Annotated in this window: 45 protein-coding genes and 7 pseudogenes (2 of these 52 only partly in view); 20 read left to right on the forward strand and 32 right to left on the reverse strand. The window is 52.7% G+C overall.

Annotated elements, in window-relative coordinates; translation table 11 throughout:
• Both ABA45_RS15940 and ABA45_RS15945 read left to right on the forward strand, forming a co-directional pair.
• On the forward strand, positions 1 to 1194 hold the 3' portion of the coding sequence (locus ABA45_RS15940) for a TRAP transporter large permease (RefSeq protein ID WP_048387793.1). Its footprint begins 84 nt before the window's first position; only the last 1194 of its 1278 coding nucleotides appear in the window; its start codon lies off the left edge, out of view; the stop codon is at positions 1192 to 1194.
• A 4-nt stretch (positions 1195 to 1198) separates the two neighbouring features.
• Positions 1199 to 1960, forward strand: coding sequence for a M15 family metallopeptidase (locus ABA45_RS15945; RefSeq protein ID WP_227506059.1), 762 nt, complete (start codon positions 1199 to 1201; stop codon positions 1958 to 1960).
• A 40-nt stretch (positions 1961 to 2000) separates the two neighbouring features.
• On the opposite strand, the pseudogene istB reads toward ABA45_RS15945, so the two are convergent.
• The 5 genes and pseudogenes from istB to ABA45_RS19115 form a co-directional block, all read right to left on the reverse strand.
• A pseudogene (istB, locus tag ABA45_RS15950) lies at positions 2001 to 2819 on the reverse strand (IS21-like element helper ATPase IstB).
• Positions 2816 to 2935 (reverse strand): annotated as a pseudogene (locus ABA45_RS19830) (IS21 family transposase); the annotation flags it as partial. The pseudogenes istB and ABA45_RS19830, both read right to left, overlap by 4 nt.
• 26 nt (positions 2936 to 2961) lie before the next feature.
• Positions 2962 to 3558, reverse strand: a pseudogene (locus tag ABA45_RS15955) (DUF932 domain-containing protein); the annotation flags it as partial.
• Between the two features lie 921 nt (positions 3559 to 4479).
• Complete coding sequence (locus tag ABA45_RS15960) at positions 4480 to 4857, reverse strand: hypothetical protein (RefSeq protein ID WP_264753043.1); 378 nt, start codon at positions 4855 to 4857, stop codon at positions 4480 to 4482.
• Positions 4844 to 5194: a hypothetical protein gene (locus ABA45_RS19115; RefSeq protein ID WP_198147197.1), complete on the reverse strand. Its 351-nt coding sequence runs from the start codon at positions 5192 to 5194 to the stop codon at positions 4844 to 4846. The genes ABA45_RS15960 and ABA45_RS19115 overlap by 14 nt, the downstream gene beginning before the upstream one ends.
• On the opposite strand from ABA45_RS19115, the pseudogene ABA45_RS19520 reads away from it, so the two are divergent.
• From ABA45_RS19520 to ABA45_RS15980, 4 genes and pseudogenes are all read left to right on the forward strand, one after another.
• Positions 5162 to 5353: pseudogene (locus ABA45_RS19520) on the forward strand (tyrosine-type recombinase/integrase); the annotation flags it as partial. The gene ABA45_RS19115 and the pseudogene ABA45_RS19520 overlap by 33 nt on opposite strands.
• Positions 5354 to 5656: 303 nt before the next feature.
• On the forward strand, positions 5657 to 6160 hold the full coding sequence (locus ABA45_RS15970; RefSeq protein WP_198146999.1) for a PEGA domain-containing protein: 504 nt from the start codon (positions 5657 to 5659) through the stop codon (positions 6158 to 6160).
• Positions 6160 to 6486, forward strand: a complete 327-nt coding sequence (locus ABA45_RS15975; RefSeq protein WP_048387800.1) for a hypothetical protein — start codon at positions 6160 to 6162, stop codon at positions 6484 to 6486. Before ABA45_RS15970 ends, ABA45_RS15975 begins: the two co-directional genes overlap by 1 nt.
• 59 nt (positions 6487 to 6545) lie before the next feature.
• Complete coding sequence (locus tag ABA45_RS15980) at positions 6546 to 8207, forward strand: lipoprotein N-acyltransferase Lnb domain-containing protein (protein ID WP_048387802.1); 1662 nt, start codon at positions 6546 to 6548, stop codon at positions 8205 to 8207.
• 1752 nt (positions 8208 to 9959) lie between these two features.
• Here ABA45_RS15980 and ABA45_RS15985 read toward each other — a convergent pair.
• From ABA45_RS15985 to ABA45_RS15995, 3 genes are all read right to left on the reverse strand, one after another.
• Positions 9960 to 11225 carry a DUF1302 family protein gene (locus tag ABA45_RS15985; protein WP_227506061.1) on the reverse strand — a complete coding sequence of 422 codons (1266 nt, stop codon included), beginning with the start codon at positions 11223 to 11225 and terminating at the stop codon, positions 9960 to 9962.
• 1 nt (position 11226) lies between these two features.
• The gene (locus ABA45_RS15990; RefSeq protein WP_048387804.1) at positions 11227 to 14376 is read right to left on the reverse strand and encodes an outer membrane lipoprotein-sorting protein; all 3150 of its coding nucleotides are present in this window, start codon (positions 14374 to 14376) and stop codon (positions 11227 to 11229) included.
• 82 nt (positions 14377 to 14458) lie between these two features.
• Complete coding sequence (locus ABA45_RS15995; RefSeq protein WP_227506062.1) at positions 14459 to 15301, reverse strand: alpha/beta fold hydrolase; 843 nt, start codon at positions 15299 to 15301, stop codon at positions 14459 to 14461.
• Between the two features lie 246 nt (positions 15302 to 15547).
• Between ABA45_RS15995 and ABA45_RS16000 the strand changes: the two genes are divergently transcribed.
• Positions 15548 to 16015: a MarR family winged helix-turn-helix transcriptional regulator gene (locus ABA45_RS16000; protein WP_014872654.1), complete on the forward strand. Its 468-nt coding sequence runs from the start codon at positions 15548 to 15550 to the stop codon at positions 16013 to 16015.
• A 19-nt stretch (positions 16016 to 16034) separates the two neighbouring features.
• On the opposite strand, the gene ABA45_RS16005 is transcribed toward ABA45_RS16000, so the two are convergent.
• Positions 16035 to 17615, reverse strand: coding sequence for a 2Fe-2S iron-sulfur cluster-binding protein (locus ABA45_RS16005; protein ID WP_048387806.1), 1581 nt, complete (start codon positions 17613 to 17615; stop codon positions 16035 to 16037).
• An 84-nt stretch (positions 17616 to 17699) separates the two neighbouring features.
• A complete protein-coding gene (locus tag ABA45_RS16010) occupies positions 17700 to 18245 on the reverse strand; it encodes a carboxymuconolactone decarboxylase family protein (protein WP_014872656.1) in 546 nt (181 codons plus the stop codon).
• A gap of 132 nt (positions 18246 to 18377) precedes the next feature.
• On the opposite strand from ABA45_RS16010, the gene ABA45_RS16015 reads away from it, so the two are divergent.
• Together ABA45_RS16015 and ABA45_RS16025 are read left to right on the forward strand one after the other, a co-directional pair.
• The gene (locus tag ABA45_RS16015) at positions 18378 to 19271 is read left to right on the forward strand and encodes a LysR family transcriptional regulator (protein WP_048387808.1); all 894 of its coding nucleotides are present in this window, start codon (positions 18378 to 18380) and stop codon (positions 19269 to 19271) included.
• A 158-nt stretch (positions 19272 to 19429) separates the two neighbouring features.
• Positions 19430 to 20270 (forward strand): annotated as a pseudogene (locus ABA45_RS16025) (transposase).
• 72 nt (positions 20271 to 20342) lie between these two features.
• Here ABA45_RS16025 and ABA45_RS16030 read toward each other — a convergent pair.
• The 13 genes and pseudogenes from ABA45_RS16030 to ABA45_RS16090 all read right to left on the reverse strand — a co-directional run bounded on the left by ABA45_RS16030 (position 20343) and on the right by ABA45_RS16090 (position 32967).
• The gene (locus ABA45_RS16030) at positions 20343 to 21125 is read right to left on the reverse strand and encodes a lysophospholipid acyltransferase family protein (RefSeq protein WP_048389172.1); all 783 of its coding nucleotides are present in this window, start codon (positions 21123 to 21125) and stop codon (positions 20343 to 20345) included.
• 5 nt (positions 21126 to 21130) lie between these two features.
• Positions 21131 to 21889, reverse strand: a complete 759-nt coding sequence (locus tag ABA45_RS16035; protein WP_048389175.1) for a GNAT family N-acetyltransferase — start codon at positions 21887 to 21889, stop codon at positions 21131 to 21133.
• Positions 21890 to 22011: 122 nt separating this feature from the next.
• Positions 22012 to 22770 (reverse strand): alpha/beta fold hydrolase, encoded by a 759-nt coding sequence (locus tag ABA45_RS16040; RefSeq protein WP_048387811.1) that lies wholly within the window; start codon positions 22768 to 22770, stop codon positions 22012 to 22014.
• Positions 22770 to 23876 (reverse strand): M14 family zinc carboxypeptidase, encoded by a 1107-nt coding sequence (locus ABA45_RS16045; RefSeq protein WP_048387813.1) that lies wholly within the window; start codon positions 23874 to 23876, stop codon positions 22770 to 22772. Before ABA45_RS16045 ends, ABA45_RS16040 begins: the two co-directional genes overlap by 1 nt.
• 480 nt (positions 23877 to 24356) lie before the next feature.
• Positions 24357 to 25556 (reverse strand): alpha-D-ribose 1-methylphosphonate 5-triphosphate diphosphatase, encoded by a 1200-nt coding sequence (locus ABA45_RS16050; protein ID WP_048387815.1) that lies wholly within the window; start codon positions 25554 to 25556, stop codon positions 24357 to 24359.
• Between the two features lie 21 nt (positions 25557 to 25577).
• The gene (phnE, locus tag ABA45_RS16055) at positions 25578 to 26402 is read right to left on the reverse strand and encodes a phosphonate ABC transporter, permease protein PhnE (RefSeq protein ID WP_048387817.1); all 825 of its coding nucleotides are present in this window, start codon (positions 26400 to 26402) and stop codon (positions 25578 to 25580) included.
• Entirely contained in the window at positions 26395 to 27195 is an 801-nt protein-coding gene (locus ABA45_RS16060) for a phosphonate ABC transporter ATP-binding protein (protein WP_048387819.1), read from the reverse strand. Before ABA45_RS16060 ends, phnE begins: the two co-directional genes overlap by 8 nt.
• Before the next feature lie 57 nt (positions 27196 to 27252).
• Entirely contained in the window at positions 27253 to 28152 is a 900-nt protein-coding gene (locus ABA45_RS16065) for a phosphate/phosphite/phosphonate ABC transporter substrate-binding protein (RefSeq protein WP_048387821.1), read from the reverse strand.
• 743 nt (positions 28153 to 28895) lie between these two features.
• A pseudogene (locus tag ABA45_RS16070) lies at positions 28896 to 29048 on the reverse strand (tRNA-binding protein); the annotation flags it as partial.
• Positions 29049 to 29075: 27 nt separating this feature from the next.
• On the reverse strand, positions 29076 to 29972 hold the full coding sequence (gene yddG / locus ABA45_RS16075; RefSeq protein ID WP_048387823.1) for an aromatic amino acid exporter YddG: 897 nt from the start codon (positions 29970 to 29972) through the stop codon (positions 29076 to 29078).
• A gap of 89 nt (positions 29973 to 30061) precedes the next feature.
• Entirely contained in the window at positions 30062 to 30793 is a 732-nt protein-coding gene (locus tag ABA45_RS16080) for an AraC family transcriptional regulator (RefSeq protein WP_048387824.1), read from the reverse strand.
• Positions 30794 to 30899: 106 nt separating this feature from the next.
• Positions 30900 to 31145 (reverse strand): annotated as a pseudogene (locus tag ABA45_RS16085) (transposase domain-containing protein); the annotation flags it as partial.
• Positions 31146 to 31536: 391 nt separating this feature from the next.
• Positions 31537 to 32967 (reverse strand): sigma-54 interaction domain-containing protein, encoded by a 1431-nt coding sequence (locus ABA45_RS16090; protein ID WP_048387826.1) that lies wholly within the window; start codon positions 32965 to 32967, stop codon positions 31537 to 31539.
• 255 nt (positions 32968 to 33222) lie between these two features.
• On the opposite strand from ABA45_RS16090, the gene speB reads away from it, so the two are divergent.
• Genes speB through ABA45_RS16110 form a run of 4 tightly spaced genes read left to right on the forward strand, consistent with a single transcriptional unit; the run spans position 33223 to position 38715 of the window.
• Complete coding sequence (speB, locus tag ABA45_RS16095) at positions 33223 to 34173, forward strand: agmatinase (protein ID WP_048387829.1); 951 nt, start codon at positions 33223 to 33225, stop codon at positions 34171 to 34173.
• A gap of 50 nt (positions 34174 to 34223) precedes the next feature.
• The gene (locus tag ABA45_RS16100; RefSeq protein ID WP_048387830.1) at positions 34224 to 35609 is read left to right on the forward strand and encodes a YjiH family protein; all 1386 of its coding nucleotides are present in this window, start codon (positions 34224 to 34226) and stop codon (positions 35607 to 35609) included.
• Positions 35610 to 35620: 11 nt separating this feature from the next.
• The gene (locus ABA45_RS16105; protein ID WP_048387832.1) at positions 35621 to 37240 is read left to right on the forward strand and encodes a 5-guanidino-2-oxopentanoate decarboxylase; all 1620 of its coding nucleotides are present in this window, start codon (positions 35621 to 35623) and stop codon (positions 37238 to 37240) included.
• An 11-nt stretch (positions 37241 to 37251) separates the two neighbouring features.
• Positions 37252 to 38715: an aldehyde dehydrogenase family protein gene (locus ABA45_RS16110; protein WP_227506063.1), complete on the forward strand. Its 1464-nt coding sequence runs from the start codon at positions 37252 to 37254 to the stop codon at positions 38713 to 38715.
• A 145-nt stretch (positions 38716 to 38860) separates the two neighbouring features.
• Here ABA45_RS16110 and ABA45_RS16115 read toward each other — a convergent pair whose 3' ends face one another.
• On the reverse strand, positions 38861 to 39595 hold the full coding sequence (locus ABA45_RS16115) for a UTRA domain-containing protein (protein WP_048387836.1): 735 nt from the start codon (positions 39593 to 39595) through the stop codon (positions 38861 to 38863).
• A 281-nt stretch (positions 39596 to 39876) separates the two neighbouring features.
• On the opposite strand from ABA45_RS16115, the gene ABA45_RS16120 reads away from it, so the two are divergent.
• On the forward strand, positions 39877 to 40785 hold the full coding sequence (locus tag ABA45_RS16120; RefSeq protein WP_048387838.1) for an EamA family transporter: 909 nt from the start codon (positions 39877 to 39879) through the stop codon (positions 40783 to 40785).
• 38 nt (positions 40786 to 40823) lie between these two features.
• Here ABA45_RS16120 and ABA45_RS16125 read toward each other — a convergent pair whose 3' ends face one another.
• From ABA45_RS16125 to phnW, 7 genes are all read right to left on the reverse strand, one after another.
• Positions 40824 to 41606, reverse strand: a complete 783-nt coding sequence (locus ABA45_RS16125) for an inositol monophosphatase family protein (RefSeq protein WP_048387840.1) — start codon at positions 41604 to 41606, stop codon at positions 40824 to 40826.
• A 63-nt stretch (positions 41607 to 41669) separates the two neighbouring features.
• Entirely contained in the window at positions 41670 to 43385 is a 1716-nt protein-coding gene (locus ABA45_RS16130) for a putative 2-aminoethylphosphonate ABC transporter permease subunit (protein WP_048387843.1), read from the reverse strand.
• A gap of 17 nt (positions 43386 to 43402) precedes the next feature.
• Entirely contained in the window at positions 43403 to 44575 is a 1173-nt protein-coding gene (locus ABA45_RS16135; protein ID WP_227506064.1) for a putative 2-aminoethylphosphonate ABC transporter ATP-binding protein, read from the reverse strand.
• An 84-nt stretch (positions 44576 to 44659) separates the two neighbouring features.
• Entirely contained in the window at positions 44660 to 45709 is a 1050-nt protein-coding gene (locus ABA45_RS16140; protein WP_084708372.1) for a putative 2-aminoethylphosphonate ABC transporter substrate-binding protein, read from the reverse strand.
• A 732-nt stretch (positions 45710 to 46441) separates the two neighbouring features.
• Positions 46442 to 47044 carry an HD domain-containing protein gene (locus ABA45_RS16145; protein ID WP_048387848.1) on the reverse strand — a complete coding sequence of 201 codons (603 nt, stop codon included), beginning with the start codon at positions 47042 to 47044 and terminating at the stop codon, positions 46442 to 46444.
• On the reverse strand, positions 47041 to 47913 hold the full coding sequence (phnX, locus tag ABA45_RS16150) for a phosphonoacetaldehyde hydrolase (protein WP_048387850.1): 873 nt from the start codon (positions 47911 to 47913) through the stop codon (positions 47041 to 47043). Before phnX ends, ABA45_RS16145 begins: the two co-directional genes overlap by 4 nt.
• Positions 47914 to 47978: 65 nt before the next feature.
• Positions 47979 to 49100, reverse strand: a complete 1122-nt coding sequence (phnW, locus tag ABA45_RS16155) for a 2-aminoethylphosphonate--pyruvate transaminase (RefSeq protein WP_048387852.1) — start codon at positions 49098 to 49100, stop codon at positions 47979 to 47981.
• A gap of 780 nt (positions 49101 to 49880) precedes the next feature.
• Between phnW and ABA45_RS16160 the strand changes: the two genes are divergently transcribed.
• Positions 49881 to 50318 (forward strand): VOC family protein, encoded by a 438-nt coding sequence (locus ABA45_RS16160; protein ID WP_048387855.1) that lies wholly within the window; start codon positions 49881 to 49883, stop codon positions 50316 to 50318.
• A gap of 118 nt (positions 50319 to 50436) precedes the next feature.
• On the opposite strand, the gene ABA45_RS16165 is transcribed toward ABA45_RS16160, so the two are convergent.
• A complete protein-coding gene (locus tag ABA45_RS16165) occupies positions 50437 to 53085 on the reverse strand; it encodes a CoA transferase (RefSeq protein WP_227506065.1) in 2649 nt (882 codons plus the stop codon).
• Positions 53086 to 53418: 333 nt separating this feature from the next.
• Here ABA45_RS16165 and ABA45_RS19120 point away from each other — a divergent pair, with 333 nt between their 5' ends.
• The 5 genes from ABA45_RS19120 to ABA45_RS16190 form a co-directional block, all read left to right on the forward strand.
• Positions 53419 to 53754 carry a BCCT family transporter gene (locus ABA45_RS19120; RefSeq protein ID WP_048387857.1) on the forward strand — a complete coding sequence of 112 codons (336 nt, stop codon included), beginning with the start codon at positions 53419 to 53421 and terminating at the stop codon, positions 53752 to 53754.
• On the forward strand, positions 53736 to 54098 hold the full coding sequence (locus ABA45_RS19125; RefSeq protein WP_048387859.1) for a BCCT family transporter: 363 nt from the start codon (positions 53736 to 53738) through the stop codon (positions 54096 to 54098). The genes ABA45_RS19120 and ABA45_RS19125 overlap by 19 nt, the downstream gene beginning before the upstream one ends.
• Before the next feature lie 117 nt (positions 54099 to 54215).
• Entirely contained in the window at positions 54216 to 55373 is a 1158-nt protein-coding gene (locus ABA45_RS16180) for an iron-containing alcohol dehydrogenase (protein WP_048387861.1), read from the forward strand.
• A 75-nt stretch (positions 55374 to 55448) separates the two neighbouring features.
• Entirely contained in the window at positions 55449 to 56945 is a 1497-nt protein-coding gene (locus ABA45_RS16185) for a CoA-acylating methylmalonate-semialdehyde dehydrogenase (protein ID WP_048387863.1), read from the forward strand.
• 154 nt (positions 56946 to 57099) lie between these two features.
• On the forward strand, positions 57100 to 57671 hold the 5' portion of the coding sequence (locus tag ABA45_RS16190) for a LysR substrate-binding domain-containing protein (protein ID WP_048387866.1). 340 nt of this gene lie beyond the right edge of the window; only the first 572 of its 912 coding nucleotides appear in the window; it begins with the start codon at positions 57100 to 57102; its stop codon lies beyond the right edge, outside the window.

Genomic DNA, 57671 nt, shown 5'->3' on the forward strand with positions numbered 1-57671 from the left:
GTAGGTTTTTTGTTTGTCGATCCCTCGATGATTCCACGGATGATGCCCCAGCAATTTTTTAGCGGTATTAATGTTTTTTCCCTGATGGCTATTCCGCTATTCATCTTCGCCGGTAATCTGATGAACGTCAGCGGGTTAACGGAACGTTTAATGGGGCTGGCACGCCTGATGGTCGGGCACTTACGGGGAGGCATGGGCCACGTCAACGTCGTTTCGAGTGTTTTCTTTGCAGGCATTAATGGCTCAGCAGTGGCCGACACGTCGGCACTCGGTTCGCTTTTGGTACCCGCCATGGAGAAAGAAGGGTACTCAAGAGCCTTTTCGGCTGGATTGACCGCGGGCAGCTCGTTGATCGGTCCGATCATTCCGCCCAGTATATTTATGATTCTCTACGCCTCACTAACGAACACCTCGGTCGGGGATCTTTTTCTGGCGGGCGTTATACCTGGGCTGTTGCTAGGTGCTGCATTCATGGGAATGAACGCTTGGTATGCCTGGCGCCATCGACTGCCAAAAAGTGGCAAGTTGCCATCGTTCGGCCAGCTTGGAGTAGCGTTTTTAGCGGCCCTGCCCGCGCTTGTCGCTCCCTTCATTATCGTCGCAGGCATTGTTTTTGGTTTTGTTACCCCTACGGAATCTGGAGCTTTGACAGCGCTATATGTCGCCTTGTGCGGTGTCTTTCTCGGTGGGTTACGCTTGAAGGAATGCTGGAAAGCTATCGTTGATACGGCACGCCTAACTTCTGCGATTTTTCTGATTATGGCAGCTTCCGCTACGATTAGCTGGCTACTCTCGTATGCTCAGGTTCCAGCGCAATTCGTGTCACTACTTTCTCCCTATGTGGACAATGGCGTCGTCATTTTACTAATGCTCAGCGTTATCACATTCTTCACGGGGATGTTTATGGAAGAAGTGTCGGCGTTGATGTTACTAACGCCAGTCTTTGCGCCAGTGGCCATGATGGCAGGAATCGATCCCGTCCATCTGGGTGTCATCATCACTTTGAATATTACGATTGCCTTGATAACACCGCCATTGGGCGCCTGCGTTTTCGTGGCCGCGGCCGTTAGTCGGCTTGAGATTGTCTCACTGTTCAAAACCATTTGGCCCTTTGTGCTAACGGCTATTGCGGTACTTATTCTACTAATCCTTTTCCCACCGCTAACGCTGTGGCTCCCTACCCTGTTTGGATAAGACAATGCCTTTGAATACACTATTGAACGCCTTGCCACTTATACCCAGTCATCCAGCCCCGTGCTGGGAACGGCTACGCTGCGCCCCCATTAAAGATAACGGTGAGCGCCTGGTACCAATGAGCCTCGCGCCTACACCGATCAGCGTGTTCCCCGCCTATGCTCGGATGGGCATTCCTGGTGCGGTGCAGGAATGTTTTGTACGTGAAGGTGTTTATCGGGCGCTGCTCGCTGCGGCACGTAGCTTACCCGACGGCATAGGTATAATCGTTTTAGACGGATGGCGTCCATGGCAGGTGCAACAGTATTTGTTCGACACCCTGCACGAAGCAATCCGGCACCACCAGCCTGATCTCAGCACAACCGCGCTGTTAGAGCGAACAAGGGAGTTTGTGTCGGTACCTAGTCGCGACCCCTTAGCTCCCAGCCCTCACCTCACCGGCGGCGCCGTCGATGTCACGTTATGCGATGCCGATGGTTTACCTTTAGATATGGGCACTTTGTTTGACGAGGCAGTGCCTGCCTCCCACAGTGACTATTTCGAGCACCTGAAAGCACTAACGCCGCAGCAACAAAAAGCGCGGGATCATCGCCGCTTGCTTTACCACTCCATGCGTCAACAAGGCTTCACCAACCTACCCAGCGAGTGGTGGCACTACGATTTCGGCGATCAACTGTGGGCGTATTATGGAGCCCATGACCACGCCTATTACGGCCCAGCCGAGCTAGACACCATTGAAAATCGCTGGCGCAAACAACTGGGATGATTGGGTAACAGACACCAATTTAGTGTGTTTGTGTAGTAGTTCAATGATCTCGGACATCAACCCAAATGGTAATATCGCCGCCCTGAGTGAGGCGCCTGATGACCGGGAAGCCTCCGGCCGTCATAAAGTTACTCACTGTTCCAAATTCCCGGATTTGGACGCTATGCGCGTGGTGTAACAGCCGATCCAATAGCGCAGCGGTTAATGTCGTATCGCCATAGAAGGCACTGGCCCACTGTGAGAATGGGAAGTTACTGGTGACGATGACACTGCCGTGCTCGTAGCGTTTGGCTATGACGTTAAAGAACAGACTGGCCTCTTCGCGACCAAATAGTAGAAAGCCGATTTCGTCGATGATCAATAGCCGGGGCGTTAAGATACTGCGTTTTAAGTACTGATCCAGACGCTCCTGCTTTCGGGCAATGACCAGTTGCAGCATCATGTCAGCCGCGGCAATGAAACGCGTTTTAATGCTTTGGCTGACGGCTTTGTGACTCAGACTGATGGCCAGGTGGCTTTTGCCGACGCCACTGGGGCCCAGAAGCACCACGTTCTCTGCTCGCTCTACGAAAGCCATGCTCGTCAGTTCGTTCAGCTGTTTGCGCGGGGCTCCGCTGGCGAACTTGAAATCGTAATCTTCAAAGAGCTTTCGTCCCGGGAAGCCTGCGAACTTCAACAAAGTCTCTCGGGATCGTTGTGATCGAGCGTTCAGTTCCAGATGCAAAAGCTGCTCCAGGAAGTCAGCCAAGGTGCCTTAGTTTGAAGCAGCATGGTCGGCGATGGCCGCCCATTCACTGGCCAGGGTATCGAGCTTGAGGCTTGCGCAAGCATGCTCAATACGCTGATGTTGCAGGTTCATAGGCGAGCCTCCAGCAGCCGGTCGTACACGCTGAGCGGATGCTGTAAGCTCTCTATTGGAATAGGTCGAGTTGAGACTGGTCTTTGTTGTAATGCCTGTTGTGTTGGTAATCGATGAATTCAGTCACAGCATTCACCAAACCTTAAGCAGTACCTTTGGATGAAGCCAGCGTGGCGCCCATGCCATCGCCTTCATACAGCCCGAGGGCTTTGGCCATGGACCGCTCGTTGGTTTTGCCGACCCCATTACCGGAATCATCGGTGAACATCTTGAGGAAGTAGTTCCTGGCTTCGGTGGTCTTCACTTTCCGTTCGCCCAGTGTCTTCAAGCGATACATGAAGTCGTCCCAAGCGGAGACGGATATGCCGAGCTGCTTCTTCACTAGGTCCGCATCGAAGGCTGTATTGTGCTTCACCTTTACCGCAGTAGCGGTGGCGTCCCTAAGCGCCACAGCTAGTGTATTGTTGCATACCACACGAATGCTGATGAATTGCGCGGTGGTGGCCATGGTGCCATCACAAGCCGCAGCCAACAGCACATAGGCATTGGTTTGATCATTGCCTTGCAGCACACCGGACTGGCCGGTGCGAGCAAGCGCCCACATTTTCCGGCCACCTTTCAGCACGCTCGCTGTTTCCAGTTCAAAACCGGAAACCTCGGTTAGATCCCGATAGAACTCCAGAATTTCTTCGGGCTGGACCACTTTGAAAGGGTTACCAACAACAGACAGCGGAGCTTTGGCGTCTAACCGTTACAGCACCTTGCTATCCGGGTAAGGCAGGATCTTCCCGAGGGTGCCACCGGCATTGGTGACGTAGCGAACGGGGCTTTCCTCGAGCTGCCAATCCAAACCGGCTTACTTGACCCAGACTTTCAGGGGCTGATTCGTCGTGAGTTGATTACCCCGGCCATTCCACCGGGTTTGGCCAACATAGGCCACCTGCTCAATAAGGTGAGCCATGGTTGTTCTCCTATGGAATTTACGAAATGACTTAACGAGAGTCATCCCGGGAATCGGGATCAGTGCCGGCAGACGCATCAACCACACCAGCCGTTTTCTTGCCATAGTTTTTCTTACCAATCCAGACAGATTGGCAGTTGAGACATGGTTCGAGCATTGAAAATACCTCTGTGAATTGGGAGGGAAGGCACTTTCAGCGCCTTGGTTCACGGAGGTGATATAGGTTTGAGATTTGATGGAATCGTAGGAAAGCTCACGTCCAGCAGTTTTGGGAGTAACACGTTTTCACTCGTTACCGGCCCAGATCCCTTTGCACTTCCACGCCAAATCGTCCACTTCGATCAGTCATTATGCCTTACTTGCAGCAGGATCAATTGCCAACTAGAAAGTCCTCGAGAAGATTGTGTCATTTGGAGCTGCTTGCCTGAAAATAAGGGCCGATATGTGATGGAAGTGGACCTTTTTCAGATAGGGTTTTTCCCGGTCCGCTATTCGGAAACAAGGCACGCTGAGGTCGCAAAGCGAACATTCAGGCGGATAGACCACGATTTGCCCTCGAAGAAAATCAGCCTCTGTTCAGGAATGGCCGCAGCGACGTACAGCCAGTATCGAACATGCCATTCGGTACCATGTTGCTCCATCGCGGCAACCAGCGTGGCCAAAAAGAAATGGAGGATTCACAAAGCGTGCGATTCCCTATCACCGGTCGAAATTGGCCAAGGTGTAATCGGTCATCGCGGCTTCGACTGCGGTTTTTATGTTTTGTAACACGGCGTCAGCCTCCATAGCTGCGAAGATCTCGCCGTAGTCTCTAACGTAAAGCACCGTTGAGTCGGAGTCCTTTCTGCCAAACTGAATGGCGAGGGAAAAGACGGAGGTCTGGTCGACGTCGAGGCATCTGACGCTGACACTCAAGTGGACTTCCCCGCGGCGTCCTGGCTTTGGCTCAACTTCCGATCCCGTGATGACGCTTGCCACGGCGTCTTTTAGCTCGCGCTCCGTAATCACGCAGGCATCTTCCTCAAACTGGGCAACGTAACCCAGGATTTTGGGGTCAGGCTTTTCAAGAGCATTCATGTACCAAGATGGCGGGAAACCGCCATGAGCCACGCTGGTGACCAGGAGCAGCGAGAGCACGCATAAATTTAGCCGAGAAAACATCATTGAACTCCAAATCTTGGATAGGTACTGATGTTTTAACCAGTAACTCGCCTTTAGGCAAGGCTTCCATCTTGATTAAAACCTTCACGTCCCCCGGAAACCTTGGGTCACCAGGTAAACTCCCTGATCGCTCACCATCAATCATGAAATCTTGTTTCTTAACCAATTCAGGGTGAAGAAAGTGAGTAATTGACGGCGCTCCGAAGGTTCGCTTTTGTTTATTGGGTTGGACAGCACGGCTTACGGAACTCATTCGATGAGACGCACCAAGGTCGCGCTAATCTATCGTCAGACCAAGAATCTCAGAGCGGTCCAGATACTATTAGGACACAGAAGCCTTGAAAGCACTGTGAGATATCTGGGCGTCGAGATTGATGATGCTCTTGAGCTTTCTGAGCACATCGAAATTTGAAGCTGCTCAAAACGAAGCGGAGTCAGAGCATGACGGAGAATTGCGAAGGGCGAGTCGATTAAATAATGCCAAACGACTGATAAAAGCGAATCTTTTTACCTCAACCAATTTTGGCCAGCTTTCATTGGAAAGCGGACCTTTTTGCCGCGCCGAGATAGGCTATTTTCAACCGCCTCGGGAAGGCCCAGAAGATTTCACCTTGGGGAAGCTTTTTAATTCTTAGGGCTACCTCAACCTGTTAATCACCAGCACATATGGGTGTTAACTGCAAGTAAATATGGCAGCCAATGGCACTGATTTTAAATGAAATTTATGACATTGCTGATTATTAATGATAGTGTGCCAGCGCCTTCTCAGGTGGAAAGAAAAAATGCCTACAAAAGAAGTATTCAACCTACGTGGAGTTTTTGTATGAATAAAGCAATGCGGTCTCTGATTCAAGCTTCAGCTGCTCTGGTGGTTCTAACGCTGTCTGGCTGTGCCACAGTGATTTCTGGCACCACTCAAACACTGACGTTTAACAGTGACCCAAAAGGTGCGGATGTTTATCTCGACGGGGCGAGGGTTGGGACCACACCAGTTTCTCTCAGCGTCAAGAAGAACAAAAAAGATGCGTTCATGATTCAAAAGGAAGGCTACAAGACAGTTAGCCGTGATATTACTAAGTCCTATGACCCGGTTACAGTGCTGAGCATATTTTGGGATTATTCCACGACTGACATGATTTCTGGTGCAGCGTTTGAATATGAGCCTAACTCATATTTCGTTGAGTTGGCTAAAGATGAAGAGACCAACGCCGTAAACTAATGAATCTGATCAACAGAGCGGCCTGTGGGCTTACTGCGGTATTGCTGATGGCCCTGGTTGGCGGTGCTGCGGCTTCCTCTCAAATCCCGGAACAACGTAGAGAGAATTGGCTGGACCCCGATCTTGCGGGGTTTGTCCTTCAGAATGCCACCCACTTACGCTATGAAATTAGCGTGGCCAAGGGACCACGGGTCAAGAGTCTGCTGCGCCTGCTGCAATCACGTGCGAGTCAAGTTGATCTGGGGTGTCTTCAGGACATTGCAGAGAATGCCGACAGCGCCTATGAACTTTATCTGGGGCTGAAGAACGCCGATCGCCGTTGCTAATATTTAACCTCTTCACATTGTTTCCACCCGGTCGTTGGCTCAATCGGCGCTTCACACTTATGCTGTGGCTGGCGTCGGTTTTCGGGTCGCATGAGTCTTTGGCTAATACGGATGACTCCGTCTGGCGCAAGTTGCTGATTGCTGATCAAGCTGTGTTAACAGATCTGACAGCCTCTCCGTTCTTCCTGACCGATGTTTCCGTTGATCCTACCGCGGAAATGCGCGCCCTGTTGACAGGGCCAACGGAGCAGTACAAGTGCCGTTTTCCTGCCCGTATGCTTTATTTGGAGCGTGAGGGCCTGCTTGGCGAGGAGCTTGATTTCTCCGACTGTCCGAAGTTGAAAGAATTTATGTCGGTTATGGACTCAGATTCCCTGGAGCTGGTCTTCGCCGGGCCGTCGGTTGCATCGCCGATGTCTTACTTCGGTCACATATTCCTAAAGTTCCGGAAAAAGGACAATGAATATTTCTCCCGAACGTTAGCATTTCTTGCTCCTCTTGATAGCGGTGAAAGCATGCTTCAGATTACGGCTGCGGGCGCTTTTTCCTCCATTCCAGGGCAGTACCATGTGGCGCCCTACCACCAGATGATCAGTGAATATATCGAGGTAGACCAGCGTCCTATCCAGACCTATGAGCTGGATGTTCAGCCCGGCAATAAAAAATTATTGCTTTATCACATCTTTGAGCTGGCGGCACTGAACCGGCCTTATAATTTCTTTTGGGGTAACTGCGCTACACGCATTCAGGAGCTGATGGAAATTGCCTTTCCGACGGAGCTTGGCGACGTTGCTCCTGGCCTCGTTTCCCCCCAGAGCCTCATTCGTGTCCTGCGCAACAAGGACTTAATAGTTCGCTCTAGTGAGATGCCCGCGCGTTCGGAGGCTCTGTTCGCTGCCTACCATTCGTTGCCACACAATGATCAGAAAGTCCTAAAAGCGCTTCTTGCATCGCCCGACAAGGCCGCGTGGGTTGCTCGAAACGGTAACGATTTGTTGCCATTGGCTCAAGCTATCTATCAACGTCAATTTCGGGCACTCGGCGCACCACCGGCAGATTACTCGCAACTGATGAGCCTGCCTGCCAAACCTCTATCTGGCCCCGCTCCTGACCCGATCCGTCCTGAACGGCCTCGGTTATTGGAGATCGGCTGGCTTAATAACCCTGCCGATCGCACTACCTTACGCTTTCGCCCCGGTCTTTTTGATCGTTCCTTTGACAGCCTCGCGCTGGCTACTGAGAGTAGCTTTCGTTACCTGGATACGACCTTGAGCGTGCGAAATGAAAACGTCTCGCTGGAAAAACTGGATTTGCTTGCCCTGGCGGCTACCAAAAAACGCTCGGTAGTAGAACGACCGCTTTCATGGGGGTTCACCGCCGGATGGTCTCGTGCTTTCGACGGGGATCGCCTGAATTATAAGGTGAGGACCGCTATCGGTATGGCTTGGGGTGGAACTCAGACCCAGTTCTCAGTGATGCCGACGCTGACGTATTTTTCCGGTGAAGGGGTCTTCCCTGGTCTGGCGGTGAGTGCCAGCTTGCGCCTTGGCCAAGCCCGGCTCTCGGCCGAGATCGATCATTTTGGGGTCTCAAGTGATGAGCGGCCGAGAAACCGTCGGCGCCTAGCAGTCAGTTATGAGTTAAATTCGGCTTGGGCGGTGCAAGGCGGTATCGATCAGGTGACTCAGGGAGTCGACGTGGCCCTCAGCCATCGTTTTTAACACGTTAAAAGTTTAAGCCTGATTGATTCTGAGTAGAGGATGCACGTATCGATTACTCGCTTGAATACCGCTTTCTGACAACGGGAAGACGTCTCAGTAGCAAACCTTGAAACACCAGCTATTTCCAACGCGTCAGTAGTTCCAGTTAACCTTGGGGGAATTACGGGGTTACGCAGCTCGGCAAAAGGTCCGTTTTGTGGTCAAAACGGTCAGTCGCGGCACCGTAAGAAAGGTCCGCTTAGAGAACAATGCGGACATTTGATCAAGCATAGAAGACTTACCAAGTACATTATGTGAAAGGGTTCGAAAGCTGATCGATGAAGTCCTTTATGACACTAAGCAGCTCAGTCCGCCTCTCTGCAACTTTATTGAAGCGCAACCATGGAAACAGAGTAGAACCCTTCTTCGTGCTAGGTAGATCACGGGCCGCTTAAAAAGATACTTTAATGGAATAGTGAAAGCAGAGACCCGGCCTGGAGCCAGTTCCCTGCTTTGTCCTGATCGCAATTACCAGCCGCCCGTTAATGCATGCGCTATAATTCTCTTTTGGCACATTATAGCTTGCTACGCCCAATCTCAAACATGGGAATCACTCCGCAGTACAGAAATGATTTAGGGGGTATATATTGTGGTACATTTTTTAATAAAATAATTATTTATATAAATTTATCAATTATTTATAATAAATTATGAGCCCTTTCGGGGTAAAGATATTAACGGGAACGCTAGAGAGCTTTGTAGTGATCCTTAGCACTGACGACGGTTTTAGGTCAATCTCCCGCATAGCTAGGCTCAAGAAAAGCGACTATGTTATGCCTTTTCCCACCGGTGCATAGCCGTCTTAACGTGGGTAACGCGACTAAAATTCTATAATTTAAACGGTATTAATCAGAATCTTAAAGACGCTATTCAAGGGACGCTTTCTCCACCAACTCCTGAGGCACCGGGGTTACACCGGAACTCACAGAACCTTAAAGCCCCGCTAGTAGGGGTTTTTTTCTGCCTGTGTTTTGTGGCTTGGGGAAATAGATCTGCCATAGGCCATCACTCGCAATCACTATGATCCTGACACCAACTCCCTTGAATGCCCTGATATTAAAAGGCTACTGTAGATTGACTACGTTTTATTTATGTCAGGTTAAAGCCTATCCACGTCAGAAAAGATCATCCGTCAACTGCAGTGCATGAGTCGGGGATTCCCGTTTTCCATCAGACAGTTGGCGGAGCGCTCCTTACGTTGAATAACAGTCCGATTTCTCGGTACGAATACCCCGTACCAAGCAAAGCGGAAAAGACGCAGTCTGAAACGGTTGAGATTGTTGATGCATCCCTCAAAATTTGTGTCGATGCAGTAAACCGGATGCCTCGCAGCCCCTATGGAGAAGATTAAGTCGAGAAAATGACCGGATCCAGAATTGGACTGATTCAACTACCACCAGGTACACATGTTCCGACGCGAAACTAAGCTTTTGTCCAACAAGCCGTCGAAGTGGCGTTGAATCAGCGGTCAGAGTCCATTTCAGGATACGAATGTTCTCAGTTTGGACACGCGTCGGCAGGTGAAGATGGGGGATGAGTTGGTAAACAGCTGCCAGACTTCATGAATCCGTGCATGAGCAACCCAGGCAGGATTGAGTACGTGGGTGTCGTTGATTTCCAGGTACGGAACAACAACGCCTTAAAGCAGGATGCCCACGGTCAATAGTATTTTATCCAACATTTATTTGCCCCCAGTGGAGATAGTCATTGCGCTTAAAAACTCAGAGTGAAACCTGCAGACAGGCGACTCTCGTCATGAAACTGGCCAAAGGTCCCTGTCCGTTTTCCAAAAAACAGATCAGCCCCCGTCCGCAGAACCACGTTGGTCGATACTGAGTACTCAGCTTCCAGTTGGATCAGTGAGTCCCGATTGTTCAGGTCATATATGCCGAGAACCTCCAGTGACAAGGCGTTGTTCATTGCATCACGCCTTACCAGTAGCGTGAACTGCTCGTCGGACGGCTCTTCATCGCGCTCAGTGGAAAAACGGTATGTCTGGAAGAACTGCGTGCTGACAAACCAGTCACTGAAGCCACTGTAATCCAGTCCAAGCACATAAGACGCGACTTCTGACTTCCTGACTTGTCCGGTTGCGGGGTCCAGTGACCGCTTTTCACTTTCAAGACCGATCTCACTGCGAAATGTTACATCCCCAAACGGTTTTGATGCAGTGCCGCCGATCAAGTGGGAGCGATTATAATCCGCCCTAATCAGTTGCTCTGAGGGATCAAACTGAATCAGTGGATCATCAATTGTGTGGTAGAGATAATTCAGAGAAAGATCCCAGCCTTGCTGGAACGTTGACAACTTTAACCCAAAATCGCTCTTGGCAAACGAGTCAGGGCGATCTACCTCCAGCCGCCCTTCTCCCGCAAACGGGTCCGGGATGAGGGAATACGTGGCGCCCGGTAACGTGCTTTTGGTCACCGTAGCGTCCGGGATCCAGACGATCTGGGCAGTCCCGTTATCCAGCGGAATCTCTGTGAGTGCAGACCATAACGGGATACGCCGATGCTCAATATCCGGGAGTATAAACTCCCGGTAGCTCAGCGGATTTAATACATCCAGCACCCTCAGACCATCGGCTTGCCCCCAGACGATCTGCTGCTTGCCCAGGCGCACAAAGGCGTCACCGACATAGTTATCCAGGTAAAATTCCCTGAGTTCCACGTCGGCGTGATCACCAGGAAAGCTTTTCTGCGTCAGCCCCGCGCGAAAGGGTTGGTCCGGCCGCCCCGGGTCCAGTTCATCTTTTGCATCAAGGCGCCCTTCCCCTAACAGCGTAAGGCGCATTCCCGACTCAAAACGCGCTATCCATTCAGGTCTCCAGACTATTTCCTGCTTCTGCCAACCACTGACCTCAGGGGAATAGGCGGCCTCTACCTCGATCAGGGAGGCGTGCTCAACTTCAGCGGCCCGGACTGGCGTAAGGAGCAGGGTCCAGATGATCGGCAGTATCAGCATTCGAACCGGTTTCATCTCAGTAGCCCCGCTTCAATGCATTCTGCTCAAACAAACGTGGGGGCACGTCTGCTCCGTAGTCCGTGTTGTGGAACTGGATGCGTGTGGAATGACCGGTCTTCTTGTTGGTGGCGTCGATATCAGTGATGGCCCAGATGCCGTCAATCTTCTCAATACCGCGTGCGTGCACCGTCTTGAGAAAATTACCCCTTACGTCCCAATATTCGGTCAGTCGTGGAATCCACAAAGATGAATCGATACGGAACACCACCCGTCCATAGCCCAGTGCACGACTAACCTCCTGATCAATCGGAGTCGCCTCTACTTTCCAGGTAGAATGACCATCTACCTCCTCTTCACCGAGTAGTGAGAATCGGTAGTCCTCGGCAGCAATCTTGCTCTCTTTCTTGATTTCTTCGTAGGTGAAGTCGGTCCCCAGAAAGTAATCGCCGCGATCGGACGCAGAGATCCGTCGAACCTTCCTCAATGCCGGCAGGTAGAGCCATTGATCATCTTCTCTGGCCTGGTCCTCGTAATCCCACGTCAGGAACGCAGTTCCCGCAACGGTTGCAGGCTTTGTATAGAAGATTGCCGTCTTCTTGTTCTCTCCGAAGTAGCGACGAAACGCCCGGGTATGTTCTTCACGAGTGTTACCACGGCGATCAGTCAAAGTGATGATCATATCCCGTTGAACAGAAACACCCTCAGGGCGGTCGTTCATCTGTTGGATAATCTCATCGACTGCAGGCGCGCCCTCACCTGCGACGGCTTTGCTGGTCAGCGCGGCCGCTGCCAAAAGCGCTAGCAGGATCATTCCGGTTTTCCAGAAACTCCCGCTTTGGCCGAGCATGAATTTTGGCTGAAAAATAAGAGTAATCGCGGGAATCAAGAGCAGGCTGGCAACAAACGCAACCAATACAGACAATGCCACCAACATTCCGAAGTTCACTAGGGGAGGAACTTGGCTGGTCATCAGAACACCGAAACCCAGAGAGACGGCCAGAAGGTTAAACCAGAGTGCGCGCCCGGTGGACACGAAGACACTTGAAATGCGCTGAATGCTGCTGAGATCCCCAGGCTTTGACATTGCTTCCCGGAGTCGGTCAATGGTGTGGATCGCAAAGTCCACGCTCAGGCCTATGGCAATGGCGGCGAACATGGATGTTCCCACGCCGAGCCAAATACCTTTTGCACCCATGACGGCGTAGATCACCAGGATGGACAATCCAACCGGAATCGCTGCCATCATGCCGGCGATGATTGACCGAAAGAGGAGTGCGGCCATTAAAAATACAGCCAGAAATGACACGATTACGCTATTAACATGGCTGTCGGCAATGCCATCAATCCAGTGGTAATCCACGTTAATCCGGCCGCTTATTTGCGCCGTCACTTCGCCATCAAATTCAGCGGAGAGGTAGTTCTCGAGCCGTGGAATGAGAGAGCGGCTAACCTGATAGGACCCTGTTTTCAGGCTTGCTCTGACCAACGCTGTTTTGCGCTGGGAATCCACGCGCTCCTCGAAGTCAGTCGGATCGCCTGATGCCGTGTACAAGAGAAACAGCTGGGCAATGAGATTCTTGTCATCCGGTAAGGCGTAGAATGCTGGATCATCCTCATGGACGGCTTTATTCATCTGCTTGATGTAGTCAGCAATGGAGGTTGTTCCATGTACCTCGGACTGCCCTTCCAGGAAGCTCTGCAGCTGACTGATATCTCTCAACACGGACGGATCGTAAATTCCCTCTGCATCAGGTGCTTCGATCACTACGTCCAGATAGTAGGTTCCATCCATCGAAGCATTGATTGCCTTATCAGCGACGTAGATCGGTTCATGTGGCTGAAAATTTTCGATCCTTTCCTCGTTGATCACCACGTTTGAGGCTCCCACCACTGCAAGGCCGCCAAGCAGTAGCCCTCCCGCAAGGACTTTCTTCGGATGCTTCAGAGAAAGTGAGCTCAGTATTTTCACCAAGCCTCTGTTTGGAATCAGGCTGTTTTGACGTTGGAAAAGCCTGCTAGGCCGCGCTTTGAAAAAGGACAGCAGTGAAGGCGTCACGAAAAGTGTCAGAATGCCCGCAATCAAAACCGCTACGGCACCGAAGATGCCAAAGTACTGCAGCGGCGGCATATCATTGGTGGGATACAGAGCCAGAAACCCAGCCGCTGTTGTCAGGGTGGTCAGAGTAACCGGGCGCCACATGTTGGCCATTGCCGTAGCAATCGCATCGGAATGGGGCAACGCGGGGTCAGCGGACAGAATTTCGTAATATTCAGAGAAAATATGAATGGAATCAGCAACGGCAATTCCAATCATGCAGACGATCAAGCCGTTGGTGATGACATAGAATTCTGCTCCGCCGACTGCCATTGCCCCCAGCGTTCCGGCGACAGTGCCCGCAACAATCAGGTTAGGAATAATGGTTGCCCGTGGGGTAAAAAAGGCTGCGATCAATACAATAGTAATAATGAGACCTGCCAAGGGGTTCAACCTTTTCGCATCACGGTCAATGTACTCAGACAGAAAACCGACGATGGCACCCTCTCCTGCAACATGGATTTGTTCCTGCCCCTTTGGTGCCCGCTCAATGAGCCCCATTACAGCCTGATAGGTCGCTTCAGCCTGCCCCTGATCCAACAGCTCGGCTACGATTAATGTCATGGAGCCATCGGCGGCAACCAGGCTGCCGTCGTAGAGAGGAAAATTCTTAACGCTGTTTTCAATCCATTTGATGTGAGCCCCATCGAGAGGGCCATCAAGAAATTCCCGAACCTCCATTCCAAAGGTATCCCCCTGGATATTGGACTCGGTCGCCAGGCTAGTGATGCCCTGAGGGTCAATATTTGGCACGGATATCAGCTGATCACTCAACCACTGCACCAGTTTCAGGCTTCTCTCGTTGTAGATCCCTGCCGCCCCATCGTTTTGCACTGCAATCACCATAGGATCTTTCAGGTTGAAAATTTCTTCGACAGCGCGCCGATAGATCAGCGCCGGTTCGTTGTCGTCGATAAACGCATCGGCCTGGGTGTTCTTTTTTAACTCCCCAAGCTGACTGCCAAGGCCACCAACAACAATCAGTGCCGCGATCAGCGAGAACCAGCGATACCGAATCAGACGTTTGAAAAACAGAAACGCAGTTGAGCGATGCTCCTGATGTCCAGCCATCACCTCCTCCTAGTGTATATACACTTCAAAGATGTTTAAAAAAGGCGCTTCGACGCCCTACGCTATTCACTTTTTCCTATGCTCAGATGCTTATCAGGGCCGGACGGGGTGAATGGATAAACTTCACGATCTCGCTAATCACATCAGGGTTCTGCAAAAGTCGGCTATGACCATACCCACTGGTCTCGAACAACCGGCTGCGCGGGAAAACCTCATTCAGCGCCTTTGATTCAATGACTGGCACCTCTTGATCCATAACGTCGTGAACCAGCAACGTGGGTTCCATGATTGCTGGTGCGAGCGTGACCAGATCTAACCGGTTAACATCCAACCCTACCGTTGTTTCCATACCACGGATGAAAAGTCGTTTACTCTTTTCGCCAAGATTCACGAATCGGGCAAACCGGTTCAGTACCCCCTCAATCGTTGCTGGGCCTGAAACTAGTACCAAACGGTCGAAACAGCTTTTCATTGCTTGTACATACACCAGCGCGGCCGCGCCCAGGGAGTGCCCGATAGCAACATCAAAGGGTACTCCCACGTAATCACGTGCTTCCAGAACGGCTTCAATAAACCGCCCGGGATGCGATTCCTCTGCGTGAGATTCCCCATGCCCCAGAGGATGAACCGCATAAATGGTGTACTCATTCGGATCAAGCTGACTGATCAGATCTTTGAATTGCCCGATCCAGCCAGACCATCCGTGCAACAGCAGCATCTTCTTCTGACCGTTGCCGTGGATGGACAAAACGCCTCCTCCACTCAATTGCACGGCCTGATCAAACAACGGAATCGATGACCTTCGTCGTTCTTCTTTAATCCGGGGACTGGTCATTAGCTTGACAGCTTTTCGAGCGGCTCCCGGAGGTGACAATCGGCTATATATGCCAAAAAAAGCTTGCAGCAAGCTTAGTGATAAACTCATGTGACCTTCCCTCCGACTGAACTTCAACAATGTGATCTGACTCGGAATCAACTACGGACTCTCAAATTCCATTTGTGAAGTGTATATACACTACAATAGGGTGCGCAAGAGGAAATTTCGTGAATTTGATATTAATAAATGCCGAGGAGAAGGAACTGCTTTACGCCATTCAACTAGTGGCAGTAGACATTCCCGTTGGGTGAACCTACCATGATGCATATACACTTCATGAAGCAGGAACCGGCAATGTCCGAGCACTTATCCGACAGCCATAATACGACGCCTCTGGATGTCGCCCAAACGTGTGCGGCGCTGTATTCAAGGGTGTTTTCAAGGCTGGTAACCCGCCACTATAACAACAGCCTGTCGGAAACCGGTCTTCGCATCACTCAGTTTTCCATACTGAATGCCATCAAATTATCACCACCAAACTCCATCAACGAGCTTGCGGATCTGCTTGGCATGGAGAGAACATCACTGCAACGGACTGTCGAAAAGCTGATAGCCAAAGGCCTGCTCCAATCTCAACCTACAGGCCACAAACGCTCTTTGGGCCTGTCACTCACGACTAAGGGCGAAGAAATATTCCAGCAAGCATTGCTCAAATGGGAAGAAGCTCATGAGGAGTTTACCAGCCTGGTTGGAGAGGATGACTGGGCGGAAATGGCCCAAAAACTCTGGCGATACAGCGGCAAACTTAAGTCCACACTCTAGACTCACGGATTGGCAGCCACTAGATATCCAGAACCAGAGAATTCCCCTTTGCGCGCGAAACACACGGGCACATCAGGCCCCCGCTATCGCGTTCGAAGGGTGTGAGTGCTTCGTCCCAATGCTCTGGTTCGCCAGCAAGAACCTTGACGGCGCATGATTTACACTGGCCAACACGGCAGCTGTTTGGAATCTCGACACCTGCATCCAGAATGGCATCCAGAAGTGTCTGGTCCGGTGTGACATGAAGCACCTCTCCGGATCGCAAAAGTGTCACTTCAACCAGTCTGGCGTCGGCTCCAACCTGCGCATCAAAGCGTTCGAAGTGAACGCGTTCCCGATCGATTCCGAGTTGGTTCGCAGCAATGAGTACCCCGTCAATCAATTTCGCGGGGCCGCAGACATAAACTTCGGCGTTGGCAGGCGCGCTCGCCAAAACTCTTTCGAGATCCATTCTCTGGCCGAGATCTCCAACGTAACTGGTCATTCTCGGCCCGAACTCCCTTTGTAGTCGGTCAAGGTAGGCCATTGCAGACGCTTTCCTACCGGTGTAATGAAGTTCGAAATCAACAGTCTGGTCTTGCAGCGCCTGAGCGATCGACTTTATAGGTGTGATACCGATACCACCGGCAATCAGGACAGCTGGATTTGTGTCAGTTTGGATATCGAAGTAGTTGATTGGCAGGGAGACCCCCAAAACGCTACCTAATTGATAGTTCTTGTGGATCCAGTCCGACCCTCCCCGACCATCGGGCTCGCAGAATACCGCAATCTCATAAACGTCTCTGCGGTTTGGATTGGAGGCAATGGAGTATCGGCGGACCTCGTTTGTACTGCTGCCCAAAACAACGGGCACTTCGATGTGCGCCCCTGGCTTGATGTCTGGTAGTGGTTCTCCGGAGGGCGCTCTTAGCTCAAATGCCCGAATCCTGTCAGCGAGTTGTCGCACACCAGTTACAATCAGCTCAAGCTCCCCCTCCCCGATCTTAGAGATATTCGGCGATGCCAACTGCCCTGCCCGGGATCTCAGATCGCGATTCTCTTCGCGCTCCAATTCGATCAGCTTGTCCACCTCGGCCTGGCTGTAACGAGGCGTAATATGTTGCGGGCAATTCCAGTCAAACGCCTCGATGTGAATGATCATTCCCCGCTCCACGCGAGCTCGATAACCATCATCTTCCAGACGCACCATTTTGGGGGTGTCATCGCCATCCACGAGCTCCATCCGCCCAAGCAGTTTCAGCCGGACGCGATTCGGATAATCCATGAAAAACACAGCTACCCGATCATTTTTCAGGACATTCCCTGTCGTGACGTACTGTCGGTTACCGGAATAGTCGGCAAACCCAAGCGTCGACTGATCGAGAACCTTCAGAAAACCTGCAGGCCCGCCACGATGCTGCAGATACGGCCATCCGGTCTCGCTAACACTCGCCATATAAAAGCTGTCTCGGGCTTCAATGAAGGCCTTTTCGCGCTCACTTAGCAGGTTATTATGATCAGGTCCCGAGTCCATGGACGCATAACCCGAGCGACTGCCCATTGCCTCCTGGACCCGCCTAACCGTCTGAGTAAAAGCAATCTCCGCAAATTTATGAGCCATGGTTTTCTCTCTTGGTTCCAGATGATCTTTATGGAAGGCCGAGACGCTGCTGCTCTATCAAACAACGCATCCCGGCCACCAACGCTAGTGGCTAAGCTCAAGTTCAACAGACGGAAAATCAATCGCGACCCGGCTGGCTTTGCCCAGAATGTTGGTAAGAACGTTCATACCAACGTGTGTGATGATTTCTACAATGTCTGCCTCTGAGAAGCCTGCATCCCGGACCTCCTGAAGCTCAGCGTTGGTCACGTCTCCGTTGTGTTCGGCAATCGCCCGCGCAAACTTCACGGCTGAAGCGGCCTTTGCGTCCCCGCTGCTACCGGCTCTGTTGGCCTCAATCTCCGAGCCACTGAGTCCCGCTTTCCGACCAATCGCCGTGTGAGCAGATACGCAGTACTGACAAGCGTTTTGCTGAGCTACGGTCAACGCAATCCGCTCTCGGGTTTGCAGATCCAGGCTGCCTTCTTCTGAGATGGAATGCAGTCCCAGAAAAGCCCGCAGGGCCGAGGGGGAGTTTGCAAACACCTTCAGAAAATTAGGCACCATACCTAGCTTCCCCTGGATAGCTTCTAGTAACTCCGCCTGCTCAAATGTTGCATTACCTTTTTCAACGACATTAATACGGCTCATAGCTCCAATCCTCTGATGATTTGTTGAGCGTTCCGGTGTTATCTCGGAACGTGCTATCACTATGGCTGTTCCTGGAGAATTGGAGAATAATCGCAAAAGGCAGAACATTATTTCGCTTGGAGTAATAATTGAATGGACCGAATTCATCAGATGCAGGTGCTGGTTGCCGTCGCAGAGGAAGGAGGCTTTTCATCGGCGGCTCGACGACTGAGCCTCTCAGGGCCGGCAATTACGCGCGCCATTTCCTCCCTGGAAGAAGATTTGAACGTTCAGCTTTTTAAGCGCACAACCAGGCAGGTCCGGATTACTGAAGCTGGGGCGCGCTATCTGGAAGATGTCAAACGGATCCTGTCCGATATTACAGATGCAGAAGAAACCATCTCGGGAACAGCAGCTGCGCCAAAGGGACATCTTGTGGTAACAGCCCCCGCAATGTTTGGTCGTCTTCACGTGATGCCCGGCATTGCAACGTTCCTCAAAAAGTTTCCGGACATGACCGTCGACGCCCTCTTACTTGACCGCATCGTTGATATGCTGGAAGAAGGTGTAGACGTGGGCGTGAGAATTGGCCGATTGCCGGATTCCAGCATTCGAGCCAGGAAAGTTGCGGAAGTCCGTACGGTTCTGGTCGGTTCCCCTGACTACCTGGTGGCCAAGGGCATTCCCCGCTCACCAAAAGATTTGGCAAATCACGCGCTAATTGCAGCCAGGACAGGAAACTTCTCTCCAGCCTGGAGATTTAGTGCTGAAAACCGGGAAATCAGCGTAAAAGTAAGACCGAGACTGACCGCCACATCGAATGACGCTGTTATCGAAGCAGCCGTTAATGGCCTCGGGATTACTCGGGCACTGTCCTATCAGGTAGGACCCGCTGTTGCCGACGGTAGACTGAAGGTTGTCCTTGAAGAGTGGGAGTTGCCGCCAATCCCTGTGCACATAATCCATCGTGAAGATCGAACCGTTCCTGTCAAAGTTCGAGCATTCATTGACTGCCTTTATGACAGCCTAAAAAACGCGCTTGACTGATTCAGTAGATACTGACTCGCGAGGTGGTAAAAGCATACCCTCAAAATTCTAGATTGAGCGACGAGCTGCAGCCAATGTCAGTCGTTCCTAGGTAATCCCCCCTAAAAACCGAGGTCAAAAGTAGAATTTTCCATAAGCTAAACGCAGGGAGATTCTGCATGAAGACATCACGTTTTTCTGACAGCCAGATCATGGCGATCTTGAAGCAAGCCAAGAGCGGCATGCCGGTGCCTGAACTTTGCCGTGAGAACGGCATGAGCAGTCCCAGCTTTTACAAGTGGCGCGCAAAATTCGGCGGCATGGATACCTCCATGATTAAGCGCATGAAAGAGCTTGAGGATAAAAACCGGCGACTGAAAAAGATGTATGCCGAGGAGCGGCTCAAGGCTGAGTTACGCAAGGAAGCCCTTAAGGGAAAGTGGTAAAGCCATCTCTCCGCCGCGAGATGGCGCAAACAGCCGTTGCTGCTGCTCGTTGTAGCATTCGTCAAGCCTGTGTGGTTTCAGTGTCAGTGAGTCCTGCTATCGATATCAGGCCAGGCTCAGCAGTGAGAACGCCGAGATCGCTGGTCTGCTGGTTCGCTTGACCCACAACCAGCGCAACTGGGGTTTCGACCTGTGTTTTCTCTATCTGCGCAACGTTAAAGGTTATCCCTGGAACCACAAGCGTGTTGTCCGGGCCTTGGATCAAATCATCGAGTGGCGGGGAAAGCCCATCCAGATCCGCTGTAACAATGGCCCGGAATACATCAGTGCCACACTGGCTGCTTGGGCTGAAAAACAAGGTATTACACTGGTCTTTATCCAGCCCGGCAACCCACAGCAAAACGCCTATATTGAGCGCTACAACCGCACTGTGCGCTATGACCTGCTGGCCCAATACCTGTTCCACTCCATTGAGGAGGATCAGGAATATGCAACTCGGTGGCTATGGACCTACAATAACGAACAACCCAATATGGCTCTTGGTGATTACCCATCCACGCTCACTTCTGGGTAACGAAACGACACTTTCGCTAGGCGGTTACCCACAAGCCTCTCTTGCAGATGCGCACCATTGATCTCAAGCGTGTTAGAAAGCTGACGTGTCCCGTTTAATGCGCAGAGCTTCCAGCCCCTGAGTGACCTGATGGTGGAGCGTCCGAGCCAGCTCGCTGGAGCTGTCACTGCTGGAAACTATCAGGGGTGGATGGAACATGATGTCCACCCGTACTGCAGGCTTCCTCAGCAGGCGGCAGAGATGGACGACAAAATCATCGTCGCCGATGAAGGGAACCAGGCGGTCAATCTGCCCGTCTCGGTGGTAGGCAATGGTCATTGCCTGTACCGGGCGTTCGGCCGCGATCGCGGCTCCGAGCAGGCGTGGGTGAAACGTTTTGACGCTTTCCCCGGAGGTGGTCGTCCCCTCAGGGAATAACAGCACGGAATCTCCATGTTCCAGGGCCATGGCAAGCGCTTGTCGGACTGCAGCCGCATCCCCTGCGCCACGTTGAAAAAAAAGGGTTCCGGCATGGCGTGCAATCCAGCCAATCAGTGGCCAGGACGCCACCTCACGCTTGGCAAGAAACCGTAACGGAAGGCGCGCGCCCAAAATGGGAATATCAGTCCAGGAAACGTGATTAGAAACACGCAATGCCGAGTTCTCTAACGCACAGCCGTGAGTTTGGACGCGCATGCCCAGCAGCCAGCACAGTACCACGAAATAACGCCGCACGAAGGGGGCCCGGTCGATTCGTCTCCAAGTGCACAGTTCAAAGGCGCGCAATAGCACCAGGGTCACCATGCTGAGCATTAAAAAACCCACAAACGCGCTCATGCGAGTATAAAAACGAACGTGCTCAGCAATGCGTACCATCTGTATCAAGCGGTTCGCGCCTCAAGTTTGTAGCGGCGTGCGTAACGGGCTGCAAGTTTATCCACATCGAGCAGTACCAACAGGTCTGCACATCGGAAAGCGGGGTCCCAGCAGGGCTCGCCACATACCTCCGCACCCAGGCGCATATAAGTGCGGATCAGCGGAGGAATCTCGACTTTGGCAGTCTTCAGGGGCTGGCTAGCTGGGTGGGGCAGAATGCGTTTAGGTGTGACCCGGAAATCGTCCGCGGCCATGTGATCCCTCTGCAACTGCTGGGTGATGCGCCAGGCCTTGTAACCGCCGTCCAGCATACTGATACTGGCGCAGCCCAGCAGATAGTCTATTCGTTCCTGGGCCAGATACTGTGCCACAGTGGACCAAAGCATGCTCAGGGCCGCTCCCGAACGGCAATCGCTGCGAATGCACGTCCGGCCCAGTTCAGCGAACAAGCCGGGATTGCGTTTCAAACGCTCCAAGTCGAATTCGTCTTCCGAATAGAAACCGTCGATCTTGGTCGCTACCTCACCATGCAGCAGGCGCGTGGTTGCCACCACCTCGCCGCTTTCGTCGATTACCACGAAATGTTCGCACCAGGGGTCAAAGCGGTCCTGGTCGATACCGGTACCCGTTTCCAGATCGGCACCGTATTCGCTGGTGAACACCTCATGCCTTAGCCGCTGGGCAGCGACGATCTGGGCCGGTTTTGTTGCCACGCTGGAGGTAAGATTGCGGCCGCTGCTGGAGACTCTGGACTGATTTGGCATGACCTGATCCCTTTGGATGGCTGATTCGTTGCGGCCACTAATCTGAAGCAAGCCGGTTCCATTAGAATGTAAGGCAGTGGTATTGCACCCAGATGAAGAGTTTGCGACGAATTGATGACAGCTCAGTCGGTACCGGCCTGGAACGGGTGATTGATCGGAAAGCAGGTATCTAGCTGAGCGATCAGCCACTGGGGATCGTCCAATGGCAGGTCATGGCCTGCGTTGGGATGCACTTCCAGCCGGCACTCAAGCGACTCAGCCAGATCCCTACTGCAACGCCAATCCGTCAGCCGATCGCCATCACTGGCCAGCACGAGAGTCGGCATCCGCGGCAGCAGATGTGGCGGCTTGTAGCGGGAGGCGGCGTACAGTTGGCGAATCACATCGAGCCGCCGCACCGGACGATCACGCTGAATCGCCTGCCAGTTCTGGGCAACCACGCTGCTAACAAGCCGGTTGCTCGTAAGGCCCAGAATGGCCTGTTCCCGCGCATCGCTGTCGGCCTGGGTCAGCATGCGCATTACGGGCATCCATTGAGCTGGGCGCAGTCGCCGCCAGGGAGAGCTAAGCCCAGAACTGGAAGAAATCAGCACGAGGTTCGCGCAGTCTTCAGGCCGATGGAGCGCCCAATCCAGTGCCACCATGCCTCCGAGCGACAGTCCGATCAGCCCTAGCGGGCGCGGCAAATGGCGAGACGCCCGCTCGGCGAACTGGCGTACCCCGGCAATGCAGGTAGGCGAGGGCAAATGCCGGTGAAGCCCGGTGCCGGGCAGATCCAGGGTATGGAAGCTGTCCTGGAGACGGGCCCGTCGAAGCTGCTCCGGCCAGTCGCCCCAGTGAGCGCTCTCCCTTCCCAGCCCTCGAAGTAACAGCCAGTCCATTACAGGTTCTCGCCCTTGCTATACCAGTGCATTCTGGCCGCCGCCCGCAGCCACTCGCCTTCGGACTTGGTGGGCAGCCAGTTACCGTAGTTGGCGCTGGCATCGAGAAGAAAATCCAACAATATCATATGGCTGCGCAAGACACGTTGATGGCGATGAGTCGCCAGGGGGTTGAATAGTCCTTGCCGGCTAAACAGCTGTCGGGGGCGCTTACGCACCCAGCGCCAAGAGCCCATTTCAAGGGTTAGTGGCAGCCAGGGAGCGCTGGCCTCGCGATTATGACGTTTGTAAAAGTAGTCCCACAGGTCGCCATGGGTGACATAGTGCTCTGATTGCGGCTCGAACTGATAGTCGTGATGAGGGTAGGCCTGCTCCCAAAGCAGCTTCAGCGCCATAATGGACGAGATATTGCGCATTGGACGGCGGCGGTATGCGTAGGGAAACCAGATTTGATCTCGCCAGCCAAAGCCCGAGTGACAATCGAGCGAAAGGCTGAATGGCCGTCCTGCCAATACCTCTTCGATGATGCTCTGCAAGGCCAAATTTTCCGGTTCCATCCCTTGACCGGGCTTGCCTCTGTACCATGGAAGCATCGGAGATATGCGCTGCCCACCCACTAGAAAGGTGCTCTGGCTCTGGGCAGAAATGGGAGCATTGCGCATAAGATCGACGCCAGCAGGATTGCTGCGCCGGTTCAGAAACATACCGCCGGGGTTGAGTATGGGCACAACCACCAGACGCACTTGCTGCAGCAGTTCAGACAGATGTTCGTCCCAGCGCAGCCGGTTGGCCAGGTTGCTCAGCCATGCCAAAACCACCTGGGTGCCGATGCGCTCCAGCCCGTGCACGCCGCCCAGCAGCAACAGCGCTGGTCGGTCCGCCGGTGCATCGCCCACATCGACACGGTAAATTGGCAGCTCAAACGAGCCCACTGGAATGCTTGCGCTTACCTGCGCGGAAAACTGCGCCGGTGACTCAGCGAGGATACGCTCCAGCTCAATCAGCTCAGGTAACTGGCGTCGCAACATACGCCGCTGTTTCCCATCACGCAGACTCTGCTGTTCCTGGATCACCTTGATGTGAGTGAGGTCGCTCAGTTCAGTCATGGATCTGCCTCGAAAATCTACATTTCATTGCGAAGTGACGTGTCTTCGCACCAGTATTCCATGTTGTCGTACATTCTGCCCTTGAGGATGTAGGAAGGCGCCTTCCGGTAAATCTTAATGTCGTGGAAGGGGTCGGTGAGAATCTTGGTCATCACATACCAGGCCAGACTGTCCTGCCAACATACTCAGCAGTCAGGCAATTAATATCTGACTCACAATGACTACTCTCTAAATCAAAATTAGAACATGCATTCGACACTAACCGCCGCCAGTTACAGATTTATTAAACTTTGAAATCGGGTTCAAGTATTAAGTGCAGCATCGTCTTCACCCACGTCTGACTTATCGGGAGTAAACCGGAACTCACAAAATGTTAAAGCCCCGCTAGTCGAGGCTTTTTTCTATCTGCATTTTGTAGGCTTAGAAAAATAGATCTGTCTCGGTTTTGAATAACCCTCCGGCGAATGCGCTGTTTGTTACTTAATTGAAGCAACCAGACCGTTGGAAAACCGACTTTCCACCTACAACTGTGGCCTGCAGTGATAGCGGCGAGCCATCAAGTTCGCTTAACAGCAAAAGATCGGCGTCAAATCCGGGTGCTATACGCCCCTTACTTGCGCCTAGCCCCACTGCTTTTGCCGGGTTCTCGCTGACCAACTTCCAGGCTTGTGCGAGCGGTATCAGCCCCTGCTCTGCTGCGACAAACGGTGCGCAGAACAAACTGGGGTAATGGTAGTCACTGCACAAAATGCTCACCAGATTCTGTTCAATGGCAGCCCTGACGCTGATGGCTCCAACATGAGAGCCGCCACGAACCAGGTTGGGCGCACCCATAAGCACTGCAGCACCGGCGGCCAGGCTGGCTTTTGCTGTTTCGGCGTTCATGGGGAACTCTGCAATTGTCGTGCCCAGCGTCCGGTTCTGTTCAACGTCATCAACACATTGATCGTCATGTGAAGACAAACTGACGCCGGCCCTACGCGCTTGTTGCGCTAATTCATAAGTCTGTTTTTCACCAAGGCTTCTTCTGCCCTGCAGGCCGCTTAAAAACCGTCCGGTTTCAGCTTCACCCATTGTCACACGGCGCCGGAACCCGGTGAGATAACGTTCAATTGAGGCTGGATTATCCAGTTCGGGTAAATGGTCGTTCAAAGACAGCATGTGGATACGACCCTCGGCAATCCAGCCCATGAGTTCGTCATGCAACTCGGTGTTTACCTTTTCATGACGAATGTGCACCCGTGACTGACAGCTGAATCTTGGCATCAGGTGTTCTAAGGCCAGAAGCAGGTGCCGAACTGTTTCGCGGCTACGAGGCCCGGGCTCAAATCCATCGGTGATGCTGTAGTAAAACGTGGTTATACCATGGGAAATGAGACTGGCGTCATTGGCAGCCAGGGCAAGTTCTAACGGGAAAACGGTACCGGCTCTTGGTGTTATATGACGTTCGAAAGCGTCGCCATGCAGGTCTATAATGCCGGGTAGCAGATAGCCGCCATGCCCGTTCAGCAACACGCTGGCGGGACGGTCCACGTCAACGCCAACGGCACGGATTTTTCCGCCAGACACTTCTACACAGCTGTTTTCCAGCCAGCCATAACTGGTCAGAACATTAACATTCTCAATCAGAGTACTGATCTGTGAGGTCATGTTTTCCGGGTTGTTAATTGGGTTTTGCATTAGGTGACTCCAAAAAAGCGGCTACTGGCTCTGGCGCATCAGGCTTTCCCGTAACCGGGAAGACAGATGCTCTACTGCGTATACCAAAATGAAGATCATCAATATGATGTAAGCGGCCTGGTCGTAGCGGAACATTTCCATCGATACCGCCAGTTCAGCACCGATACCGCCCGCGCCAACAAGGCCCAGTACAACGGAAGAACGCACCGCCTTCTCGAGCGAAAACAGACTGGTATTAATCATGCTGGGCAATGCTCCGGGAATCTGGACAACAGCAATGCGGTCAAGCGGACTGGTACCGATCGCATCGAGGGCTTCCGAAGGGCCCGGGTCGACTTCCTCCATCGCCTCGGCGAAGAAGCGACCGCAAAAGCCAATGGTATCGACAATAATGGTGAGCGTTCCGGCAAAAGGGCCGAGACCAACGGAGACGACGAAAAACAACGCCCAGGCCAGGTCCGGCACGGTTCGAAGAAAACTGATAATTGCACGGGTTACATGCCGGACCAAGGGATGGGGCGATGTGTTTCTAGCCGCTAACAACGCCATGGGTATGCTCAAGATGACGCCGATCACGGTACCGACCAAAGCCATCTGGAAGGTAACCAAAATAGCCTCCATAATCGGGCCGGCACGGTCCGTTGCTGGCGGAAACATTTCGCCGGCAATCGTTCCCATATTGGGCAAACCACGTATCAGGTCGCTGATGGACATGCCGGCACCGGCGAGTGACCAAAGAAAAAAGCCGAGAAACAGCGCAAATAAGGCAGTGCTGAGCCAACTCGGACGCTGAAATCGTGGAGTGAGAGACGGTTTGCACTGATCAGAAAGGCGGATTTCAGGCATAAAAGCCTCTCAAACTTGCGGTATTTTCTGTTCCGCTTGCGCAATCAAGCTGTAGCTCTGAATTCCGCAACCCGATAATACGATCGGCGTAGTGCAAGGCATGTTCGACATGATGAGAAACAAAAAACAGAGTCAGGTTCTGCGCTCTGGACAGCTTTGCAAAGAGCTCCATAATGACCTGACCGGATTTCGGGTCCAGGCTGGCGGTGGGCTCATCAGCGAACAAAATGCTCGGCTCCTGCATAAGCGCTCGGGCGATGGCAACTCGCTGGGACTGACCTCCAGATAGTTGGTCACAACGCTTGTCCCACAGGTCTGCCAGGCCAACCTGGTCCAGATAGTGAAGTGCGCGGTCCCTATCGACCTGTCGGGCCCAGCTCTGTGACCAGTTTCGAGGCCCCGAATGATGAGCAAAATTACCATGAAGAACGTTGGTTAACGTCGACAGGCGGGGCACCAAACAATGCTTTTGAAACACAAACCCTACTCGATTTCGGGCTCTCTTTAGTTCACGTCCTTTTTTGTTCGATAAAGCTTCGCCAGAAAGCACGATATTGCCTTCGTCCGGCTCAATTAACCGTACGCAACAGCGCAGCAATGTGCTCTTTCCGGCGCCGTTTGCACCGATCAGCGCCACTGACTCGCCTTTGTAAATATTAAAGCAGACATTTTTGAACACCGGTACCGTAGAACCGTGAAACCGCTTTGTCAGCCCGTGCACTTGCAGCGAGCTCGCGGTTGACTGTTCGCTGACAACGTACTGTCGTGGCAGAGGCGAGGCAATATTTGTCATTGAAACTTGTCCTTGAGTTCGGACGAGACAAGTCATGTCCCGTCCGAAGAGGCGTTCTTAGTCGCCAACAAAATCGGAGTATTCGGGATAACCTATGGTGGCGTACATCGAACGGACGTAGTTGTAGTCACTGTCTTTGATGTTGTTGACAAAACGCATACCCGTGTACTTGTCGACGTCTGTGCCGCCGCCATTGATGATGGCATTGATCAACCCATCCGAGCTGTTCACAAAGGCATCACGCATACGGTCGATGACTTTTTGATCTACGTGGCTACCGGCCATCAAGAGATCATTCGGAAGATCTCGCCCACGAGCAATGACCCGAAAAGCACCAGGCTGTAAGCCACCCTTCTCCATCTCCTGCTGGCGAAGTCTGCGGAACTCGGTGTGGTTCATGCCAACGGCTGCTACGTCTCCGCTTTTCAATGACTGCCAAAGAATCGGCACCTTTGTATGAACGATGTCCAGATCATCCATTGGCGAGATGCCACCATCTGCCAGTACCTGTATGGGTCCGAGATGACGGGAGGTTGAACCAACGCTGCCCATAGCGACCTGCTCTCCCACAAGGTCAGTAACCGAAGTAAAACCGCTTTCTGCCAAAGTGACAATCAAAGCGAAATAGTCAGGGCGGGAAAAACCGACTACTACCTTCGCGTTTGCACGATTCTGCATAACCACGTATTCAGCGGGGCCCGTGAGAACAAAGTCGACCTGTTTGAATCGCAATGCTTCGACCGCCGCTGTGCGATTCGTCACCGGAAGGAACTCAATGTCGTAGCCCGAGGCTGCTGACAGAGCATCTCTGAAAGCACCAAACTCTCGCTGTAATTCCTCTAGCCCTACCAGATCGGTTACGGCCAGTTTAACGGTCTCTGCATGAGTCAAAGCAGGTGCCGTCAGAGCAACCGACAACAGGACCAGAGACACGCATCGGTATAGGTTCTTGAACATCAGTACTTCTCCACGCATTGGATAATGTTTAACCAAGTTAAAGCGAGGATATGACAGAACAGTGAACACTTCGTGTCATTTTAGTGACTTGCCGACCCTGCGATAGAACTAAGTTAAGTCGACGGCGGCGCATCCCATTTTCCATAAGACAGTTCCAAGAACTGGGCACAGCAGAATGGCTACACACTGGTAAGGCAAGGCATTGAATTCGCTTATCGACTTGGCCTTCAGACACAGGCTTCCGTCAAAATGGTGTTTTGGAGTAACGGCACTGGCAGAACGTTTTCAGTTGGCAATGAAGTTGTTGAAGTGCGACATGTCGCGGAGTCAAAGCTGCGGTGGAAATCACGCCCTGAAGATGAGTTGCTGCAAAGCCTCACCGTCACACCAGCCAATTCCGTTAAACTCAGCGAATTAAAAAGGCACTGTCCAGACTGAAACTTTCCGAAGCCGAGAGCCGCGCGGCGATCAAAAAACTGAAAGCGACGCCTCTGCCTGAAAGATGGCACATCAAATTGGCGCAGTTTGAAAAGGAAATGATGGTTTGACGGACATTTTCGACTTCAATTGCGACCCAAAAAAAACATGATGACCTGAAAGCCATTCTGGACTTGGGCGCCCAAAAGCATCCTGCTGGATTGGCCCAAAATTTCCTAGAAAAGGATATTTGAGCAGCCGAGATACGGCGTCTGCTCTACGGCGAAAACCTGCTTGCCTTTAAGTGCTTCCTTATCTTACAGCTCAGTAAGCTGTGCGCTGGGTTTACGAACGCCGACTTCAGGACCGAAATCCACTTTCAATTTGTAGGCAGGTTTTCGTGCTTCAGGAAAATCTCCTGCTTCGACTATAATCCCAACCCTTAGTTCTACCTTTTCAAAGTCATCCCAACTAATCATGTTCAGGTCCTCCGAAACAAAGATTGGTTAATGAAAGATTTCAGGCTCGGGCACCGGCCTACGCCTTGCACTACCGGCGATTAGGGAGCCCAGCACAATGAGAATACTAGCGGCGATAACAGCACTGCTGGCTTCGCCATAACCCGCGACAATCAGCAATACCACGGAAATGAGCGGAGCGCTGTAAGCCAGCGTGCCAAGCAACTGGATGTTGCCGTGTTTCACTCCATAATCCCACGTGAAAAAGGCAATACCCACCGGCCCCAGGCCAAGACCTAACACGCCAGCCCATTGCGCCCATCCCGTTGGCCATACCGTCGTTTCCCATACCAGATGACACAGCAGGGCCAAAATTGCAGTCACAGCACAAAACCAGCCTACTGCATCGGTCGGTACACTCTTTACCAGCCGGGACAAAACGGAGTAAGACGACCAGATCAACGCGCAGCTAAAGGCAATCAAGTAACCATCGAGATTACCCATAGTAAAACCACTGCTATTGCTTCCGATCAACAACCAGCATCCCAGGAGGGCGAGCATGGCACCCATAACGTGCTGTTTTCGCAGGGACTCCCCAGGCAAAAATGAGGACATTAGAACGATAAACAGCGGCCAGAGATAGGCAAGCAAACTCACCTCTATCGCCGGAGCCAGTGTCATGGCCTTGAAATAAGCAAAGTGATAACCGAACAGGCCGCCAACCCCGATGCACCAGGCCAAAAGTGGCTGACGTAAATACCGGGTTCCACCATGGCCGGCGCGGAACCAGCGAATGCACATCAATAGAAACGCGATGCCAAAGGTCATCGCCATCAGCTGAAATTCCGGGATGTCCCCACCGGAGAGCTTGGTCAACAACGCAAGCGTTCCCCACAAAAATACAGAGATGGAGCCTATCCACGTCGCCGCAATAATGGTTGCCATAACTTCCCCTGAAAACAATCAGTTCATAACCTAGAGGGGACAAAGTTTATGATTGGTCGAGGGTCGTCTGCTTTCTAATTACGGCAGCGTTATTTCGATTTTCGGCGAAAATAACTTGGTGGTTTTCCAAAATGGCGGGAAAAGCGATCACTGAAAGACGACAGTGAGCCGTACCCTACAGCGTCAGCAATTCGCTGAATATTGAGATCTGACTGTTCCAGTAATCGCCAGGACTCCTGCATGCGTAGCTCGGTCAGGTAATGATGAGGTGTCATGCCAATCTGTGTACGAAACAACTCGTTAAGCTGCCGGATGCTCAGGTGGGCAACAATTGCCAGTTCGGTGACGACAATTTTTTTGTGAAAGTTATCGTCGATGAATTGCTTCGCTACAGAGACTCGCCGGTCCAGGTTCAGTTTATCGCCGTGGCGTTCCTGTAGAAGTTGAATCAACAACAGCAACATCTGATGCTTTGTGTGACATGACCCCGTACCGTTTACCAATTGGGAATGCAGAAACTGGACGTAGTGAAGCAATGCCGGATCCAGCTCAACAAAGAAGGGGAGTCGCTCCAATGCAGGGGCAAGGGCCTCTGGTACATCAGCGACCAGAAATCGATTTTCTTCGGATGCAAAATACCCGTGGTCACTTCCGGACGGAATCACAGCGGCCCGGTTCCGTTCAACGTCACCCTCGGTTTTGTCTACAGACAGTGAAAGCTTACCCAGCAGGGGCAACACCAATTGGTGGTGGCCATGGGAATGTTGTTTTCCCTCATTACCATAGCTTCTTAGATAAAGATTAACGCAGGATGTTGCCATACAAGAAGTATATTCCAATTGTGCTGTGTAGAGGAGCAACTTGGCACCAACGAACAGTCACCGGTGCGCAAATTAAGCCTGCCACTTGTCGATTTGCGTCCAGTCATCACACCTTGCTATCGATCGCCGACGTCCAGTTATGTCGTAGCAGTTCACCAATGGCGCTGTTCTTCTGTGTCGGTAACTTCGTCAGCACATCTTTCAGGTCAGCATAAGGATCGTGCGGATTGAACTTGGCTGACTGGATTAAAGTCATCACCTCAACAGCCCGTTGACCGCTTCTAAGTGAGCCCGCGAACAGCCAGTTTGAACGGCCCAACGCCCAAGGGCGTATCTGTTTTTCTACCCAGTTCTTTTGCGAGCTTGAAAAAGGAACGCGCGCAGTGGTGAAGCTATCAGACTCGCCTTGAGTCACAGCGGGAAATTCTGGAATACGTTGTGATGTTTTATAACAGTCGACGACTGCACTCTACGCTGGGTTAAATCAGCCCAATAGGTTACGAAGTAGCCGTTGTAGAATTAAGGACAGCCGCTTAACTGGGTTATTACAAAGTGCCCGGCCATTCCAATCTACCCTTGTTCTGGGGTGCGGCGCTTTCTCATGGAGGTAACCTCGTGTTGAGAAATGTGAGGTTACTGTAGGGTGAAATTCGCTGGCGTGGCCGCCTGGGTCAGTGGTTTATGAAATACACCTTATCGAGTATCGCGTCGTCCAATCCTTGATTGGGCTTCTCCACCGCCCCTCAATGGCGCTGCTTGGTGGCCTTGAGTCCGTGACGCTTAAGCTTGCGCACCACGCTGGGCTGGCTGATGCCCAAGCGCTCGGCAATGGCGTAGGTCGTCGGCAAGGTGTCGCACAGGTCGGACAGTACCTGTCGCTCGGCGCGTGCCAGATAGCTTTTCAAGGTCTCGCCGTCTGCCATGCCGGTCAGCATCGTTTCCACACTCGCCACGCCCGCAGGCGCGGGCTCGTCAGTGATCCCACACGCTCTTACCGCCGATGCGTCGATCTGATCCCCGGGCGTTAACAACCAGGCTCGCTCCAGCCAGTTTTCCAGCTCGCGCACGTTGCCCGGCCAGTCGCCACCCATAAGCTCGGGCCAGACACTGGCATGCAACAGCTTCTGACGCCCATAGCGTTGGTTAAGCTGCGCCAAGCACACCTCGACCAACGCCGGAATGTCCTCACGGCGATCGCGCAATGGCGGCAGAGTGATCGGAATCACATTTAAACGATAATACAGATCGAGCCTAAAACCGCCCTCCTCAACCCGACGCGCCAGATCCTGATTACTGGCCACCACCAGCCGGAAATCGACCCGGCGCGGTCGCGTGTCGCCCAGGCGGGTCAGAATTCCGTCCTGGATGACCCTGAGCAGCTTGGTCTGCATCAACAGCGGCAGCTCACCTATTTCGTCGAGAAAGACAGTGCCACCTTCGGCTTGCTCAAGCAGCCCCGCCTTACCCTGGCGCGCCGCACCACTGAACGCACCAGCCTGATAACCGAACATCTCCGATTCGAACAGATTGTCGGGAATCGCTCCGCAGTTGACCTCAATGAAAGGGCCATCGCCACGTCGGCTCCAGCGATGTAGCTGCCGGGCGAACGCCGTTTTACCAACGCCGGACTCCCCCAGCATCAGCACGGTGGCATCAGAGGGCGCCACCCGCTTGAGCAGCAGGGCGATTTCCCGCATGACGCCGCTGCGCACGCGTAGCTCACCCAAGGCATCGTCCAGCGTCTGGTCATCAGCACCTTGCGGCAAACGGTGACGTTTCAGATGCTCGCTGAAGCGTTTCTGCAGCAGCGAATATTCGTCTTGAAGCAGCTGGATATCTGTGAGGTCCCGCGAACGGCTGACTATTCGCTCGAGGCGGCCAGCAACGAACACCGGATACGCTTCGGCAATCACACTCCGCCCGGTACCGGTCACCTGCATCAGCTGCGCCATTTTTCCGGTTCGCATGACTTCCAGGGTGATAGAGGGCTTTAATACGCCACGCGCCTCCAACTCCTGCACCGTTGTGCCCATCAGCTCTCGACGTGAAAGACCGTAGACCGCGGCGGCGCCCGGGCTTACGTCCAGTATCTGGCCGTCGCCGGCGACGATGAAGAAGTGATCGCTGGCCGTCTCAACGATGGTCTCCAGCACATACTTGTCGATGTCGCTCACCTGGAGCTCCCTTTCCAACACTATTGATTCATTATTGTATCGATGATTCATTTTAGAATCAAAACTCCGCGCTATTGATACATTTATGCATCGATTGCAGTGGTCATGCGCCTCACGGCGGGCTTCCGTAGTTGGCACGGGAACTGCTGAGGTATGGAGTGCTTAACGATCCATAAAAACAAAGTCACGATATCAGGCCGGCTATTCAGCCGACTCGATAACAATGCCTCGAAGGGGCTTCAACAGGGAGAGAACATGAGCGATTTCAACCAACCTATGGGTGGCAACGAGATGCCTCGGTTCGGTGGCCCCGCCACCATGATGCGATTGCCAGCGCAGGACACCGCCGAGGGTCTGGATGTTGCCTTCGTCGGCATTCCCATGGATATCGGCACCTCGAACCGCCCGGGAACGCGCCTAGGGCCACGGCAAATTCGCGATGAGTCGCGCATGCTGCGCCCTTACAATATGGCGACCCGGGCCGCCCCCTTCGACAGCTTGCAGGTCGCCGATATCGGCGACGTGCCGATCAATACCTTTAACCTGCTCAAGAGCGTAGAGATCATAACTGAGTTTTACGACCGGATTCTGGGACACAACTGTATACCCTTGACCTTGGGCGGCGAGCACACCATCACGCTGCCCATCTTGCGCGCCATCGCCAAGCGTCACGGCCCGGTGGGACTGATTCACATCGATGCCCATGCCGACGTCAACGATCACATGTTCGGCGAGCCGATCGCCCATGGCACGCCCTTCCGTCGTGCGCAAGAAGAGGGGCTGCTCGATGCGCAACGGGTCGTCCAGATTGGCCTTCGTGGCACCGGCTACTCCGCCGATGACTTCGATTGGTGTCGGGAGCAGGGCTTCCGTGTGGTCACCGCCGAGGCTTGCTGGTATCGATCTCTTGCGCCACTAATGGCCGAAGTGCGTGAGCAGATGGGCGATGGCCCAGTTTATATAACCTTCGATATCGATGGGCTCGACCCCTCGGTCGCCCCCGGCACCGGCACGGTGGAGATGGGGGGCCTGACCGCCTCACAAGGGCTCGAAATCGTACGCGGTGCGGCCGGTTTGAACATCGTGGGTGGCGATCTGGTAGAGGTCTCGCCGCCCTATGACACCAGCGGCAATACCGCCCTCATGGGCGCCACCCTGCTCTACGAGATGCTTTGCGTGCTGCCCGGCGTTATGCGCCGCGATTAAGATTCCCGGCCACGCCGATACAACAACGATAATTTAAGCTGAGGTACTGTATGTCATCTTCCCTCGATATGTCCGACAACATAGCGCTTGAGGGCGCCCCTCTATCTCGGCATGGACTGATTAAGTTCCTCGTGCCTTCGCTGCTCGGCGTGCTGCTGTTCTTGGTGCCCTTCTCCGTGGGCGATACCATCAACATCGGCATGGGGTTCGCCGCTGACGCCCTCAAGGCCCTACTGGGGGATGCCCTGCCGGCAATCGCTACGTTAGTCCTATGCCTGTCCGTGGCACTGACCCTGGTGGTCAAGTTTACCCATCCAGGTTGGGCGCGTGAGGGCAAGGTCAAGGAACTGTTCGACGTGGCGCCGCTGTGGATTGTCATGCGGGCGTTGGGTGCCGTCTTCGCGCTGATGATCTACTTCCAGGTCGGACCGGAATTCGTCACCGCTTCTTTTACCGGCGGGGTAATGCTCAACGACCTGGCACCGGTACTGCTGACCTTCTTTTTCTTTGCCGCCATCCTGCTGCCACTTCTGGTCGACTTTGGTTTCATGGAGTTCATCGGCAGCATGGCAAGAAAGCCGTTTCGCCTGATCTTCAACTTGCCGGGGCGCAGTGCCATCGATGCCACTGCCTCGTGGATGGGCTCGGGCACCGTCGGTGTGCTGATCACCACCCAGCAATACGAGAAGGGTTTCTACAACTGTCGCGAGGCGTCGGCCATCGCCACCAACTTCTCCATCGTCTCCATTGCCTTTGCGATCCTGGTGGCTAACTTCATCGGCATCAACCACCTCTTCGTACCTTTCTACCTGACGGTGTTGGTCGCCGGCCTGATAGCTGCGGTGATTGTGCCTCGGTTACCACCGCTGTCGCTCAAGCCCAATACCTATTATGAGCCGGTAGGCTGCCGCCTGCAGGAGGAGCCTACCGCCAACCAAGGCTTGCTGCGCTTCAGCCTGGGCATGGCCGTGGCACGCGCGGAGAAGGCCCCTGGTCCGCGGCAGTTGGTGCGCATCGCCCTGTTCAACGTCGCTGATATTTTCTTCGGCCTGCTGCCGCTGGTCATCGCCATTGGTACCTTAGCGCTGATCCTGGCGGAGTTCACGCCGCTGTTCACTTGGCTGTCGATGCCTATTGTGCCGGTACTACAGTGGATGGGCCTGCCGGAGGCAGAGGCAGCGGCTCCCGCTATCTTGGTAGGCTTCGCAGACATGTTTCTGCCAGCGGTGCTGGGTAGTAACATCGAGAGCGAGCTGACACGCTTTGTGATCGCCTGCCTGTCGTTGACCCAGCTCGTCTACATGTCAGAAATCGGCGCCCTGCTGCTGAAGTCGAAGATCCCGATGAAACTCTGGGAACTGTTCGCCATCTTCTTGCTACGCACGGCCATTACCCTGCCGATCATCGTCGTCATGGCCCACTGGCTGGTAGGATAAGGAACTCTGACATGACGTGTGCAGAACTGCTGATTCGATTGCTGCGTGATACCTATGGCCTCGACACCGTCTTCGGTATCCCAGGCGTGCACACCATCGAGCTCTACCGCAGTTTGGAGGGGGGCGATGTAGCGGGCATCCGCCACGTCTCTCCGCGCCACGAACAGGGCGCGGGCTTCATGGCTGACGGTTACGCACGCGCCACCGGACGCCCCGGGGTGTGCTTCATTATTACCGGGCCCGGAATGACCAATATTGCCACGGCGATGGGTCAGGCGCTTGCCGACTCCATTCCCATGCTGGTGATCTCCAGCGTCAACCGTCGCGCCACCCTAGGGATGGGCCAGGGACGCCTGCATGAGCTGCCCAGCCAGCAACAACTGATCGCCGGGGTCTCACGCTTCAGCCACACGCTGCTCGATCCCTGCCAGCTACCCGAAGTGCTGGCCAGGGCCTTTGCAGTGTTTCGCAGCGAGCGACCCGGACCCGTCCATATCGAAATTCCCATCGACCTGTTCGATGCGCCAGTCGCGACACCGAACCATTGGCTGGCGCCGACGCTGTATCGCCCGGCGCCGGACCCCCAAGGTCTTGCCCAAGCCGTCGAATGGCTAACGGCCGCCGAGCGCCCCTTGGTGCTGCTCGGTGGCGGCTGCGTCGATGCCCCCGACGCGGCGCGCCAACTGGTCGAACGTCTCGACGCGCCGACGGTAACCACGATCAATGCCAAAGGGCTGCTGGGCCAACACCATCCGCTCGACCTGGGCGCCAACGCCGCTCTGCCGGCGTTACGCGAGCTGGCGGCAAATGCCGATGTGATCCTGGCGGTGGGCACCGAACTCGGCGAGACCGATTACGACGTAGTGTTCGACGATGGCTTCGCCTTAACCGGCCGGCTGATCCGTATCGACCTGGATGCCCAACAACTGGTGCGCAACCAAGCGCTGGCGCTAGGCTTGGTGGGCGACGCAGGGAGCAGTCTCGAGCTGCTGGTCGAGCGTCTGCCGCGCCCCATGCAGAAGGGAGGTCGGGAACGCACGGCGCTGGCCCTTGCCAAACTGGACCTGGCCAACGATCCGGCCTTTGCGCCCTTCGTGCCACTCTATGCAGCCCTCGCGGCAGCAATGCCGGAGGCCATTCTGGTCGGCGACTCCACGGCCCCGGTGTATGCCGGCAATCACCTGGTCTCGCAGCCGGCGCCAAGGCGCTACTTCAACGCCTCTACTGGCTACGGCACCCTAGGCTACGGCCTTCCTGCAGCGATAGGTGCTCAGCTCGGCCAGCCGGCACTGCCGGTGATCGCACTGGTCGGCGACGGCGGCGTGATGTTCACCCTGTCAGAACTCGCCACCGCCGTGGAAGAGCGCCTGCCGGTGGTCGTCCTGCTGTGGCACAACGCCGGATACGAGGAGATACGCCGCTTCATGGATGCCCACGGTGTCGAACACCTCGGCGTCGACCTCAAAGCCCCCGACTTTCTGACGCTCGCCCGCGGCTTCGGATGTCGGGCGACTCGCGTCGACAGCCCCACCAGCCTCAGTGCTGCCCTAGCCAGCCGGCCTCTGGACGGCCCGATGCTGATCGAAGTGGACGCGACCGGTTGGCAGCGCTCGCTAGCGACCCCTCAATGACGGATACCCCCATGACAGGACTCGACATGCCCTGCCTCGACCAGCAGTTCATCAACAACCAATGGGTGAACAGCCAAGGGCAGCGCCGCCTGGCAGTCACCGACCCGTTTCGCGAGAGTGTGATTGCCGAGGTCACCGCAGGCGATCCGGCCGACGTGGATGTCGCGGTGGCAGCCGCCCGGCTCGCCCTGCCTGCTTGGCGGCGCCTGAGCGGTACCCGCCGGGCCGACTATCTTGACGGCTTCGCCAACGGACTGACGAAACGACGCGAGGCGCTGATCCGTCTCTCATCGACCAATAACGGCAAGGCAATAGCGGAAGCGGCGATTGATCTGGACGATGCCATCGCCTGCTTTCGCTACTATGCGGGACAAGCGCGGGCGCTGGATGCCCGTCAGGGAGAATCCATCACACTGGAGATGAAAGGTGTCGTGGCACGCTGCTATCACGACCCGGTCGGTGTCGTGGGGCTGATAACCCCCTGGAACTTTCCGCTGGTGACCAGCGCCTGGAAGCTTGCGCCGGCGCTCGCGGCCGGCTGCACGGTGATACTCAAGCCCTCCGAGGTAACGCCGTTGCCTGAGCAGGTACTGGCCGATATTGCACTGGACATCGGCTTGCCCGCCGGGGTTCTGAACCTCCTGCATGGCGATGGGCAGGGCATCGGCGCGCCCATCAGCCGCCATCCTGGCATCGACAAGGTCTCGTTCACCGGCAGCAACCGGGTCGGCGAAGCCGTCATGCGGGCGGCAAGCGACACGACCAAGGGCATCTCGCTGGAGCTGGGCGGCAAGTCGCCAATTCTGGTTATGGAAGACGCCGACCCGCAGCAGGCCGCCGACTGGGTGATGGCCGGGATCTATTTCAACTCGGGCCAGATATGCTCGGCAACCTCACGGCTGATCGTGCACGAGACCATCGCCGACGCGCTTTATGCCGCACTGGCCGAGCGCATCGACGCCATCAGGCTCGGTGACCCGCTTTCCCCGACGACCGACATGGGACCCTTGACCAGCGCCCACCAGCGTGACGGCGTGCAGCGCTACCTCGACATCGCCGCCGCCGAGCAGCTCGCCGCGGTACGTGATGCTCGTCATCGGGAGCTGCCCAAGCAGGGCTACTTCCTGGCCCCGACGCTTTATCGCGACGTACCGGTGACGAGCCGACTGTGGCGCGAAGAGATCTTCGGGCCTGTACTCTGCGGCCGCAGCGTGGCCAGCGAAGAAGAGGCCATCGAGCTGGCCAATGACAGCGACTTCGGCCTGGTTGCTACCGTGATCAGCGGCGACAGCGAACGCGCCCAACGAATCGGCCGTGAAATGCAAGCCGGCAGCATCTGGTTCAATAGCGAACAACTGGTGCTGTCAGAGACCGGCTGGGGCGGCTTCAAGCGCAGTGGTATCGGCCGAGAGCTTGGGCCCTGGGGGCTTGCAGCCTACCTGGAGGTCAAGCACATCATCGGCCCTGCTACCTAATTTACTGGAGCAAACATCAGCGCGATGGTCGTAAAACCATCTAAAAGCTGAAGTTCGCCGTGAAGATCAGGCTCGGGCAAAACGACCTCGTTGCTGGTGCTGTCAAAAAAGTTCGAAGTCTTGTACGGCGAGAACCCGGACGACTCTATTCTGAGTCAACAGCGTTGTTGACTACTTCCAGCGCGATTTCAATTATATCGTGGCGCCAGAACTCCTGATCGAACTCAACAACCTGATCATTTTGATCATAACTGGTTCGGGTAAGAAATAGCCCTGGCGCACCCGCAACCACATTAAGTTCTGCAGCCTGATCACCATTTAACGGTGCTGGGTACATATTCACCCGTGTCCTGCTGATACGAATGCCATAGTGTTCGCGAAGAAGTGCAGTCAATGAGCAATCCAGAGGCAACTCCAGTAAACCCGGACATAATTTTGCATTAACATGAATGTGCTCGACCAAGACTGCACGCCCATCAATCATCCTGCATCGGCGAAGCAAGTGCACCGGGGCTCCGAGTTCAATACCCATCGTGCGATTTGTCCAAACAGACGCTACCAATTCACTCTTTGAAAGAATTATCGTCTCCGGCACGTGGCCCTGAGCACGAACGTTATCCATGAAACTGATATTCTTGGACGGATCATAAAAAAGTCTTGGCGGTGAAACATACCAGCCACGACGAATTAACCGATATATTAGGCCCTCTGACTCAAGCTGCATTAAAGCTTGGCGCACGGTTACTCGGTTAAGATCATAAGCTTTACTGAGTTCTCGCTCTGACGGCAACTTCGCATGGTGTTGCAGCACCGATCTTTCAATATCGCCTGCCAGCTTATCCCTGAGCCTCAGATAAAACGGTATATGGAGATCTTTCATGTGGCGTATACCTGTGATTATAATCAGTAAGCGGCGAAATTATACGTAGCGATCCGCACTTAAGCAACGCACTAACCCATCAGCTTGCTATCATGTTCCGCTAAGTCAGGGACATTAAACACAGCCCTGTTGGCTACTCAAAAATTCGAATAAAAAACGTCATTAGCACAGATTTTCAGCTTGCAAGGGATTCTGGTCTACACCATAATTATCTCACCGAGTTAAGGTGAAATATCTCCAAACCCTCAGTTTTAAACAAATTAGTAGAATGGAATCGTGGTATGAGTGTTTTTGCAGGGCTTCTGCTGGTTACTTCGGCATTTTTGCACGCAGGCTGGAATCTGCTCGGAAAAACCGTTCATCCGTCTCCGGCCTTTTTCCTGATTGCCACTTTGTTTTCCTGCTTATTATTGACTCCCGCTATTCTGATCAACGGCGAAGACTTGTTGTCGCTGCCGTCTCTGATATGGCAGCTTATTTTGTTCACCGGTTTTTTTCAGGCGGTCTATATGTGGGGGTTGGCAGGTGCTTACAAGCATGGTGCGATTTCCATTGCCTATCCCCTATTACGCGCATTACCGGTATTACTTATCGCAATTATGACAGCTCTTCTGGCACAGGGAGAAAGTCTTGGGCTGCTTGCCATGAGCGGAATCATACTCGTCTCGATCGGCTGCCTGATAATACCCATCCCATCTCTGCGAAGGATCAGCTTCCGTACCTTTATAAATATGTCGTGTTGCTTTGCATTAGTAAGTGCTCTTGGCACTGTCGGATATACACTTGTCGATGACAAAGCACTGACCCTGCTCAGAAACAACGAAGCCCTACAGTTATCTGTCATTGAAACAAGCCTGATCTACCTGTTTTTTGTAAATCTGAGCGCTTCAGTATGGTTATGTTGCATAGTGTTACCTAAGAGAACCAATCGAGAGCATGTGCGCGAGATCGTTCAAAAGCATCTTTCAAAAACCGCATTAACCGGCTTCGCCATGACACTCACTTATGCGCTGGTGCTGATTAGCATGGCCTACGTAGATAACGTCAGTTACGTCGTCGCTTTCCGACAGCTCAGCATTCCTATTGCCGTCATTTTTGCCATCTATCTGCTTAAAGAGCCAGGCACACCGTCGAAATTGGTCGGCACTCTGACCCTCTTTACAGGGATCGTTTTAATCAGCCTTGCCTGATATGAATGAAACCCGTTTCCAGGTTTTAAATCTCTCGCTTAATGGTTCACGTCGGCGAGCAACGCCAAAGCTGCAGAATGCAATTCGGAAGTCCCCGCCGCTATCACGGAACCCTCACTGTTCCGATGTAGCGCGTTTCCCTGCCAATCCGTTATGACGCCTCCTGCTTCTTGAATAATTGGCACAGCCGACATCCAATCATAAGGGTGAAGACTCGCCTCAACCACCAGATCAATATGGCCAGAAGCCAGAAGCCCGTAGCTGTAGCAATCGCCGCCATACCGGCGTAGCCTCACCGCAGATTCCAATTTTTTGAGGCGTTCAGCCTGGCCAGTATTAAACATATTTGGTTCAGTGCTGAAAAGTGTGGCCGAACCGATGTCAGTAACATCGGATGCCTTACAGGGGTTGCCGTTAAAGGTGGAGCCCTGCCCCAAAACACCAATCCAACGTTCGTTTAAGATCGGCATATCAATGGCGCCGATCAGAAACTGCTCTTCCTGCGAAACACAGATCAACGTTCCAAAAAGTGGCAAGCCGCTGATGAAACTTTTGGTGCCATCGATGGGGTCCAACGTCCAGGTATAAGAATCCGTTCCTAACTGATCCTCCCCTTCCTCTCCTAGAATGCTGTGCTCGGGGAAATGTTGGTGTATTACCTTGCGCATGGCTGCTTCGATTTCCTGATCGGCCCGAGTTACCGGGCTTAAATCTCTTTTGGCAGTGACCGCAAGCGACTGACGAAAATAATGCCGTGCGATAGTGCCCGATTCGGCAAGAGTCTCGTGCACAACCTTCAAAAGAGATTCAGTCATATTCATGGCAATTTTCCAAATCGAGAGGCCGTCTAAGACGGCCCGTGAATTTAACGAATTTGTGGTGTCTTAAAGCGCTGGTGATCGCCAGAGGAGCAGTCGCGAGCGTAATTTCATCGTCAATAACCAGTGTATTATCCTTACGCCAGCAGACGTAATCACAATCATCATGGCCATGGCAGCAGCCGGAGCAATATCGCCGGCCCCTTCCATGTTCAGAACGGCCACTGAAGCCAACTGCGTATCAGATGAATACAAGAAAATCAGGGCCGATACAGTTGTCATTGCCGTCGTAAAAAGGTAAGTCGAAATATTCAGTATAGCGGGCAAACACATCGGAACCGTTACCCGAAAGAATGTCTTGTAAATGGGCACATTAAGAGACGCTGCTACCGATTCCAGCTCTGGCGCCACCTGCTTTAGTGCCGTTACTGCGGTAATGTGGCTCACCGTATAAAAGTGCACGATTGTAGAGATCACCATGATAGCCATACTTCCGTAAAGAAAGTTCAACGGATTATCAGGTGAGTTGAAAAAGAAAATATACGACAAACCAAGCACCATCCCTGGAACCGCCATCGGTAGCAGAGTAAGCATACCTATCAGCCCGCGCATGCGCCGAAATCCCTGGCTTTTTTCTAATGCATAAGCGGTTGTAAATATGAAGATAGTGCCAAACAGCGCCGTATAAAGCGCCATTTCTAGTGAGTTAGTAAAAGCAGACCATCCGCCCCCGTCCATCATATCGAACGCGTAGTTATTCAAAGAAAGTGTCAGATTATACGGCCAGAACGTCACGAACGACGCGTAAGCCGCCATAGCAAGTATGCCAATTAATACCGCAGCAACAACCGAGCAGTAAACGAAGAAAATATTATCTTTTAAGAGGTTACGCCTCGGCACATACAATACTGAGCGCGAACTTAACAGCGACACCTGCTTACGCTGTACATAACGGTCAACAAAGAATGCGAGAACTGCGGGTAATAGCAACACAATGCCTACTACCGCTCCCATCTGGAAGTTCTGCTGGCCGATGACCTGTTTAAATAGATCCGTTGCAAGAACGTTGTATTGTCCGCCGATAACTTTGGCAACACCAAAATCAGTGGCTGTCAGGGTGAAAACAACAAACATTGCGCTGATCAGCCCATACTTGATGCTGGGCAGGGTAACAACAAAGAACGTGCGCAGCGGGCTTGACCGCATAACGGTCGCCGCTTCATACAAACGTCCATCTGTGTTCTGCAAAGACGTCTTAAGGATCATCAGTGCCGGAGGAAACACCCAAATTACCAGACCCATTACAATCCCAATAGGGCCATAGATGGTGTGCCCGAAAAGAAATTCTTTCGCTATTCCCTGATTACCGAAAATATACACCAGACTGATAGCGGGTAGCAGCGAAGGCGCCAGTAAAGGGATCATTGCCACAATATTGAAAAAACCTTTTAAAGGCATACACGTTCGGGTCAGGCCATAAGCATACAAAACGGACAGTGTTAATACTGTTAGCGTAGCAGTGCCCGCAACAAAAATAGATTGCTCAATGGACTGATAAAGCGAAGGGTTTGCAAAATATGCGGTGAAGTTTGCAAAGCCAATGAACTCGCCTTGAGAGTTCTCGGCACTTTTTGCCAACATACTGTATAGGGGGAAAGCAATTGTCAGCAGCAATATCAGTGCTGCGACTACAAGAATCACTCGCATGACCTTGTCATCAGTGCTGAGCTTTGGCTTGGTAAGCCTAACGGCCTTATTGCCATCGTACACGATAGTCTGCATTGGAAATCCCTACCCGTTTAAAGCGACCGCTCTTCTGGGAAAAGCCGGATATGTTCAACAGGAAGAGTAACCGTAATCACCTTTCCAACCTTAATACTGAGATCACGCATAACATTCATCGAGAACTCGGTTTTGAGTTTCAAGCCATCTTCGTGGCTGACCAAAACACGGGAGAACGCTCCTAAATACTCGATGTCATCAACAGTGACGTCTAAGCTATTTACACTCGCCTCCGAGTCATTACTGACACGAATGTCCTCGGGACGGATGGCCATGAGTGCCTTTTGGCCCACCATATCAACTCGGCATTCACAGGCCAGATTCACACCGGCTGTACTGAGTGATGATGTGCTTAGCAGTTGGCAAGATAAAAGGTTAGTGGTTCCAATAAAGCCTGCAACGAAGGCATTTGCCGGTTGTTGATATATCTGTTCAGGTGTACCCACCTGCTCAATGACACCGTGGTTCATCACAACAATACGATCAGCCATTGTCAGGGCTTCTTCCTGATCGTGAGTCACCATGATGGTGGTTACACCCAGTTTATTCTGCAGCGCCTTGATTTCTTTGCGCAGATAAACGCGCACCTGAGCATCAAGTGCAGAAAGAGGCTCGTCCAGAAGTAACAAACCGGGTGATGTGGCGAGCGCCCTGGCCAAGGCAACCCGCTGCTGCTGGCCTCCGGAAAGTTGAGCTGGATATTTTGATTCGGAGCCGGGAAGGCCAACCATTTCCAGTAAGTCTTCAACCTTGGAAGCAATAACTTTCTTGGGCATTTTGCGATTTTCCAATCCGTAGGCCACATTGTCCCTGACAGTAAGGTTCGGGAAAAGGGCGTAGGACTGAAAAACAATACCAAAATCTCTTTTGTTGGATGGCTCGTCCGACACATCTTTGCCGTTCTGGATCACCAAGCCTGACGTCTGCAAATCCAAGCCGGCTATCGCTCTTAACAGCGTCGTCTTGCCACAGCCCGAGGGACCCAGGAAGCTAATAAATTCACCATCAAATATGGTCAGAGACAACCCGTTGAGCGCAGTAAATTCGCCATATTTTTTTACTACATCGGATAACTCAAGGTATTTCTTATGTTTGTTCACTCTATTGTGTTGCGGTTCATCCAGTGAGCTACCTGAGGACTCTCTGGTCTCAGGTTTATCCTTAACTAGGAGATTCGATACTTCAGCCATAGCAACCTCATTTCCCAACCTTTGAATCGGAATCGAAAAGCAGAGCCGAGCTAAAGCCTTTGCTTTAGCTCGGCATAAAAAAGATTAGCTCTTGGGTTCTGATTTGCCGTCGTAGCGTTTAGTCCATTCGGCCAGAATTTCAGCTCGATTAGCCGCGGCCCAAGCCAAATCATTTTTAATCATGAGCGACTCTACCTCAGGCGGGAAATGCTTAACTGGTTGAGCGACTCCAGGCAGGGCGACTACCGCAAAGCTTTTGTTGTACATCTCATTAGCTTTTAGTGACACAGCAAAATCCATAAGCTTCTGGGCGGACTCCAAATTTTTAGTCCCCTTCACAATACCGGCTGCTTCCAGCTCCCAACCCACACCTTCGGAAGGTATAATAACGTCCAACGGCGCGCCTTTTTCAATAAGCTGCGCGGCACGATAAGCGTATGAAATTCCGATAGGAATCTCGCCTGATGCTGCCAGCTTGCAAGGTTGTGATCCGGAATGCGTGTAACGGCTGATGTTCTTGTGAAGGTTGTCCATGTAAGTCCAGCCACCGTCCGTGCCGAACATCTGCAGCCAACTTGAAACATCGAGGAAACCTGTCCCAGACGAACCGGGGTTAGGCATAATGAGATGGCCTTCATAGACAGAATCTAATAAATCGTTCCAGGAAGTAGGTTTTGGTAAACCAAGCTTTTCCCCTTCAATGTTGTTGTAACAGATGGCAGCTACCCAGGCATTCATTCCGACCCAGGACGGTGGGTTTGAGGCGCTTTTGAAACCTTCAGACAACTTTTCCACACCTTTTGGTGCATAGGGCAGTAACATGCCCTCGCTATCCAGCAGCAACAAACTGGTTCCCGCTACACCCCAGATAACATCGGCTTGGGGGTTTTCTTTTTCAGCCAACAATTTCGCCGTTACAACTCCAGTGGAATCACGCACCCACTTAATCCCGATATCAGGGTACTCTTCGTTGAAACTGGTCTGATACATTTTCAGCTGATCAGCTTCCAAAGCTGTGTAGACAGTAAGTTCCGAGTTGGCGTTCGCTGAAATAGAACCCGTCATCAACAGGGCCGCCGCAGTAGCCGACGCCACCGCAGTTTTAGTTAACTTAAACGCAGACAAAAATTGCATAGGTTTTGCTCCATCTGATTGTGCGAGTCCTGCAACGGGAAAGCGGACTCCCCCTCCCAAGAAAAGCAGAGTAAGCTCCGCTCATTCATACAGCTGCAAACCCCATGCCAGTCAATTTCGAATCTACTTTTATTTTTTTGTATCCAATTTTCCGGAACAGCAAAATCTAATAGTCCATTAAAGAGCATCCGCCAAATTATGGTCTATACCACATTGAGTTACCGTGATATTTTTGCGAAATGATGAATTTTTTTAACCAAAAAATCAGCGCCGTATTGACACACGAAATTTCAAGAAATTGAATTTAGATGATTGTTTTATAACAAATTTAATAATTATATAAAAATATGATAAAAAAATTAAAAGAATTTTTTAAAAGAAGAAAAATAAAAAGAATGGTATAGACCAATACAAGTAATGAGCACCAATATAAGGCGATTTATCAAAAACTCCACAGATAGCGCTTTATTTTAGTGCGGGTAAGGGGGCTATTTTGGTGCAACGAGGAGGGTAATGAAGACTGCTGAATAAGTATGAAAAACTCTAGGCAACCTCTGAACAACTCGCTAGATGAAGCGATGAAAGTGCCATCGCCACCTGCACAGGATTCACCGCAGCCATAAATCCGCTGATCTTCCCGGAAGCTGAATGCGAGAGTCAAAACGCCCCACACCTCACCCGTTGCCGTCTATGCTTCGGGTTCAGTGCGTTCAGCGGAGACTCGGACGCTAATCAGGCTGCCCTTAAGTCTTTATTCACCATTTTGATGATCAGCTCCCTGTAGTATTCCAGACCAGGAATATCGATACCTACTTGCTTGCCGTGATCGTCGCAATACCGCAGGCCAATAGCAGCATCAGAATGCTTCCCTGCACTGAATTTCTCTACCTGGGCCGGAGTCATCGGTCCACCCTGCAATACCAGGCTATGTTTTGATGCCTCACTAAGCGATTCGTAGTAACCCTCTTCGACAGAGCATAAATAGCGTTTAACGGCGACATGGAGCTGGATAGGCACAATCACTTCAGGACCAAAACAGGATTCCAGAAAGCGTGCTCCCAACACCTCATGACAGAAGTTTTGCTCAGGTCGACCGTCCGACACCAGTTCCTCGGTCTGTGGGCTAAAGAAATGCCCGACATCATGAAGCAGCGCTGCGACCACAATCGCGTCCGACTCTCCGCGCTCCTCAGCCATGTGCGCGCTTTGCAGCATGTGCTCACGCTGAGTTATCGCCTCACCGTACTGTTCATCACCAAACTTTTCAAACAACCTGGCCAGTTCTTCATAGATAGCCGCGGGGGCCAGTCTATTATCTAAAACAGGCCCATTCACGGCTGAACTCCGGCTGCAAGTTTTGCGTTGATATCGGCAATGACAGCTGGCAAATCAGCCACTGAATCAATCACATAGTGAGCACCAGACAAGGCCATCTGTCTACGCGACTTTTCTGCCACCGCGGCCTGCGCGTCCGCTAACAATGCCGACCACTGCTCATGACTTAAACCGTTTGCGTTGCCGCTCAATGCAACAGCCACTGTCCACATGCCCGCATTGAGACCCTCTTCAATACCCGTTTCGGTATCGTCCACTTTAATACAGGCTTGCGCTTCCAGCACACCGAGCTTTTCCATCACTGCCTGTGCCATGTATGGATACGGACGACCTTGCGAAACTTCAGTCGCACAGACGTTTGCATCGGCTTCATAGCCAGCGTTTCGAGCGACTTCAGCTACTTGAGCAAACATTTCAGTGTTGTAGCCCGTATTAGCGCCCAGTTTTATCCCCTGACCACGCAAGTCATCGACTGTCTCAAGCCAACCCGGAATAAGATCTCCACAGTTGCGAATACTGGCCAGCTGTAAGGGCAAGAACTCTTTATAAAGGGTCTGTACATCCTCCTCCGTCGCAGGCCTACCTTTTATCTTCTGCCATTTATCTGAGATAGCTGGCATAGCAAGCATGCGACGAATATGAACGCTTTTTTCAGTTCCCATCGGCTCGCGTGCCTGCACCTCAGTCACATCAATATCATGAGATTTGAACAGTGCCAGAAAAGCAATAATAGGCGCCCTGGAACCATAATCGATCGTTGTTCCTGCCCAGTCACAGATGACGGCTTTTATGGGCCCGGTATATTTTCTTACATAACTATAATCGACAACGCTCACTGGTTTTTTCTTTGCTTGGCCGTTGACACTCATAACAATTCCTCTTTTAAAAAGGTAGATCTAAATGATTTTCAATGCCTGCAATGTCTGCAATGAAGTTAAAGCCAATAGCGTTCAAGGCGAATAGCGTCAATAAGCCGCTCCATGTCTTCTGGGAAAACATGACCTATGTTGCCAATCCGAAAACAGTCAGCGTCCGATACCTTGCCGGGATAAATAACAAATCCACGGCGCTTCAATCGCGCATAAAACTCTTCGAACTTATAACTCTTGGCACCCGGATTATAGAAAGTTGTAATAAAGGGAGACATCACCTCATCTTCCAGCATGGTCTCGAAACCAAGCTCCCGCATGCCGCTTACAAGTACCTGATGATTCTTCCGATATCGTTCACAGCGCGCTGCGATACCGCCTTCTTCTGCCAACTCAATCAGAGCCTGATCGAAAGCTCGGACGGTGTGTGTCGGTGAGGTAAAACGCCACTTACCTCCACCTGTTTCCATAGCGTGCCATTGATCATAAAGATCAAGGGACATAGACCTGGAGTAACCCTTGGTTGATTCGATTTCGGCCCGCTTGGCAACGATAAGACCAAACCCAGGAACGCCCTGAATGCACTTATTGGCGCTGCTGATCAGGTAATCTATCCCCAGCCCAACCATATCGATGGGGACACCGCCAAAACTGCTCATCGCGTCGACCATCAAACAGAGGCCTGCCTGCTTTACAACAGGCGCAATCTCTTCAATCGGGTTCAGGCGTCCGGTGGTTGTTTCACAATGTACAACCGCCAAGTGGGTAAAACCGTGGTCGCCCAAAAGCTTCTGCTGTAATGCCTCTAAGTCGATGGCACCCTGCTCGCCAAAATCCAACACCTCGTTATCGATAGCCAGTATGTTTGCGGCCCGTGCGATACGCTTACCGTAGGTACCGTTCGCCAGCACCAGCAGCTTTCCGTCTCTGGGCACGACCGAACCAATAACACTTTCAACTGAGGCTGAACCACTCCCCTGCATCAGCACCGACGTGTACTTTTCTCGCGCTGCAGGATGTGCTTCGACCGCTAGCTCAACCAACCGGCTACGAATGCTATTCACCAACTCGTTATATTCTGCGTCCCAAGTACACCAGTCCTTCATCATAGCCTGACGGACCGTGGGGCTGGTCGATAAGGGTCCTGGCGTCAATAGCAAATAAGGATTTTCAGGTATGGCACTCATGGAATATTGCCTCTGTGCGGTCAATTTTTCTGTGAATCTGCTGGTATACACCAGCTATAAAACAATGTTATTGCTTGGTATCGAGATAGTCAATGCCTGTTCAGGCTGAATACACCAAACAGATAAATTAGAAAATAAAAACGTCACTGAGCGGAATCTGACTCAGGAGCCTTTTCTAGAATAGCCAGTCATAGCAACGATCGAGAACAATTTTGTGCCGGTAAAGCAAGGCTCCGAACCCGTCATTAATGGCTTCTACACTGTCCAGAGTACCTGTACCTAGGCCATCGCCAGCCAGAATTAACTTATTGCCGTCCGGAACTACTGGTATACGCCAGTAAAACGATAGGCACCAGAAATGCAGCCTTATTGCACAATATCGCCTCGGTTCTTCTCCGCTAAGTGCTCGAAACCCTTAGCAACTTTGGCGCCAGCGTTCAGACCTTAAATGCATGTTTTCAGAGCGTAGCGATATTCGCGTTGGCACCTATGGGTACCTCCACAATTTGGGATTCAGGGTAAGATGCTGACATTAGGGCAATAGTCGCTCGATCACCACGCATGAGACCCAGTGTGCCGTTCTCTAGTCGCCAGTCTCAAGAACTGTGCGCAGCTCTACGCGCTAGCAAGGCAGGGCCGCGTTGATGTTCTACTACGCGGTGCAACGCTATACTTGAGCCTTGATGGTGTTTCCGAAATCACAACGAAGGTTGCGTCAAAAAAACCTGCCTAGCGACATTCAATCGTTCATTTCATATTTATCACAAAGGGGCACACACTATGGCCGTGCAAGATCCATTTCATCTCGCCATACAAGTTCGAGACATAAACGAAGCTCGCCGATTCTATGGTGATTTTCTAGGCTGCCCTGAAGGCCGCTCGTCCGACAGCTGGGTCGACTTCGACCTGTACGGTCATCAGTTTGTTTGTCATCTCAACCCTGCACTGAAAGGGCAATCCGCAAACACTCATAAAAACCCGGTAGACGGCCACGGCGTGCCCGTTCCGCACTTTGGGGTGGTTCTGGAAATGGATGCATGGAACACGCTATCTGCAAAACTACGTGAACACGGAGTGGCTTTCGAAATTGAGCCCTACATTCGCTTTAAAGGTGAGCCGGGGGAGCAAGCCACCATGTTTTTTTACGATCCTTCGGGAAACGCTTTAGAATTTAAAGCTTTCAAGGACCGCGAAGCCCAGCTCTTCCAAAAAAGCTGAGTTTTTACCAACTCCTAAGACACCGGAACTCAAAGAACTTTAAAGCCCCGCTCGCCGGGGCTTTTTGCTGTCTATATTTTTTGGACGTGTCAGAGATTATTGCCAGCGCAAACCTACGCTACTGGCTCACTGCCCAACAAACGGCTCCCTCGCTCTGCAACACCTCGGGCGAGACGATCGCCAGCGCTGGCTGAGAAGCTGCACGTAAAATCTCGCCGATACTGATTGCCGGACTGACAACCTGCAAGCTTTCCACACCCGGTAAGTATTGCCTGCTCCAATTCAGGCCTGCAATTTTGCGCTCAATCATCGATTCCACTTCCTCTTCGGAGTAGCCGATGCTGGCCAGAACGCTGCGGGTGGAGTAACCGAATTGTTCTGCCGGTGTAAAGGCGCGGGTAGATGCATCTGTAGGGCGAATCGAACAGTGGTCAATCTGGGTAATACGGTGGCCGCTTGGATGGTTGGAGTAGGTTGAAAACGAGAAGCTGCCCAAAGTCGTTCCTGGCGTACCATCGGCTTCGCGGTTGTACTGTTCGCGCAGGTCTTCAATGGCATTCGGTTGGGCTGCTGCAATGCCCGCTTCCTGCAGAATGTCTGCCCAGTAATTGGCCGGCGCTGTTTGGAAAGCTGCGCGTAAGAACTCGCCGGTACTGGCCGCTGCGCCGATGCCTTGTAAACCTTCAATGCCTTCGAGCTTGTCCAGCTCCGAGCGGTTTGAGTCCAGGAAAACCCAGCCATCACTGGTTTTATAAAAGTGCGACAACTCGTGGTGGCCCATTGCCTCCCGTCCCGATGGCTCATTGAAGGGCGCGCGGCCCTTGTAGTCAAAGGCAAACGGAATTTGGGCAATGTTGGTCACCGCAGACAGGGAGGTGCGTGCGCGAGTGGCCTGGCCAGTTTTCAACTTGTGGTAGAGGGAAACCGCCATCGCCAAGCCCGCAGCAAAGCCACAGTTTACGTCGAGAGTGCCTATGTGAGCGTGCTCTTCTGGGGTAGCCGGGCCACCGAAGCGGCTCATGATGCCACTGTTTGCCTGAATAATGTCGTCGTACCCGATGTAGTCGGTCTTAGGCCCGGGCAAAGGACCACCAAGGCAATCGAGGCGACAGAACAGAACACCGGGGTTCAAGGCCTGCAGGCTGGCATTATCCAATCCCAAAGGCTTCATTTGGCGATCAGGCGCGTTAATCACAACCATGTCCACCGAGCGTACAAGGCGGTTAAATCCCTCACGACCCTCAGCTGTGGTTATATCCATCAACGCACTTTGTTTATTGACGTTGGTCTGGAAAGTGAACAATACGCCAATCAAAGGATCGTACATCGGCTTGACCGTATCCAGCTTGATCACTTCTGCCCCAAAGCGGCTTAAAAAAGCGGTTGAATGCGGCCCTGCAATCACGTTGGTAAGGTCCAGAATACGCAGACCTTCCAGCCAGCCGTTGCCGCTAGCTGGCTGAATGGCCTTGCCAGTAGGCCGGGTTACCGTTTCCTGCGCTGCAACTGAAGACAGCTCAACCAGTGCTTCATCAAACGAAACCGTTTTGCGAGGACGCGGCGCAAGCATGTCTGCGGCGAACTCTTCCAGCCAGGCGATTGGCCCGGGCTGCTTCATCAGGCCATACTCAGAATCGTTAACCTCAACAATAAGGCCAGCAGCGTTGGTGTGTTCATCATTCACCCACTCTTGAGTGGTGCGATGCGGCGCTCCGGGAATCTGACCCTCGCCAAACAGCACACCCCACTCTGTGGATGTCTTAGCCAGGAACGCTTTTTTCATCTTCTCGGAGATGATGTCAGCCCACTTTTTGGGTAGTGGATAAACGCCAATAGAGGTCTCGCCATCCCACTCGGCGACGGGCGCGTGCAAATCTTCAACTTCGGGCAGCCCAGCGGCTTTTAGTTCGTCGTAGACACCCAGCAGCATCAATGCACGTTTGGCATGATTGCGATGCGATGGGCAAACGCAGTAGAACATACGACCGTCAGCACACTCATAGGTGCGATAAAACGGGTCGAGATATTCCTGCAGGTCTTCGTAGCTCAGATCAAACTCGATGTTATTGGCTTTGCGGTATTCGATTTCATCTTCCCGCATGGTCTTGTAGCGGCTGGGCAGGCCGTCGATAACGTAGGAGTTGTAAGACAAACCTTCCATCAAGGCAGCGGCTACCGGTACTTCAACGTGGTCACCCCGGCCTGTTTTTTCCCGCTCCAATAACGCGAGTACGGCGGCACTTGAAGCGAGTGAGATGGCGTAAGCTGAGCCGAGCGGGAGGGGGGAAAAGCTAGGATTAACGCCCATCAGCACTCGGTTAAAGCCCATGTCGGTGAACGCACCACAGGTGGCAGCCACCAAGGCTTCGGTCGCCTTCCATTCACGACGCAGATCATCGTTGCTGGCAAAACCCGGCACTGACAGGGTGATCAGTTCGGGACGATTAGCACGCAGTTTTACGAAGTCTAAACCCAGTTTTTTCATGACGCCCGGGCGGAAGTTTTCGATAACGATATCGGCTTTTTCGATCAATTTTTGGGCCCGAGCCAACCCGGACTGACTTTTTAAATCCAACTTCAGACAGCTTTTGTTACGGTTCAACACGGCATTAGCTGGGTGGTCCCATTGGGGGCCATTGGGCGGATCGACGTGCACAACTGTCGCACCGAAGTCGGCCAACACCATAGCTACTGCAGGGCCGGCAATCTGCTGGCCAAAATCAACAACGCGCACACCTTCTAACGGCAGGGAGTTCTTTTTTGTCATTGCTCTTAACCCTTCTCGCTGTGCATCAACGTTTGTTGAGCTGTTGTGAAAACCGACGATGATTCGGTGGTGATTATGTTAAGAGCACAACTGACGCTAGAACCAACGATAAAAAAGAGCTCTGAGACCCCGATTTATTTATAGGTAGTGGCTGACGTGGTGGTGGCGCAAGCCATAAAAAAAACAACACCTTAGGGGCGATTTTTATTGGTTTCAATCTACAACCAAACCCAACGAAAATGGCGGCACTTCGATTGAGGATGCAGAGACATATCAAGAATTCAGTCAGACAGAGCGAACAAAAATAATTTAAAAACGCCAAAAAAGGTCGCAATGTATGAACAACAAAAAAGACTATATCTGCTCGGCTGGCTGGCTGGCTGGGATTCATCCAGTCATGTCGGTGGACGCTGGTATTACGTGAGTTTGGTCAGCGTTATTTTGTTTCTGGTGATTGGTTTGGTGTTTACCCGTTTCGGCAGCATACGATTGTGCAAGGACACTGATCAGCCAGAGTTCAGTAATTTTTCCTGGTTCTCCATGCTGTTTGGGGCAGGTATTGGTATTGGCATCCTGTTCTGGAGTGTTGCCGAGCCTATTTCGTATTTCCAAGGCAATCCCTTTATTGCAGAAAACCAGCAACTCTGGGGATGGGCGCGCAGCAAATGAATGCCGGGTTGAATTACCTGCTAGGCGTTGAGATTTCAACGTCGACTTATATCCTTTTGATTGCCGTGATTTCAGTCATTGCGATGATATCGGTCATTACCGGTGTAGACCGCGGTATACGTGTATTGAGTGAGCTTAATATGCGTTTGACGATGGTGATTCTGGGGCTGTTTGTGGTGTTCGACTCGACGGCCTACATGTTGACTGGCGGCCTGGCGGCTCTGCAAACCGCCACCATCTTTGCCGCGTTACCCTTCTCATTCATACTGATCATGGCCATCGACGGTCTGTTTAAATCACTGTTTGAGGGGCCGCTGCCGTGGCAAGTGACGCTGAATTGCTAACCAGGCGACCTGACGTAGCTGTGGCTACAGTTTCTCTCTGATCTTCAAACCACCATTCAGGGCCTCAGATCTACGGTGGGGTGAGGCCCGCAACGTTAGAAACAAGTGGAGCAAAATATGGTTACTCAAGTCATTCTCCCGCGCATTCTGCAAATTGGTGAAGGAGCCTCACAGCAATTACCGCAGGTGCTGGCGAGCCTGGGCTGCAATCGCCCATTAATTATCACCGATAAGATGATGGTTAAACTCGGTTACACCCAAACTATTCAGGACTGCCTGGCGGCGAGTGGACTGTCGGCCGACGTGTTCGATGACACCGTGCCGGAACCTACGATTAGCTCAATACAGGCGGGCGTTGCCAAAGTACGCGACGGTGATTACGACAGTATTATCGCCCTTGGCGGCGGTAGCCCTATCGACAGCGCGAAGGCCATCAGTATTCTGGGCAAATTTGGCGGTGTAATGCGGGATTATAAGTTTCCGCGCATTGTTAACGAGTTGGGTTTACCCATCATTGCCATACCCACCACGGCCGGCACTGGCTCAGAAGTGACCAAAGTGACGATCATCACAGACGAGTCCAACGATGAAAAAATGCTGTGTGTGGGCGTTGGTTTTATGCCGTTAGCGGCTTTGGTCGATTTTAACCTGACCTTAAGCCTGCCCAAGCGCACCACCGCCGATACCGGTATTGATGCCCTGACCCACGCGATGGAAGCCTACGTTAGCCAGAAGGCGAGCCTGTATACCGACGCTCAGGCCATTGCAGCAATGCGCTTAATCGGTCCGAATTTGCGCCGCGCGTTTCATGATGGCACCGACAAACAGGCTCGCGAGCGAGTCATGCTGGGATCCACTTTGGCCGGCATTGCCTTTTCCAACGCCTCGGTGGCTTTGGTACACGGCATGAGCCGACCGATTGGCGCCGCTTTCCACGTGCCCCACGGATTGTCCAACGCCATGTTACTGCCTGCGGTTACCGAGTTTTCCATTCCCGCCGCTGCGGAGCGTTATGCTGACTGTGCTCGTGCTATGGGCGTTGCTTCTGAGCAAGACAGTACTGACGTTGCCAACAGCAAACTAATGGCCGAGCTTTATGCCCTGAATGACGAACTGGAAGTGCCGACTCCAGAACTGTTCGGTATCGATCGCGACGAATTTTTCCGGCTGCTGCCCACCATGGCTGAGCAGGCTTTGCAGTCTGGTTCCCCGGGCAACAACCCCCGTATACCCAGTGCCGATGAGATTATCGAACTTTACAAAAAGCTCTGGTGAAGCTGGCAACCCAACAACTTTTTTGATAGAAACAACCTTTACACGCGCAGCGTGAACTCACTTTGAGGACATATTATGAGCACCGTAGGACATTTAATTAACGGCCAGATTGTTAACGACAAAAACCGCACCCAGCCTATTTTTAATCCCTCTACCGGTGACTCCACACGGCAGGTTGCGCTGGCATCTAAAGCCACGGTCGAACAGGCTATCGCAGCGGCACAAGCAGCTTACCCTGCATGGCGCGCGACTCCACCCATCAAGCGTGCCCGTATCATGTTCCGTTTCAAGGAACTGCTTGAGCAAAACGCAGATCACATCGCCCAGTTAATTGGTGAAGAGTACGGCAAAATTCAACACGATGCTCTTGGTGAACTGCAACGCGGGATCGAAAATGTGGAGTACGCCTGCGGTGCTCCCGAACTTTTGAAAGGCGAGCACAGCGCCAACGTTGGCCCCGGCATTGACGCCTGGAGTGAGTTCCAACCGTTGGGCGTAGTTGCAGGTATAACGCCGTTTAACTTCCCGGCCATGGTCCCGCTGTGGATGTACCCGATGGCAATTGTTTGCGGTAACTGTTTTATCCTGAAGCCTTCAGAACGCGACCCTAGCTCCACCCTGTTCATTGCTCAACTGTTGCAACAAGCAGGCTTGCCTGACGGTGTTATGAACGTGGTCAATGGCGACAAAGAAGCAGTGGATACACTGTTACGAGACCCTCGCGTTCAAGCGGTTAGCTTCGTCGGCTCAACCCCCATTGCCGAGTACATCTACACCACCGCCAGCGCTCACGGAAAGCGTTGTCAGGCTTTGGGCGGTGCCAAAAACCACGCCATCGTCATGCCCGATGCTGACATGGACAATACGGTGAACCAGCTGTTGGGCGCCGCATTTGGCTCTTCAGGTGAACGCTGTATGGCGCTGTCGGTTGCGGTTGCCGTGGGTGACGCTGCCGCTGATGCCTTGGTTGCCAAGATGGCCGAAGCCATGAAAGCGCTGAAAGTGGGTGCGTACAACGTACCCAGCAATGACTTTGGCCCCGTGATCACCGCTCAACACCGCGACAAAATCGTGGGTTATATCGACAGCGCAGAGAAGCAGGGCGCACGCATTGTCGTAGACGGTCGTAACCAGGTCGTTAACGGCCACGAAAACGGCTTTTTCGTGGGTGGCACGCTCATTGATCGAGTTACTCCTGAGATGACAAGCTACCAGGAAGAAATTTTTGGACCGGTGCTTCAGGTGGTGCGCGTTAAAACCATGCAGGAGGCCATGGATTTGATCAACGCTCACGAATACGGAAACGGTACCTGCATCTTTACCCGGGATGGCGAAGCCGCCCGTTATTTCACCGACCATATTATGGTCGGCATGGTCGGCATTAACGTACCCTTACCCGTACCGGTGGCTTATCATAGCTTCGGTGGCTGGAAGCGTTCTCTGTTTGGCGATTTGCACGCCTACGGCCCGGATGGTGTGCGTTTCTACACGCGTCGGAAGGCTATTACGCAGCGCTGGCCTTCCGCCGGAGTCCGCGAGGGCGCCGTATTCTCGATGCCAACGATGAAGTAAACGTACCGAGTGATCGCCCGTTTGTTGTAAGTTGATTCTTGGCGGTGTACTCACAAGGTGAGCCACCGCTTTTTCATGCCTGGCGAGATGGCGGCATTAAATCAAAAGACAAAACACACTGCGGCGCTCAACAACAAAAATAGAGTTGCGGACCATGAAAAAGAGACTTCCACCGTTAAATTGGCTGCGGACTTTCGAAGCAGCAGCACGCCATCTGAACCTGACCCAGGCTTCGGTTGAATTGAATTTGACCCAGGCCGCAACCAGTCAGCACATTAAGGGACTTGAGTCCCAGCTCTACACGGTTCTGTTCCGGCGATTACCGCGGGGCTTGGAATTGACAGACGAAGGCAAGGCGTATCTGCCAGTGGTGCATGAGTGCATCAGGCGGCTTACCACAGCAACCGAAGAAATCTTCGGTCAGAGCAAAAATCGATTGTTAACTGTCAAAGTGAACCTGGTGTTTTTTACCACTTGGATTGCCCCTCGGCTTGCCGGCTTCTACCAGCAATATCCGGATGTGGGTATGCGTTTCACCAGCAATATCTGGCTGGACCAGGAGATACACACTCATGATTCCGATATGGGAATTCGCTACGGCAAGGGGTATTGGCCGGGCTTCGATGCCGATCGGCTGAGTTGGGACGAGCTATTTCCTGTCTGCAGTCCGCGTCTGGCGAGCACCCTTGGGTCGATCAACCAAGCAGACCTGGGTGCCTGCGAACA

Origin of the sequence: Marinobacter psychrophilus (genome assembly GCF_001043175.1) — a bacterium.
Classification (GTDB): domain Bacteria; phylum Pseudomonadota; class Gammaproteobacteria; order Pseudomonadales; family Oleiphilaceae; genus Marinobacter; species Marinobacter psychrophilus.

Coding starts and splice junctions, on each gene's coding strand:
- ABA45_RS15945 (WP_227506059.1), top strand. CDS start 1,199: ATGCCTTTGAATACACTATTGAACGCCTTGCCACTTATACCCAGTCAT.
- ABA45_RS15960 (WP_264753043.1), bottom strand. CDS start 4,857: ATGAATGCTCTTGAAAAGCCTGACCCCAAAATCCTGGGTTACGTTGCC.
- ABA45_RS19115 (WP_198147197.1), bottom strand. CDS start 5,194: ATGAGTTCCGTAAGCCGTGCTGTCCAACCCAATAAACAAAAGCGAACC.
- ABA45_RS15970 (WP_198146999.1), top strand. CDS start 5,657: ATGAAATTTATGACATTGCTGATTATTAATGATAGTGTGCCAGCGCCT.
- ABA45_RS15975 (WP_048387800.1), top strand. CDS start 6,160: ATGAATCTGATCAACAGAGCGGCCTGTGGGCTTACTGCGGTATTGCTG.
- ABA45_RS15980 (WP_048387802.1), top strand. CDS start 6,546: ATGCTGTGGCTGGCGTCGGTTTTCGGGTCGCATGAGTCTTTGGCTAAT.
- ABA45_RS15985 (WP_227506061.1), bottom strand. CDS start 11,225: ATGAAACCGGTTCGAATGCTGATACTGCCGATCATCTGGACCCTGCTC.
- ABA45_RS15990 (WP_048387804.1), bottom strand. CDS start 14,376: ATGGCTGGACATCAGGAGCATCGCTCAACTGCGTTTCTGTTTTTCAAA.
- ABA45_RS15995 (WP_227506062.1), bottom strand. CDS start 15,301: ATGAGTTTATCACTAAGCTTGCTGCAAGCTTTTTTTGGCATATATAGC.
- ABA45_RS16000 (WP_014872654.1), top strand. CDS start 15,548: ATGTCCGAGCACTTATCCGACAGCCATAATACGACGCCTCTGGATGTC.
- ABA45_RS16005 (WP_048387806.1), bottom strand. CDS start 17,615: ATGGCTCATAAATTTGCGGAGATTGCTTTTACTCAGACGGTTAGGCGG.
- ABA45_RS16010 (WP_014872656.1), bottom strand. CDS start 18,245: ATGAGCCGTATTAATGTCGTTGAAAAAGGTAATGCAACATTTGAGCAG.
- ABA45_RS16015 (WP_048387808.1), top strand. CDS start 18,378: ATGGACCGAATTCATCAGATGCAGGTGCTGGTTGCCGTCGCAGAGGAA.
- ABA45_RS16030 (WP_048389172.1), bottom strand. CDS start 21,125: ATGGTACGCATTGCTGAGCACGTTCGTTTTTATACTCGCATGAGCGCG.
- ABA45_RS16035 (WP_048389175.1), bottom strand. CDS start 21,889: ATGCCAAATCAGTCCAGAGTCTCCAGCAGCGGCCGCAATCTTACCTCC.
- ABA45_RS16040 (WP_048387811.1), bottom strand. CDS start 22,770: ATGGACTGGCTGTTACTTCGAGGGCTGGGAAGGGAGAGCGCTCACTGG.
- ABA45_RS16045 (WP_048387813.1), bottom strand. CDS start 23,876: ATGACTGAACTGAGCGACCTCACTCACATCAAGGTGATCCAGGAACAG.
- ABA45_RS16050 (WP_048387815.1), bottom strand. CDS start 25,556: ATGCAAAACCCAATTAACAACCCGGAAAACATGACCTCACAGATCAGT.
- phnE (WP_048387817.1), bottom strand. CDS start 26,402: ATGCCTGAAATCCGCCTTTCTGATCAGTGCAAACCGTCTCTCACTCCA.
- ABA45_RS16060 (WP_048387819.1), bottom strand. CDS start 27,195: ATGACAAATATTGCCTCGCCTCTGCCACGACAGTACGTTGTCAGCGAA.
- ABA45_RS16065 (WP_048387821.1), bottom strand. CDS start 28,152: ATGTTCAAGAACCTATACCGATGCGTGTCTCTGGTCCTGTTGTCGGTT.
- yddG (WP_048387823.1), bottom strand. CDS start 29,972: ATGGCAACCATTATTGCGGCGACGTGGATAGGCTCCATCTCTGTATTT.
- ABA45_RS16080 (WP_048387824.1), bottom strand. CDS start 30,793: ATGGCAACATCCTGCGTTAATCTTTATCTAAGAAGCTATGGTAATGAG.
- speB (WP_048387829.1), top strand. CDS start 33,223: ATGAGCGATTTCAACCAACCTATGGGTGGCAACGAGATGCCTCGGTTC.
- ABA45_RS16100 (WP_048387830.1), top strand. CDS start 34,224: ATGTCATCTTCCCTCGATATGTCCGACAACATAGCGCTTGAGGGCGCC.
- ABA45_RS16105 (WP_048387832.1), top strand. CDS start 35,621: ATGACGTGTGCAGAACTGCTGATTCGATTGCTGCGTGATACCTATGGC.
- ABA45_RS16110 (WP_227506063.1), top strand. CDS start 37,252: ATGACAGGACTCGACATGCCCTGCCTCGACCAGCAGTTCATCAACAAC.
- ABA45_RS16115 (WP_048387836.1), bottom strand. CDS start 39,595: ATGAAAGATCTCCATATACCGTTTTATCTGAGGCTCAGGGATAAGCTG.
- ABA45_RS16120 (WP_048387838.1), top strand. CDS start 39,877: ATGAGTGTTTTTGCAGGGCTTCTGCTGGTTACTTCGGCATTTTTGCAC.
- ABA45_RS16125 (WP_048387840.1), bottom strand. CDS start 41,606: ATGAATATGACTGAATCTCTTTTGAAGGTTGTGCACGAGACTCTTGCC.
- ABA45_RS16130 (WP_048387843.1), bottom strand. CDS start 43,385: ATGCAGACTATCGTGTACGATGGCAATAAGGCCGTTAGGCTTACCAAG.
- ABA45_RS16135 (WP_227506064.1), bottom strand. CDS start 44,575: ATGGCTGAAGTATCGAATCTCCTAGTTAAGGATAAACCTGAGACCAGA.
- ABA45_RS16140 (WP_084708372.1), bottom strand. CDS start 45,709: ATGCAATTTTTGTCTGCGTTTAAGTTAACTAAAACTGCGGTGGCGTCG.
- phnX (WP_048387850.1), bottom strand. CDS start 47,913: ATGAGTGTCAACGGCCAAGCAAAGAAAAAACCAGTGAGCGTTGTCGAT.
- phnW (WP_048387852.1), bottom strand. CDS start 49,100: ATGAGTGCCATACCTGAAAATCCTTATTTGCTATTGACGCCAGGACCC.
- ABA45_RS16160 (WP_048387855.1), top strand. CDS start 49,881: ATGGCCGTGCAAGATCCATTTCATCTCGCCATACAAGTTCGAGACATA.
- ABA45_RS16165 (WP_227506065.1), bottom strand. CDS start 53,085: ATGACAAAAAAGAACTCCCTGCCGTTAGAAGGTGTGCGCGTTGTTGAT.
- ABA45_RS19120 (WP_048387857.1), top strand. CDS start 53,419: ATGTATGAACAACAAAAAAGACTATATCTGCTCGGCTGGCTGGCTGGC.
- ABA45_RS19125 (WP_048387859.1), top strand. CDS start 53,736: ATGGGCGCGCAGCAAATGAATGCCGGGTTGAATTACCTGCTAGGCGTT.
- ABA45_RS16180 (WP_048387861.1), top strand. CDS start 54,216: ATGGTTACTCAAGTCATTCTCCCGCGCATTCTGCAAATTGGTGAAGGA.
- ABA45_RS16185 (WP_048387863.1), top strand. CDS start 55,449: ATGAGCACCGTAGGACATTTAATTAACGGCCAGATTGTTAACGACAAA.